General features: G+C 62.6%; 54 protein-coding genes and 1 CRISPR repeat array (1 of these 55 running past the window's edge). Of the genes, 38 read left to right on the top strand and 16 right to left on the bottom strand.

Features of this window, described 5'->3' with window-relative positions; all coding sequences use genetic code 11:
* Positions 1-246: 246 nt before the first annotated feature.
* The 5 genes from OPU71_RS17410 (at position 247) to OPU71_RS17430 (ending at position 3,859) form a co-directional block, all read left to right on the top strand.
* Positions 247-639, top strand: a complete 393-nt coding sequence (locus tag OPU71_RS17410; RefSeq protein ID WP_267729334.1) for a hypothetical protein — start codon at positions 247-249, stop codon at positions 637-639.
* Between the two features lie 30 nt (positions 640-669).
* A complete protein-coding gene (locus OPU71_RS17415) occupies positions 670-1,785 on the top strand; it encodes a hypothetical protein (RefSeq protein WP_267729335.1) in 1,116 nt (371 codons plus the stop codon).
* On the top strand, positions 1,782-2,261 hold the full coding sequence (locus OPU71_RS17420; RefSeq protein ID WP_267729336.1) for a hypothetical protein: 480 nt from the start codon (positions 1,782-1,784) through the stop codon (positions 2,259-2,261). Before OPU71_RS17415 ends, OPU71_RS17420 begins: the two co-directional genes overlap by 4 nt.
* 288 nt (positions 2,262-2,549) lie before the next feature.
* Positions 2,550-2,921: a hypothetical protein gene (locus OPU71_RS17425; RefSeq protein ID WP_267729337.1), complete on the top strand. Its 372-nt coding sequence runs from the start codon at positions 2,550-2,552 to the stop codon at positions 2,919-2,921.
* Positions 2,922-2,989: 68 nt separating this feature from the next.
* Positions 2,990-3,859 carry a DnaA ATPase domain-containing protein gene (locus OPU71_RS17430; protein WP_267729338.1) on the top strand — a complete coding sequence of 290 codons (870 nt, stop codon included), beginning with the start codon at positions 2,990-2,992 and terminating at the stop codon, positions 3,857-3,859.
* Between the two features lie 171 nt (positions 3,860-4,030).
* On the opposite strand, the gene OPU71_RS17435 is transcribed toward OPU71_RS17430, so the two are convergent.
* Entirely contained in the window at positions 4,031-4,153 is a 123-nt protein-coding gene (locus OPU71_RS17435; protein ID WP_267729404.1) for a hypothetical protein, read from the bottom strand.
* Here OPU71_RS17435 and OPU71_RS17440 point away from each other — a divergent pair.
* From OPU71_RS17440 to OPU71_RS17455, 4 genes are all read left to right on the top strand, one after another.
* Positions 4,118-5,662: an ATP-binding domain-containing protein gene (locus OPU71_RS17440; protein WP_324256084.1), complete on the top strand. Its 1,545-nt coding sequence runs from the start codon at positions 4,118-4,120 to the stop codon at positions 5,660-5,662. The two genes, OPU71_RS17435 and OPU71_RS17440, sit on opposite strands and share 36 nt — an antisense overlap.
* Positions 5,663-6,270: 608 nt before the next feature.
* Positions 6,271-7,041: a hypothetical protein gene (locus OPU71_RS17445; RefSeq protein WP_267729339.1), complete on the top strand. Its 771-nt coding sequence runs from the start codon at positions 6,271-6,273 to the stop codon at positions 7,039-7,041.
* A 123-nt stretch (positions 7,042-7,164) separates the two neighbouring features.
* Positions 7,165-7,920 carry an NUDIX hydrolase gene (locus tag OPU71_RS17450; RefSeq protein WP_267729340.1) on the top strand — a complete coding sequence of 252 codons (756 nt, stop codon included), beginning with the start codon at positions 7,165-7,167 and terminating at the stop codon, positions 7,918-7,920.
* A 274-nt stretch (positions 7,921-8,194) separates the two neighbouring features.
* Positions 8,195-9,031, top strand: a complete 837-nt coding sequence (locus OPU71_RS17455; RefSeq protein WP_267729341.1) for an SIR2 family NAD-dependent protein deacylase — start codon at positions 8,195-8,197, stop codon at positions 9,029-9,031.
* 25 nt (positions 9,032-9,056) lie between these two features.
* Here OPU71_RS17455 and OPU71_RS17460 read toward each other — a convergent pair whose 3' ends face one another.
* Positions 9,057-9,461: a hypothetical protein gene (locus OPU71_RS17460; RefSeq protein WP_267729342.1), complete on the bottom strand. Its 405-nt coding sequence runs from the start codon at positions 9,459-9,461 to the stop codon at positions 9,057-9,059.
* 6 nt (positions 9,462-9,467) lie between these two features.
* Between OPU71_RS17460 and OPU71_RS17465 the strand changes: the two genes are divergently transcribed.
* The 14 genes from OPU71_RS17465 (at position 9,468) to OPU71_RS17530 (ending at position 28,231) form a co-directional block, all read left to right on the top strand.
* Positions 9,468-10,328, top strand: a complete 861-nt coding sequence (locus OPU71_RS17465) for a hypothetical protein (RefSeq protein ID WP_267729343.1) — start codon at positions 9,468-9,470, stop codon at positions 10,326-10,328.
* Between the two features lie 4 nt (positions 10,329-10,332).
* Positions 10,333-13,362 carry a type III-B CRISPR-associated protein Cas10/Cmr2 gene (cas10, locus tag OPU71_RS17470; protein WP_267729344.1) on the top strand — a complete coding sequence of 1,010 codons (3,030 nt, stop codon included), beginning with the start codon at positions 10,333-10,335 and terminating at the stop codon, positions 13,360-13,362.
* Positions 13,359-14,501: a type III-B CRISPR module-associated Cmr3 family protein gene (locus tag OPU71_RS17475; protein ID WP_267729345.1), complete on the top strand. Its 1,143-nt coding sequence runs from the start codon at positions 13,359-13,361 to the stop codon at positions 14,499-14,501. The genes cas10 and OPU71_RS17475 overlap by 4 nt, the downstream gene beginning before the upstream one ends.
* An 18-nt stretch (positions 14,502-14,519) precedes the next feature.
* Positions 14,520-15,410 (top strand): type III-B CRISPR module RAMP protein Cmr4, encoded by an 891-nt coding sequence (gene cmr4, locus OPU71_RS17480; RefSeq protein WP_267729346.1) that lies wholly within the window; start codon positions 14,520-14,522, stop codon positions 15,408-15,410.
* Between the two features lie 2 nt (positions 15,411-15,412).
* A complete protein-coding gene (gene cmr5, locus OPU71_RS17485) occupies positions 15,413-15,784 on the top strand; it encodes a type III-B CRISPR module-associated protein Cmr5 (RefSeq protein WP_267729347.1) in 372 nt (123 codons plus the stop codon).
* A 1-nt stretch (position 15,785) separates the two neighbouring features.
* Positions 15,786-17,102, top strand: coding sequence for a type III-B CRISPR module RAMP protein Cmr6 (gene cmr6, locus OPU71_RS17490; RefSeq protein ID WP_267729348.1), 1,317 nt, complete (start codon positions 15,786-15,788; stop codon positions 17,100-17,102).
* Positions 17,103-17,163: 61 nt separating this feature from the next.
* Positions 17,164-17,487 carry an STIV orfB116 family protein gene (locus OPU71_RS17495; protein WP_267729349.1) on the top strand — a complete coding sequence of 108 codons (324 nt, stop codon included), beginning with the start codon at positions 17,164-17,166 and terminating at the stop codon, positions 17,485-17,487.
* Positions 17,484-18,362: a CRISPR system precrRNA processing endoribonuclease RAMP protein Cas6 gene (cas6, locus tag OPU71_RS17500; RefSeq protein ID WP_267729350.1), complete on the top strand. Its 879-nt coding sequence runs from the start codon at positions 17,484-17,486 to the stop codon at positions 18,360-18,362. Before OPU71_RS17495 ends, cas6 begins: the two co-directional genes overlap by 4 nt.
* 102 nt (positions 18,363-18,464) lie before the next feature.
* Positions 18,465-18,746, top strand: coding sequence for a CRISPR-associated endonuclease Cas2 (gene cas2, locus OPU71_RS17505; protein ID WP_267729351.1), 282 nt, complete (start codon positions 18,465-18,467; stop codon positions 18,744-18,746).
* 2 nt (positions 18,747-18,748) lie between these two features.
* Positions 18,749-19,738, top strand: coding sequence for a CRISPR-associated endonuclease Cas1 (cas1, locus tag OPU71_RS17510; RefSeq protein WP_267729352.1), 990 nt, complete (start codon positions 18,749-18,751; stop codon positions 19,736-19,738).
* Positions 19,735-20,502, top strand: a complete 768-nt coding sequence (locus OPU71_RS17515) for a CRISPR-associated endonuclease Cas1 (protein ID WP_267729353.1) — start codon at positions 19,735-19,737, stop codon at positions 20,500-20,502. The genes cas1 and OPU71_RS17515 overlap by 4 nt, the downstream gene beginning before the upstream one ends.
* Positions 20,499-20,846 (top strand): CRISPR-associated endonuclease Cas2, encoded by a 348-nt coding sequence (gene cas2, locus OPU71_RS17520; protein ID WP_267729354.1) that lies wholly within the window; start codon positions 20,499-20,501, stop codon positions 20,844-20,846. The genes OPU71_RS17515 and cas2 (OPU71_RS17520) overlap by 4 nt, the downstream gene beginning before the upstream one ends.
* 68 nt (positions 20,847-20,914) lie before the next feature.
* Positions 20,915-25,423: direct repeats of the CRISPR family, unit length 37 nt; unit sequence GGCCAATACCGAACCCCGAACCCGAGGGGATTAAGAC.
* A 517-nt stretch (positions 25,424-25,940) separates the two neighbouring features.
* Positions 25,941-27,086 carry a CRISPR-associated ring nuclease Csm6 gene (gene csm6, locus OPU71_RS17525; protein ID WP_267729355.1) on the top strand — a complete coding sequence of 382 codons (1,146 nt, stop codon included), beginning with the start codon at positions 25,941-25,943 and terminating at the stop codon, positions 27,084-27,086.
* 8 nt (positions 27,087-27,094) lie between these two features.
* Complete coding sequence (locus OPU71_RS17530) at positions 27,095-28,231, top strand: Card1-like endonuclease domain-containing protein (RefSeq protein ID WP_267729356.1); 1,137 nt, start codon at positions 27,095-27,097, stop codon at positions 28,229-28,231.
* Positions 28,232-28,422: 191 nt separating this feature from the next.
* On the opposite strand, the gene OPU71_RS17535 is transcribed toward OPU71_RS17530, so the two are convergent.
* The gene (locus OPU71_RS17535) at positions 28,423-29,454 is read right to left on the bottom strand and encodes a hypothetical protein (RefSeq protein WP_267729357.1); all 1,032 of its coding nucleotides are present in this window, start codon (positions 29,452-29,454) and stop codon (positions 28,423-28,425) included.
* Between the two features lie 327 nt (positions 29,455-29,781).
* A complete protein-coding gene (locus OPU71_RS21385) occupies positions 29,782-29,991 on the bottom strand; it encodes a helix-turn-helix transcriptional regulator (protein ID WP_420712398.1) in 210 nt (69 codons plus the stop codon).
* An 802-nt stretch (positions 29,992-30,793) separates the two neighbouring features.
* Here OPU71_RS21385 and OPU71_RS17540 point away from each other — a divergent pair.
* Positions 30,794-32,617 carry an alpha/beta hydrolase-fold protein gene (locus tag OPU71_RS17540; RefSeq protein WP_267729358.1) on the top strand — a complete coding sequence of 608 codons (1,824 nt, stop codon included), beginning with the start codon at positions 30,794-30,796 and terminating at the stop codon, positions 32,615-32,617.
* A gap of 272 nt (positions 32,618-32,889) precedes the next feature.
* On the opposite strand, the gene OPU71_RS17545 is transcribed toward OPU71_RS17540, so the two are convergent.
* The 5 genes from OPU71_RS17545 to OPU71_RS17565 all read right to left on the bottom strand — a co-directional run bounded on the left by OPU71_RS17545 (position 32,890) and on the right by OPU71_RS17565 (position 37,973).
* The gene (locus OPU71_RS17545) at positions 32,890-33,705 is read right to left on the bottom strand and encodes a hypothetical protein (protein ID WP_267729359.1); all 816 of its coding nucleotides are present in this window, start codon (positions 33,703-33,705) and stop codon (positions 32,890-32,892) included.
* Positions 33,706-34,995, bottom strand: a complete 1,290-nt coding sequence (locus tag OPU71_RS17550) for a tyrosine-type recombinase/integrase (RefSeq protein WP_267729360.1) — start codon at positions 34,993-34,995, stop codon at positions 33,706-33,708.
* A 153-nt stretch (positions 34,996-35,148) separates the two neighbouring features.
* On the bottom strand, positions 35,149-35,466 hold the full coding sequence (gene fliE / locus OPU71_RS17555; protein WP_267729361.1) for a flagellar hook-basal body complex protein FliE: 318 nt from the start codon (positions 35,464-35,466) through the stop codon (positions 35,149-35,151).
* A 45-nt stretch (positions 35,467-35,511) separates the two neighbouring features.
* Positions 35,512-36,861 (bottom strand): sigma-54-dependent transcriptional regulator, encoded by a 1,350-nt coding sequence (locus OPU71_RS17560; protein ID WP_267729362.1) that lies wholly within the window; start codon positions 36,859-36,861, stop codon positions 35,512-35,514.
* Positions 36,858-37,973 (bottom strand): sensor histidine kinase, encoded by a 1,116-nt coding sequence (locus tag OPU71_RS17565; protein ID WP_267729363.1) that lies wholly within the window; start codon positions 37,971-37,973, stop codon positions 36,858-36,860. The genes OPU71_RS17560 and OPU71_RS17565 overlap by 4 nt, the downstream gene beginning before the upstream one ends.
* A gap of 167 nt (positions 37,974-38,140) precedes the next feature.
* On the opposite strand from OPU71_RS17565, the gene fliF reads away from it, so the two are divergent.
* The 14 genes from fliF (at position 38,141) to fliR (ending at position 50,927) form a co-directional block, all read left to right on the top strand.
* Positions 38,141-39,874: a flagellar basal-body MS-ring/collar protein FliF gene (gene fliF / locus OPU71_RS17570; protein ID WP_267729364.1), complete on the top strand. Its 1,734-nt coding sequence runs from the start codon at positions 38,141-38,143 to the stop codon at positions 39,872-39,874.
* Complete coding sequence (fliG, locus tag OPU71_RS17575; RefSeq protein WP_267729365.1) at positions 39,861-40,859, top strand: flagellar motor switch protein FliG; 999 nt, start codon at positions 39,861-39,863, stop codon at positions 40,857-40,859. Before fliF ends, fliG begins: the two co-directional genes overlap by 14 nt.
* Positions 40,860-40,877: 18 nt before the next feature.
* Positions 40,878-41,603 (top strand): FliH/SctL family protein, encoded by a 726-nt coding sequence (locus tag OPU71_RS17580; protein ID WP_267729366.1) that lies wholly within the window; start codon positions 40,878-40,880, stop codon positions 41,601-41,603.
* Positions 41,603-43,006, top strand: coding sequence for a flagellar protein export ATPase FliI (gene fliI, locus OPU71_RS17585; protein ID WP_324256083.1), 1,404 nt, complete (start codon positions 41,603-41,605; stop codon positions 43,004-43,006). The genes OPU71_RS17580 and fliI overlap by 1 nt, the downstream gene beginning before the upstream one ends.
* Positions 43,007-43,112: 106 nt before the next feature.
* Complete coding sequence (gene fliJ, locus OPU71_RS17590) at positions 43,113-43,574, top strand: flagellar export protein FliJ (protein WP_267729367.1); 462 nt, start codon at positions 43,113-43,115, stop codon at positions 43,572-43,574.
* Positions 43,575-43,638: 64 nt separating this feature from the next.
* A complete protein-coding gene (locus tag OPU71_RS17595) occupies positions 43,639-44,886 on the top strand; it encodes a flagellar hook-length control protein FliK (protein ID WP_267729368.1) in 1,248 nt (415 codons plus the stop codon).
* A 144-nt stretch (positions 44,887-45,030) separates the two neighbouring features.
* Positions 45,031-45,594, top strand: a complete 564-nt coding sequence (gene fliL, locus OPU71_RS17600) for a flagellar basal body-associated protein FliL (RefSeq protein WP_267729369.1) — start codon at positions 45,031-45,033, stop codon at positions 45,592-45,594.
* Between the two features lie 30 nt (positions 45,595-45,624).
* Entirely contained in the window at positions 45,625-46,644 is a 1,020-nt protein-coding gene (gene fliM / locus OPU71_RS17605) for a flagellar motor switch protein FliM (protein ID WP_267729370.1), read from the top strand.
* A complete protein-coding gene (fliN, locus tag OPU71_RS17610; RefSeq protein ID WP_267729371.1) occupies positions 46,637-47,053 on the top strand; it encodes a flagellar motor switch protein FliN in 417 nt (138 codons plus the stop codon). The genes fliM and fliN overlap by 8 nt, the downstream gene beginning before the upstream one ends.
* 265 nt (positions 47,054-47,318) lie before the next feature.
* Positions 47,319-48,473 carry a sensor domain-containing diguanylate cyclase gene (locus OPU71_RS17615; RefSeq protein ID WP_267729372.1) on the top strand — a complete coding sequence of 385 codons (1,155 nt, stop codon included), beginning with the start codon at positions 47,319-47,321 and terminating at the stop codon, positions 48,471-48,473.
* Between the two features lie 209 nt (positions 48,474-48,682).
* Positions 48,683-49,090: a flagellar biosynthetic protein FliO gene (gene fliO, locus OPU71_RS17620; RefSeq protein ID WP_267729373.1), complete on the top strand. Its 408-nt coding sequence runs from the start codon at positions 48,683-48,685 to the stop codon at positions 49,088-49,090.
* Complete coding sequence (fliP, locus tag OPU71_RS17625; RefSeq protein ID WP_267729374.1) at positions 49,080-49,823, top strand: flagellar type III secretion system pore protein FliP; 744 nt, start codon at positions 49,080-49,082, stop codon at positions 49,821-49,823. Before fliO ends, fliP begins: the two co-directional genes overlap by 11 nt.
* A gap of 9 nt (positions 49,824-49,832) precedes the next feature.
* A complete protein-coding gene (gene fliQ, locus OPU71_RS17630; RefSeq protein ID WP_267729375.1) occupies positions 49,833-50,102 on the top strand; it encodes a flagellar biosynthesis protein FliQ in 270 nt (89 codons plus the stop codon).
* Between the two features lie 36 nt (positions 50,103-50,138).
* Positions 50,139-50,927 (top strand): flagellar biosynthetic protein FliR, encoded by a 789-nt coding sequence (fliR, locus tag OPU71_RS17635; protein WP_267729376.1) that lies wholly within the window; start codon positions 50,139-50,141, stop codon positions 50,925-50,927.
* Between the two features lie 3 nt (positions 50,928-50,930).
* Here fliR and OPU71_RS17640 read toward each other — a convergent pair whose 3' ends face one another.
* The 7 genes from OPU71_RS17640 to flgG form a co-directional block, all read right to left on the bottom strand.
* Positions 50,931-51,350, bottom strand: a complete 420-nt coding sequence (locus OPU71_RS17640) for a hypothetical protein (RefSeq protein WP_267729377.1) — start codon at positions 51,348-51,350, stop codon at positions 50,931-50,933.
* A 20-nt stretch (positions 51,351-51,370) separates the two neighbouring features.
* Complete coding sequence (flgL, locus tag OPU71_RS17645; RefSeq protein ID WP_267729378.1) at positions 51,371-52,555, bottom strand: flagellar hook-associated protein FlgL; 1,185 nt, start codon at positions 52,553-52,555, stop codon at positions 51,371-51,373.
* 20 nt (positions 52,556-52,575) lie between these two features.
* Positions 52,576-54,567, bottom strand: a complete 1,992-nt coding sequence (gene flgK, locus OPU71_RS17650) for a flagellar hook-associated protein FlgK (RefSeq protein ID WP_267729379.1) — start codon at positions 54,565-54,567, stop codon at positions 52,576-52,578.
* 188 nt (positions 54,568-54,755) lie between these two features.
* Complete coding sequence (gene flgJ, locus OPU71_RS17655; protein ID WP_267729380.1) at positions 54,756-55,649, bottom strand: flagellar assembly peptidoglycan hydrolase FlgJ; 894 nt, start codon at positions 55,647-55,649, stop codon at positions 54,756-54,758.
* A gap of 9 nt (positions 55,650-55,658) precedes the next feature.
* Entirely contained in the window at positions 55,659-56,765 is a 1,107-nt protein-coding gene (locus tag OPU71_RS17660; RefSeq protein WP_267729381.1) for a flagellar basal body P-ring protein FlgI, read from the bottom strand.
* 11 nt (positions 56,766-56,776) lie between these two features.
* The gene (locus tag OPU71_RS17665; protein ID WP_267729382.1) at positions 56,777-57,454 is read right to left on the bottom strand and encodes a flagellar basal body L-ring protein FlgH; all 678 of its coding nucleotides are present in this window, start codon (positions 57,452-57,454) and stop codon (positions 56,777-56,779) included.
* Positions 57,455-57,464: 10 nt separating this feature from the next.
* On the bottom strand, positions 57,465-57,671 hold the 3' portion of the coding sequence (flgG, locus tag OPU71_RS17670; protein ID WP_267729383.1) for a flagellar basal-body rod protein FlgG. The gene runs 576 nt beyond the window's last position; only the last 207 of its 783 coding nucleotides appear in the window; its start codon lies off the right edge, out of view; its stop codon occupies positions 57,465-57,467.

Consider the following 57,671-nt stretch of genomic DNA (forward strand, 5'->3'; position numbering starts at 1 on the left):
TGCTCTGCCTGGGGTGGGACGCTTATCCCTACGACAACTGCATCCCCGAATCGTTCACGGGGTTTTGCATCACCCTGCTAGCCGTTACTACGCAATCAGATGACGTTTCCTACAACCGGACTCGCGAGCTGGCCCACATCCGCCATCTATCGACTGCTACGCTTATCCAAGAGCATTAGGAAGCATCGTTGACTAGATAAACCTTGAGCAATATCGCTTCCGACCTACCTCTCACGAGCGACCATCATGTACCTGAACCGATTGGCTGAATCCGAAAAAGTTGCTTTCTACTCCCTCGCGCACGCGATCGCAGCATCGCACGATGGAATCTCCTTTGAGGAGCAGGCGCTCCTCGATTCCATCCTCTCAGAAATGCAGATAGCACTCCCGGGCGCCATCTTGCCCATCGCTGATGCGTTAAAAGCATTCCAATCTGATGAGCATAAGCGCCTCGTCCTATTGGAACTGATGCTTATTGCGCTTGTGGACGACGATTTTGCCGACGCCGAAAAACGTGTACTCAGTCAAGCCGCAAGTGAATTCCAACTCGGTGACCACCTCGTTGAACGAGCTGCATCTTGGGCCGAAAGCATGCTCGGCCTTTTCCGTAGCGGCCAACGCTTTATCCAGTTTTCCTGAGACCACCCTTCAATAGAGAGATCGATCATCATGGTCTTACCAGTAATTGCTGTACCCTGGATTCTTGGCGGCCTATCCGCTGCAGCTGGCGCACTTGGGCTGAAAAAGGGATACGACGCCAAGACCAATTTCGATCATGCAAAGCTTGTAGTGACAAGCGCACAGCGCGACTTTGCAATTGCCTCCGAGAGGCTTCAGAAGACCAAAGTCAACGTATCCAGGTCGCTAGAGACTCTTGGCAAGCTACGACTCGACATCGATTCAGAGGACATGCAGCGATTTATCGCCGTCGTCGAGCAGATCAATCACGCCAACCACAAACCGATCAGCCTAGGTGCGACCCATGTAGCCGTGAGCGCCCCCGAGCTCAAAGAAATTAAGGTTTCTTCGTATCAAGCCACTGACCTGCTTAAGGACGGAATCGGAGCAGTCTCGTCCGGAGTGTTCATTGGCGTTGGCGCCAGCGGATTAGCTTCGAGCGTTGGTGTTGTTGCTGGCTCAACGACTGCAATCAGCGGTTTGACCGGAGTCGCGGCAACAAATGCAACTCTCGCATGGCTTGGTGGAGGATCCCTTGCAGCAGGAGGAATGGGAATGGCTGGAGGAACCGCCATTCTCGGTGGCGTCATTGCGGGTCCTGCTCTCGCAATAATTGGATATTCAGCGGCATCGAAGTCCGAAAAGGCTCTGACTGAGGCCTTTGAGATGGAGTCTGAAATTCGCGAAGCGATCGAGCAGGTTGAAAATGGAAACGCGTTGTTGGTTTCTATCCGAGAAAGATCTGAAGAGATGCGGGCGGTAATATCTGATCTACGCGCCAGATACTTATCGGTACTTTCTAACGCCGAGAAAATGGTTTCTATCAAGCTAGCGCAAAAAGGAGAGGCTGAGGCGGCTTGGAACCAAGCCGGGATGATAACCAAGGCACTGCGAAAAGTGAAAGGCGCAAAGTTCCAAGACCCACTCGATTTCACCAGTTTCTCACAGAGTGAAAAAGACCTGTATTCATTGCTAAATCTGTTCGGCGTTGCGCTGTACCGCATGATCAAGGTCAAGATTCTCGACGAGGATGGCTTGGTCACAACTGAAAGTGAAGGGTCTGTGGCGGAGGCCCGACTGCTATTAAAAGGAAGTAACTCGCAATGAAGAATCTTGGAAAGAAGTTATTGTCTTTAACTAAAAAAGGCAACGCCATCCCAAACACAAATAGAGGGGAGAAACCCATTCTTCCAGCAGTGCTGAAAGCTTTGGAGAAAGCGCCTACGCACGTCGTTGACGGCGTGACCAACGTTTTTTCCCAAGTTACCGATTACCTTCAAACTGCTGAAGTCGAGACCACGAAACGAACGGAGATCGCGGCAAAACGTGATGTCGCCATCGAAGCGCTTCAGAATCAGCGCACAGCATTTGAGCTACTAATGAAGCTCACGTTTCAGGAACGCGCTGCGGTCATCCAAAAGCAGTTCGATGTCCTAGACCGAGCCATGGCATCTGGCGATGTTTCCACCGTAAAGAGCGCGCTAGACGGAATGGTGGCGGTAATTCAGAGCTCGCCATTCAAATCGATTCAGGAAATGCAGATGGCCATGGGGTCGAAGGACTTTGTGGTGCGATTGGAATAGTCCAGTTTCTAGGAAAGTGCCGATCCGACCCCGTTCATTGAACCGCGCGCAGCCAACTCTTGGTTCGGGTTATCGGGAGCGGGAGCGGGAGCGGGAGCGGGAGCGGGAGCGGGAGCGGGGCGGATGATCACCCAGGTGAAACGTTTTGAACAACAAGCGCGTGTATCGGCTCTACCGCGAACTGGAACTGAGCCCGCGCACCAAGCCGCGCAAGTGACTGGTGTGCGCCAAGCCCGAACCGCTGACGGTGTAGCGGTCGATTCACCCAGCCCTCTTTGGTTTCCCACCTTGGATCCTCAGTCAACGTGGGTCTCGACAATCGGGCCACGGCAGTCGCTCCTCCTGTGGAACGACGCCGCATGGCGCTCCCACCTCGACGGACTCCTGGAACTCGCACTCAGGGACGAACCGGCTGGATTGCTCTCACGCCTGATGGTGACCCTGGCGCGCGAAGCCATTTTCGATGGCGAAACCTTGCAACTCGAACCTGAGCAGGCAGAGCGATTCCGCGCGGAGGGGGCTACGCAGCACTCAGTCTCGGATGATCTGGTCATCGTTTGCCGCGAAGAGGACTTCGCTGCTGTGGCGGCGACCGTTCTGGCGATCGCCCGCAAGGCAGGCTACACAGAGAGCGACTCCCAAACGCGCCGCACTCCGTAACGCTGCGTCACGCGCTGTCGCAAGCCCGCCCTACGCTGTTGGATCTCAACGCAACAGCGAGTACCAGGATGTCAAAGAAACTCAAGCTGTCGGCCTTCGTGACGGCGGCGCGCCTCGCACGCGCGCTGAAGGGCAGCAAATCAAGCTCCCGAGCAACAAACCAGAACGATGAGACGAAGCCCAAACTGGAACTGGTCCGCGCGCTTGAACGGCGGTGGGAGGTGCGGCCCAAGTTTCTGCGGGATGCCACCAACGAAGTCGGAGTCATGGCCGCCTTCGGCGTATGCCTGCGGGCCGAGCACTATGACCATCAGACTGTCGCCTACATCTATGGCAAACCGGGCACCGGAAAGACAACCCTGCTCCGCGCAACAGCCGAACTACTGCATGAGATCGACCCCGATTTCTGCGTACCCGTTCTGGCATGTGAGGATTTTTACGGGGACGTCGTCCGATGCTATCAACAGAAGTCGTTCGACAAGTTCAAGAACCAGTACCGCAAACCGGACTGGTTGCTTCTGGATGACGTCCAACACCTGGCGAACAAACATCGGACCCAGGAAGAGCTCCTGCACCTGCTGAACGCCCGCGAGAACGCAGGCAAGGTGACGATCGTCACCGCCAATGCGCCGCCCTGCAAGCTAGAGGGCATCGACGACGCGCTCATCTCCCGGTTTCAGGGTGGGCCAGTCGTAGAGATCCGTGCCCCAAGGCCCGCAGGGCCTGAAGATCTCGACGAACGCTGGGGTGAAGGCCGTGAGGCCGAAAAGTTAAGCCCCGACGATTGGTGCGCGATCTTGGATGTCGTTGGACACGATCTCAGAAAGGTTCGCGGAGTACTGAGTTCGCTGTGGGTTGAACGCGCCGTCAGCGGGTCAGAAACGCCACTGGATCAGATCCTGCTGCGTTTCAGCCACGGCAAGCACGCCAATACATGATTGGACAGGAATAGGCCAAGAATCGCATCGCGCAAGGCGGATCTTCAGGAGACCAAGCCTCTGGCGCATAGCCACTCATTTGAGCCAGGTGGGGCTCTTCGGGCACCGGGTAGCGTTACCCTGTTCGTGACCGATAACGGATACCACGTCATGGCCCGCATCTGCCCGCCCCTAGCGCACTTCCAACCCGTCACCGCCGGGGAGTACGCCGAGCACGAGTGCATCCAGCAACTGGGCAGCGCCTTGCCGGATGGATTTGTGGTCTTCCACCACTTGCACGCGCATTCTGTGCATGCGGAGCGCGACTTCTTCGGCGAATACGACGTGGTGGTGCTGACGCCGAGCGGCCGCGTGGTCTCACTCGAGATCAAGGCGGGCGAGCTCGAGCTGAGCGGCGACGGTGTCGTGAAACGCTACGGCGCCCAACAGAAGGACGTCGGAAAGCAACTGGCCCGCCAGCACGCCGCGCTAGTCGCCTCGCTTCGACGCGCCCAACTGCACCCTACCGTCAATCATCTGCTGGTACTTCCGCATCATCGCTGGAACGCCGCCGATAGCTTGAGCATTCCAGCCGAGCGCGTCATCGACTGCGATGCCTATCCCGAGCTACACCGCCGGATTCTCCGAGATGAGTTCGGGCGGCCGCGGCTCATCCCTGAATCCTTGGTCGAGATCGAACAACATCTCATGGGGCATTTCCGGCTCGTTCCCGATGTCGACCGAATCGCGACCGCCAACGCGGAAATCCGCCAACACATGGCTAGCGGCCTTGCTACTTGGGTGCCGCGCATCGAAGTCCCTTCAAGGGCGTACGTCATTGAAGGCGCAGCAGGGTCCGGGAAGACACAACTTGCCCTGACCTTGCTGCGCGATGCCGCCAGCCGCAAGAAGCGAGCGCTCTATGTCTGCTTCAACCGCACCTTGGCCGACCACGTCGGCCGCATTGCGCCCGCCTCGTGCCATGTTGATACGCTGCACGGGCTTGCCAGAGACCTGATCGAGCGCAGCAGAGAAACGGTGGACTTTCAGCAGGAGGGTGTTTTCGACTGGATGATCCAGCGCTTGGCCGCGCATTACGACACGCAGCGCGGTCACTACGATCTGGTGATTCTCGATGAGGCGCAGGATTGCAAACCGGAGTGGGTCGACATCGTGGATGCCATGGGCCATGGCGAACATCAGTTCTATGTGCTGCACGATGAACAACAACGACTCTACGCACACGAGCGTTTCGGACTGGAGGATGCGGTACAGATTCGAACGCGCGAGAACTTCAGAAGCCCACGAGCCATCGTCAATCTGATCAACCTGCTGCAACTCACGCCAGAACCGATCGAAGCACGCGGGCCGGTCGCGGGCACTGCGCCCGGCGTTGAAGCCTACGCGACAGGTAACGACCAGGCGCTCACCAAGGCCACCGAGTCAGCCGTTCGCCGCTGCATCGAGGCCGGTTACCGGTCGGATCAGATCGTCGTGCTGAGCTGGCATGGGCAGAACAAGTCTCTGCTGCGCGAACTTGGCGAACTCGCCGGGCTGCGTCTGAACAAAACCACCGGGGAGTTCGACGCACAAGGCAACGCCAAACGGACGCCCGGCGAGCTTGAACTTGAGACGGTGTTCCGTTTCAAGGGCCGATCGGCAGAAGCTGTGGTCTTCACCGAAATCGACTTCGACGCGTTCGACCCGGCGACTTGCAGACGCTTGTACGTCGGGCTGACACGCGCGCGGACTCATCTAGAACTGGTCACGTCCAATCGGGCAACGCATCTGATTACAGCGCGTATCCAGGGCTCAGACCGCTAACTTGCACAATCAGTCCCTCGGCATCGGCGAAGGAAGCTCGTCCAGCAGGCATGCCGATCACGGTGCGACGCGGAATGTCGCACCCCGCGATCAAGATCACGTCACACGACAGTCACGCCCGATTGCGGGCAGATCTCGATCACGGAGCGCATATGTACCAAGACAACCGCCCGCTTGAAACCCTGGCCGCCTTCGCCCTCTCGTTCGCGGCTGGCATGGTGGCGACCGCCGCACTGTCGGTTTATACGGAGTGGGTCCGCCGGAGAGCGCATCAGACAGCCCATAACGCCCAGGCTTGATGCTGATGCCCATTGCGCCTGCACCCGTGGCTTACCGCTGCTCAACGTGCAACTGGTCCCGCGTCGCAGCGCCTCGAAGCGATGTTCGGCTTCCCGGGTATGACCACTTCGTGAGCTGCCCGAATTGTGGTCATGCGCCGCTTGAGGTGCGTCCCGCGGGCACACTTCGCGACGGTCTCCACCTGGTGGCGCGAGCGCTCATCCGACTGATCCCGCCGCGCCGCTGATCAGCCGACCCGATCCGCTCGGTCTGGTTGGAACTCGCCGCGACCAATGCCCACTTCACCCTTCAAAACCAGGCGACACGCCATGCACGCCCTGAAACCGGTCGCCCTTCAAGACGACAGCTATCGCTGGACGATCGGGATCTACTCGCGGCCATCTCAAGCAGATGCTGCGCGAAACCTTGCTGCCGGGTTCCGGGAAGGCTGGCCCGGTCGCGACGAATTCCTGACCTTCGTTTGGCGCTCAGATGTCGCCCCTAGCCGCGTCGCTTATGAAGATGCGTTTGCCAGCACGCCGTGCGACTTGCTGTTCGTGTTCGATGACCCATCCGCCCCCGACGAGATCGGCACATTGCTGCAAGCAGCGGTAAACGCGAGGCAAACGCCGATTCGCGTAACGGATTTGAATGGCAGATCGGAACCTGCCTCCCCGTCTGCGCTTTCGTGGTCCGTCGAATTTGGCGACATTCAGGCGCACGCCATGCGCTTTGCCATGGCGGTGTTTTCTTCCTTCATGGCAAAAGGGCTGGTGTGCGTCGACTGGGTGGATCTGCTGATGTTGCTTGATGCGCCGGGCCGTATCGCCACGATCACACATTGCGAAAGCGCCAGTGCGGGCGCGCTCATTGAGGCGTATGTCACTGCGCTCGAGAGCATCACGCGAAGTCCAGCGTCACCCGGCGCTGTCATGGGAACCCACACGACAATCATCAACACCGGTTCGCTCCGCATGGTCGACGTTCGTAAGATCGTCATGCGAACGCGCCAGCATTTTGGCGAAGAGGTGTGGCTAAGTTATGCGGCCCCGGAATACGCGTGCGAGCGCCTTCACGCGTTTCTGCTTTGCATCGCATGAGGGGGCGAACTCAACTGTCGATGGACCTCACGTTTCGCGACGCAATCAGCGCGGTTTGCCGACGCGATGAGCAGAATCCTAGAGCCTTCACGCGTCCTCCTTGCGGCCGCATAGGCTCACCTCTTGAGCTATCTCGACACCGATAATCGAATGCGTCAGATTGTTCCGGTTGTCGTTCGACGCCACCACCCAAAGACCTCCATGCCGATCCCGCACCCTTGCAAGAACGAAGCAGGCGAGACGGTTTTCATCCGCCGTCCGCATCAACCGTCGCTGCTCAGCTACTGGCATGACGCGACGCAACTCGCGACGGTGGTGCCGGCCGGTGCGATGCCGCTGTATCTGAACGACGTGCAAATCCTGTCGTGGGAGCGCGTACCGGAAACCGAAGCGCAGTGGCATGCATTCGCCGCCGCTGCCCGCTTCAAGGAACCCGCCTTCGAGGTGCCGCCCGGCAAGCGCCCCGCTGCTGGCACGGTCGTGCTCGAACCGGATGGGCGCGTGTGGCTGGTGGCGCCGAGTAATCAGTTCGCCGGCAATATCGCGACCTTCCCCAAAGGCCATGTCGACAAGGGTGGTGCGCTACGCCAGACCGCGGTGCGCGAGTGCTTCGAGGAATCGGGTCTCATGGTCGAACTTCTGGCCCATTTGATCGACACCAAACGCACGAAAACGCACAACCGCTACTACCTCGCACGGCGGGTCGGCGGTACGCCAGCTGACATGGGCTGGGAGTCTCAGGCCGTGCATCTGGCTCCGCTTGCGGACCTCAATGAGCTCCTCAACAACCCGGGCGATCATCTTGTCGTGGACGCACTGCTTCAGCACCTGGAGAGCAGCCCAATTGCTTCCGATCTACTTGGCACACACACGCAATGAACTCCACGTCTATCGATGACCTTCGATCCCGCACAAACCAGGGTGCCGATGGCCCTTGCCTGTACACCAACACCGGTATGACAGTCCGCGCCGACCGGTCTCTGTGGCATGCCGCTGTTTCGACTGGCCGCGTCTCCGATGTGCGCTGCCGCACTCTCGCCAGCGTTGAGGTCAGTGCAGGGCGAACCACACGGGCAAACAAGCGCGCTGCCCACTGCATCGTCAGTGCGCCGTCTGCATCATCGCGCTTGCCCTTTCTACCGTGGCACTACGCATGAGTACCGATCTCCTGCAAAACCTCATGCGCGCCGCGCAATGGATCAAGCAGGCCGACGCGTTGCTGATCACCGCTGGCGCAGGCATGGGCGTGGATTCCGGGCTGCCCGATTTCCGCGGCCCCGAGGGCTTCTGGAAAGCCTACCCCGCGTTAGGGCGGCGCAAGCTGCACTTTGCGGACATCGCGGATCCCGCGCACTTTCGCACCGACCCGACGCTCGCTTGGGGTTTTTACGGGCATCGATTGGCTCTGTACCGCGAGACGATTCCGCACAAGGGCTTCGCGCTGCTTCTTGAAATCGGCGCAGCGCTGCCACTACCCACCTTCGTGGTCACCAGCAACGTCGACGGCCAGTTCCAGAAAGCCGGCTTTTCAGCCAACCAGATCTGGGAAATCCACGGCTCGATCCACCACCTGCAATGCGTCGATGGCTGTGCTGCGCGTGTATGGCCCGCGGACGACTTTCCGCCCCAGGTGGACATGGTCGAATGTGCGTTGCGCAATGCCCCTCCGCGCTGCCTTGACTGCGGCGCAATCGCCCGCCCGAATATCCTGATGTTCTCGGATTGGGCCTGGCTCAATCACCGCAGCCGCATGCAGGAGGCGCGCTTCGAACAATGGCTCGCCCAATCCGAGCGCATTGTGACCATTGAACTCGGTGCCGGTACCGCGATTTCGTCTATCCGGCGCATTGGCGAAAAAATGCTCGGCCCCCTCATTCGGATCAACAAGCGTGAAAGCCGTGTCGCTCGCGCACACGATGTTGAAATTCCGCTTGGCGCACTGGATGCGATGACCGAAATCCACGCTTGCCTGAAACAACTTACCGGCTGAGCACTGCGCGAAGGAAGTCCCTGCGTCAGACCACTTGTCGCCTCCATGGATTCAGCAAGCCGGGGCAGCAATGACGGGAGATTCTCATCACATCGCCGTCATCAAACGGGGGCTCATCCCTTTGCTTGCCGACTTGTTCGTTGATCGTCTGATCTTTCGCAAGCTTGCCACTAGGCGGGAGGGCTCCCGCCTCTACTACACTCCGATCAACCCATCCAGCCCCCCGGACAAGACGATGAAACGCCACGAGTTCTTGCTTACGTTCGCAACACCAGCCTTCCTCGGCAACGCCAACCAGGACGGCCAATGGCGCACCCCACCCTTCAAGGCCCAGTTGCGGCAGTGGTGGCGCGCCGCCTTCGCAGCCACCAAGGCTTTCGCTCCAGACGAAGCGGCCATGCGGCACGCAGAGGGTTTGCTGTTCGGGCATGCCTGGTTGGACAGCGACCTCAATGCAAGTGGCGACAAGATCTCCGCCCGCAAAAGTCTGATCCGTATTCGGCTCGGGCAATGGACTGAAGGCCAGCTGAAAAAGTCGCAATGGGAACCACTCGCTGGCGTGAGCCACCGCGAAGTGGGCGTCGCCGCGCCCGCCGACTTATACCTTGGCTACGGCCCGGTCGCCCCCCCGACAGGCGGGCGCTCAGCCACGCTCAAAGCGAACGCCGCAATTCAATCGGGCGAACACACCACCTTCGCCATTGCCTTCCCGGACGAACACGCGCCACTGATCGAGCAGGCCCTTTGTCTGATGGACCGCTTCGGCGCCGTCGGCGGACGCAGCCGCAATAGTTGGGGATCGTATGGTCTGGTTCCAACGGATGGCAGCCCCCTTTCTGGCATCGTCCCGGTGCGTGACTGGAAAGACTGCCTCCAGCTTGACTGGCCGCACGCCGTCGGTTGCGACACAAAAGGCGCGCTGATCTGGCAAACAAAGCCGGCCGCTGACTGGCGGAGCCTGATGCGCGATCTGGCCATCCTCAAGATCGCGTTGCGCACACAGTTCGAGTTTCCGAACCAGAGTTCCGACGGCGAGATTCATGAACGCCATTGGCTGAGCTATCCGATCAAAAACCATTCGGTACGAGCATGGGGCAACAACGCTCGCCTGCCCAATAGCCTGCGCTTCAAGGTGCGCCCAACGGCGGAAGGCAAACTCGTCGGAGTCGTGTTCCACATGCCCTGCCTGCCGCCTGCCTCGTTCGCCCCCGACACGGCGGCAATCAAATCAGTGTGGGCGAAGGTTCATGCCTTCCTCGACGCACCGGCCCAGAACCTAACTCGTGTCAAAGCCTGAGACCATGAACAATAACGACATCCTCTGGCAAACCAAACTTGCCGCGCGCATCCACGACCCGGCCGAAAAGGCCCTGGTTCTGCTGCGAGACCCAGCCGGACACGAAGGTGGCACCTCACGGGCACTCACCCGCCTGCTCGCTATCGGTGCCGACCCCCTCCCCGAGCACATCGAGAACGATAACGACGGCGTACTCGCCAGCGTCTTGTTCAAGCAAGGGCTCAAGCGAACGATCTACCGCCATGTCCAGCGGGCCGACTGGTGGGCAGCGGCTGCCGACCGCCCGCAATGGCCGATGCAGGAAATCACCGTTCAGACCAAATCAGGCGACCTCAAGACCCTCAAGGTGGCTGAAGGTGCGCAAGTACGCTGGACACGCAACCCCGTCCTCACGCACCCGCTCACCGGCACACAGCTTGACCTCGGCCAGCATGGCGGACTTTCGGATACCGAAATCGGCGACATCAAGGCACGCAGCTTCGAGCACTTCAGCCAGTTGCTTGTTGCGCTCGGCGCCAAAGACAGCGAAGAAGATCTGCGCAAGGTACTGCTTGCGTTCTGGCGCTTCGGGCCAGAACTCAAGGAAACGGCGGACAACGGCCAGCTTGGCGCGCTCTGGCGCCTGCTTCCGGCCGACACCCGCGTGCCCGACCACTCAATCTGGGACCACCTCGATCTGACATCCGCCTTCGCAGGCGCCTTTGCTGCCGACACCGATGGCGAGGCCGCTTTGCTTGCCATGTCGATTGGCCCGGTGCAACCCTTCATTGCAGCAGCCCGCAGCACCTCAGATCTGTGGGCTGGCTCCCATCTGCTCTCGCGGCTTTCATGGGAAGCCATGCGCACGGTGTGCGAAGAACTCGGTCCAGACGCCGTGCTGTTCCCGCGCCTTCGTGGCGTCCCGCAGGTCGACATGTGGCTACGCGATACCATGGCCCTGCCCGACACGCTGTTCGAAGCATGCGAATGGATGCGCGGCGCCACCGACAGCAATCCCCTGTTCTCCGCCGCCCTGCCCAACCGATTCGTCGCGGTCGTGCCGCGCAGTCAGGCGAAAGCCCTTGCAAGCAAGATCGAAGGCACCGTCCGCGCCTGGCTGTGCCGGCTTGGTGACGACGTCGTTCAGCGCCTGCTGCACGAAGCCGGCTACAACACTGAAACGACGCACACCCCGTTTGAACAGATGCGTGAGCAACTCAAGGGCTTCCCTGAGGTGCACTGGGCCGCGGTTCCATTCTCCTTGATTGCCCCGCGCGACAACGCACGGCAAACAGATCTCGACACCGTTGCGCTGTCCAGCGCCATGGCCCCTTTCTTCGGCGTCGAAGCGGGTCAGCCCTCCGGCTTTCTAGCGTCGCCCGCATGGCAAGTTCTTCAGAAACAGGCCCGTCTGAGCACAGATCCTGCAGACACCAGCGTCTTCTTCGCGCCTAACCCGGGCGTGCTCTATCCCGCCATCTACGACCTGGCAGAGCGGCTACTGGCCGCAGCAAAAGCCGTACGCCCCTTCGCCCAAACCCAGCAAACCGGCTGGCGCTGCTCACTGACCGGCGAGACCGAATGGCTCACCACTGACCGAGCCCAACTCGCCAGGTCATACCGGCAGCAGAACGACACGCTATGGGCGAAGATCGCCAAGAAGCGCCCCGCGTGGGCCAAGCCTGGCGAGCACCTTGGGGCCCTGCCGGCAATCAAACGCCTATGGCCCACCGTTTTTGCTGAAGAGGCAAGCAAAGCCTTGGCTGCAGGCGAAAACGGCGAAAAGAAAGACATCGGGCGCTTCGTCGTTTCAACCCACACGATGGCGCTCGCGCACCAACTCGACCAATGGTTGAAGCACGGAGGCCTCACCGCCGCAGGCACCAGCGAGGCCCTTGAGCAATGCGGGCCGGTTGCCTTGCCGCGTCGGCTGATGAAGCAGCACGCCAACAATCCAGCGCTCGGCGACGCTCGCCGGCTTCCGGCACTGCTCGAAGACGCCGGCGACAAGGACGAGCACGCTATCGCGCAAGCCGAACAGCTTGTGCGCCGCACGCTCGCGCAAGGCGAAAAGACCGAGGTCAAGCTCGAAGCCTATTACGGCCTGATCCTCATGGATGGCGACCGCATGGGCAAGATGCTCTCGGGCGACCCCACCTACGCCATCAGCTACCGTGAAAGCTTCCATCCGCAGGTCCACGCAGGCTTCGATCAACACGCCGCCCGCAATCCGGCCATCAAGGCATACGGCACACAGAAGCGGGCGCTGTCACCCAACCGACACCTCGCCATCTCCGGTGCGCTCAACGACTTCTCACTCAGCGTCGTGCGCCACGTCATCGAAGAAGAACACCTAGGGCGAGTCATCTACGCCGGCGGTGACGACGTGCTCGCCATGCTGCCAGTAGCCGACATGCTGCCCGCCATGCAACGCCTGCGCCATGCCTACTCCGGCACCGACCCTGACCACGAAGGCGGGCGCGACCCGCTCGGACTCACACTCAGCAAGGGTTTCGCAATTCTCAAAGACCGCAAACTCATGCGCATGATGGGGGAGTGCGCCACCGCCTCCTGCGGCGCAGTCATCGCCCACCACCAGGCACCCCTGGCAGCCGTGCGCCGCGAACTCGAAGCAGCAGAAAAACGCGCCAAGAACCAGGGCGGGCGCGATGCATTCTCCGTCACCGTCATCAAGCGCTCAGGTGGCGCACTTCGCCTCACAGCCAAGTGGGGCGAACCCGTCAAGCTCTTGATCGACACGCGCGACTTCCTCACCGGCGACGGCGTGTCGCGCCGGGCCGTATACAACACGCTTGAGTGGCTCACCGACCTGCCCGAACCCGAAGGCAACGCAAGCATGCTTGAAAGCTTGCTGGCCTATCAGCTCGCGCGCCAGGCGCCCGCTGAGCGCGCCGCGCACGCAGCAACCCTGGCGCAGCGCCTCACCCACCTTGCCCTCGAACAAGAGCAAGGCCAAGGGCTTGCTTGGCTGGGAAACTTTCTGAGCGTGGCCGAATTCCTTGCCCGAGAAACCCGTAGCGGAGCATCCGCATGACCTCGCAAACCTGCTTCATTGAACCGCTCGACGTCCTGTTCCTGCGTGGCAACAAACTCTTTGGCGACCCCGGCAGCTACGGCGAATCGCTCGTGCCGCCCTGGCCATCGGTCGCCGCTGGCGCGCTGCGCTCACGCATCCTCGCCGACGACGGCATCGACTTCGTCGCCTTCGCTCAAGGCAAGCTCGAACACCCGGCACTCGGCACCCCTGCCGCGCCCGGAAGCTTCACGCTCACCGCATTCCAGCTTGCCCGTCGCCACTTGGATGGGCGCATTGAAATGCTCATCGCCCCGCCGGCAGATCTGATCATTGCCGAATCGCCCACGGCACAGCCGCTCGTCCGCCGGCTTCAGCCCACAGTGCTCCCCGGCGGGCTCGAAGTGTCATCCAGCACAAGCTGGCTGCCGGTGCTGGCCGAACCCGAGCGCAGCAAACCAGGCAACGGCTATTGGCTCACCGAATCGGGCTGGATCAAATATCTCGCGGGGCAAACACCAACGGCCGCCGACCTCGTCCGAAGCTCAGATCTCTGGGCCATCGACCATCGCGTTGGCGTTGGCCTCGACCCCGAACAAGGCAGTGCGGCAGATGGTCGCCTGTTCTCCACACAAGCCGTCTCCATGGCCAAACGAGAAACCCATTGTTTTGATGTCGGTTTCCTTGCGAGCGTGCGGGGCGCCCAGCTGCCCGCCGGTGGTCTGCTGCGCTTTGGCGGCGATGGCCGTGGCGCCGCCCTTCATGGCGCCGACAAAGCCCAGCCCAAAGCCGACCTCGCCGCCCTTGCTCGCGCCCGGCGCTGCCGCATCGTGCTGACCAGCCCCGGTCTGTTCCCGCAAGGCTGGCAACCCCCCGGTATCGACGCAGAAGGCAACTTCACACTCGGCGGCATCTCGGCAAAACTCGTCTGTGCGGCCATACCACGCGCAGAAACCGTTTCCGGTTGGGACATCGCCCAGCGCCAACCCAAAGCCGCCCAGCGCACCGCCCCCACCGGCAGCGTCTACTGGCTCGACCAACTTGACGCCAGCGCCGACGCGCTCGGCAAGCTTGCCGAAAACGGCCTTTGGAACGACCCCTGCCAAGATGCATCGCGTCGCGCCGAAGGCTTCAACCGTTTTGCATTCGCCGCTTTCTGATATCCGGAGACCCATTTCATGTTTGAAAAGCATGCAGCCGTATTCCTCTACGCCGTCAGCCCGGTGCACATGGGCGCAGGGCAAGCCGTTGGCGTCATCGACAACCCGATCCAGCGCGAACGCCACACCGGCCACCCCTGCTTCGCAGGCTCCGGCATCAAAGGTGCCATGCGCCATGGCTTCAAGGCCCTCGGCGGTGACGAAGCCATCGCGACGCGGCTCTTCGGCCCCGACGCAGGCAGCCCCGATCTGCACGCCGGCGCGCTCAGTTTTGGGGATGCACAACTGGTCGCGCTGCCGATCCGTTCCCTGCGCGGCGGTTACGTCTATGCCACCTGCCCGCAGGCCCTCGCCCGCGCACAACGCTTGCTCGGCTTGGTGGCTACAAGCGTTCACTGGGCGGTGCCAGAGCTCGTCGAAGGCCAATGCCTGATCGCCAATCCAGCCCTGCTGAGCAACAGCAAGATGCACCTTGAAGCCTTTGAGTACGACGCCAAGGCCTCACCCGATTTGCCAAAGCTCGCCGAAAGCATCGCCACCCAAGCGCTGCCGGCCAGCGAAGACTACGCATTTTTCCGTAGCAAGCTCGGCACCGATCTCGTTGTCCTCAACGACAGCGACTTCGCCTACTTCGCCCAGCACGCCATGCTGGTCGAACCGCATGTTCGGATCGACGCCGAAACCGGCACCGCCAGCGATGGCGGCCTGTTCTACACAGAAAACCTGCCACCAGAATCGCTCATGATCGCGCCCCTCATGGCCAGCCAAACGCGCAGCGGCAAAGACACCCTGCCCGCCGAAGCCGTCATGGCACAGATCAAGGCCGTACTCCACGGGCGGCTGCTCCAGATCGGCGGCGATGCCACCACCGGCCGCGGACTGGTCGTCGCCAGTGTCGTGGAGGCCTGACCATGAGCACCGCCACCAAACTCACCCTCGAACAACAACGCGCGCAAGACGCCTGGGGCTGCAGCATCCGCTATGAAAAAGAACACGTGAATGTCGCCAAAAGCCTGCCCGCGCTCATCATGAACAGCGGGCTGATGCAGGTGCTCGCCTTCTGCCACGAAAAAGGCGGTGCCAACCAACTGGTAGCCGACCAGCTTCGCGCGTGGCTCGTCAAACAGAGATACGTCGCCGAAGCCCGCGATCCCGGCTTCGAAGCCTTCATGCAAGCCCTCATGCAGGCCAAACCCAGCGACTACCAGGCCATCACAGCAGAAGCCTTCGCATGGTTACGCTGGTTGCGCCAGATGGCACCCGCCCGGGTAAAGGGGAACTGACATGCCCATCGCCGCCGTACCCGCCTATCTCGGCACTGATTTCAGCGCAGCCTCGCCGGGGCTGCGCTTCGGCATGTACCTCAAACTCTGGGGCATCAATCGGCGCACCGGCGCCGTCCTTTGGCAGACCCACGATCTGAAGTACGAAGTCCGTGGCCAAGATCGTCAAGAGCGCGAAATAAAAGAGGAAAACAAGACGGCCGCCCTGCGCAGCGCCACCACCCTCACGCGCGACGACAAAGCCACCATGGCCGCCCTCCTCGCCCGCCAGCGTGCCGCCTTTTCGGCGGCAGGCAACGAACACGCCCGCCTCAGCCTTACTGCCAAGGCCATCGCCCCCTTCACAACCGGGCTTGGCAACGAACACCCGCTCGAAAACGGCTTCGCCTTTCTCAACCCCTACGGCCTGCCGTACCTGCCCGGCAGCGGCGTCAAGGGCGTCCTCCGTCAGGCCGCGCACGAACTGGCCTCGGGCGAATGGGGCGACTCGGCAGACTGGACAGAGGAACGCATCCACCAGATCAAGGTCGGGCGCCAACTTGTCGACCTCTCCCCCATCGACGCACTTTTTGGCCGCGAACCCACAGACGGCGAATCCGAGCACGTGCGCGGCGCCCTGTGTTTCTGGGACGTGATCCCGCAAATCGAAGGCAACAGCCTCGCCGTCGACATCATGACGCCGCACCAGAGCCACTATTACCAGCAGAAGAAAGATCGCAAAGCCGGCAACAGCAACACACCACACGATTCCGGCGCGCCGAACCCGATCAGTTTCCTCACAGTGCCGCCCGGTGCCGGTTTCACCTTCCTCGTGAGCTGCGACCTCGCGCACCTTGAGCGCTTGGCCCCCGATCTGGCCGCAAATGGCCGCTGGCAGCACCTCATCACCGCAGCCCTGCAGCACGCCTTCGAGTGGCTCGGTTTCGGCGCCAAAACCGCCGTGGGCTATGGCGCAATGCAAGTCGACGCCAAAGCGCAAGCACTCGCCGCCCAGGCACAGCGAGATCGCGAAGCCGCCGCCGCCCACGCAGCACGCCTGGCCACCATGACGCCCAACCAGCAACAGATTGACGCCTTCATCGCCGAATTCCAGACCAAACACGAGCAGTTCCCCACCTTCAGGGAAGCCCCTAACGCCGCCTTCCACAACAAGGCACGCGCCCTTGCCAAAGCGGCCCATGAAGGCACCGACTGGAGCGCCGACGAAAAGCGCGCTGCGGCCGACGCCATCGAAGCGTGGTTGCCAAAACTCGTCAAGGTAGACATCAAGGACGAGCGCAAAAAACTCAAACTCAACGCGCTGCGGGGTCTCGCATGAAGCGCGCGGCGCGCCCCTTGAACGTACGCCCTGCGTGCACCCCAAGCGCCCTCAGCCAAGCGTGACCCGCCGCTACTTGCTCAACGCCCCGGTGCTCACGGCTTACGGCACATGGCGCATGGAGGGCCCGCTCTCGCTCGACGCCGCGCGCCAGTTCGCCCGCCAAGGCGTAATCAGCGCCGTAGGGCATCAAGGAGCTGCCGACCGAATCGCCGCCGATCTCGGCATCCCCGTGCCGTTCGCCCGCATCAACGCCATGCTCGAACCCGGCGACCAAGCCCTCGTGCTCCGCATCAACGAACGGCTGCCCGAAGGCAAATTGCTCAGCGCCGACGAGCTCACCGAACGGGCCTGCGAATACGCACTACTGACGCGACTATCATGACCACACCCCGCTTCCCCGCGCCCTTTCCCTACCAACGGATTCGCTTCGTGGCGCAAGTTGAGCACCCCATCGAACTCCCACCCTTCGCCGGCTCAGCGTTGCGCGGCGTGTTCGGCCACTCGCTGCGAAAGCTCGCCTGCGCAACCGGGGCACCCACCTGCGATGGCTGCCCCCTCCGCCACCAATGCGCCTACGAACGCATCTTCGAGCCATCGCCCCCCGATCGCGCGCGGCGCCAGTACCGGCAGATCCCAGCGGCATTCGTACTCACACCGCCCGACACGCAAGGGCGCCTGGCAACGGGCGCCCAGCTTGAGTTCGGCGTCACCCTCATCGGCAGCGCCATCAAACAGCGCGATCTGCTCATCGCCGCATGGCAACGCGCCCTGCTCGCCGGGCTCGGCCCCACGCGCGGCACCGCCCGCCTCACCAAATGCCATGAAGACGCGCCGCTCCTCCAGCCCGACGAACACGCCACCCAGCTCACCCTGCAGTTCCAAACGCCCCTGTTTCTCAAGCGCCAAGGCAAACAACTCAATCCGAACGAAATCACCGCCTCCGAAATCACAACCGCGCTCGTGCGCCGAATCGCCGACCTCGCCGAACTGCAACTCGGGTGGCCGCTCGACTGGGACTTCCCCGCCCTCACCCAGGCCGCGCGCAGCATCGACACTCGCAACTCCACCCTAAGCTGGGCCAGCAATTCACGCTGGTCTAACCGCCAGCAACAGCACATGGAACTGCGCGGCGCAGTCGGCCACATCACCCTCAGCGGCAAGCTGCAACCCTTCATTGAACTGCTCACTCTAGGGCAAGCCCTGCATATCGGCGGCAAAACCAGTTTTGGCCTCGGGCGCTATTGCATCACCCAGTAGGCCCGGTAAAGCCCGCACACACCGCAAGCTTGCCGATTCTCCCAGCGCCCTGCCCGCCCCCTAGACTCCTCTCAACCACTCAGGAGCCATCAGGGCACACACATGCAACGCCACCTGTTCCTCGTCGCCTACGACATCGCCAGCAACCGCTCACGCAACCGTGCCCGGCGCGAAGTCAAAGGCAACGCCATCGGTGGCCAGAAGTCACTCTTTGAATGCTGGCTCACGACTGGCGAACTGCAACAACTCATGGCCGCCCTGCGCAGCCTGATCGACCCCGCCACCGACCGCATCATCTTTGTCCAGCTCGACCCACGCGCCCGCATCGAAGCACTTGGCCGCGCCGTGGCGCCTGTCGCCGCCAACTACTTCTACCAAGGCTGAAGATGAGCACCCTCGTCATTGATCGAAGCGGGTTCGAGCTACGCTGGAATGCAGGCGCCCTTGAGCTACGCCAGAACGGCACGCTTGCACGCACGATCCCCGGCAAACTGCTTGAACGCATCGTCCTCCAGAGCGACACGCAACTCGGTTCAGCCACCCTCGCCGCCCTGGCTGACCAAGGCATCGGATTAGTCGCATTTGGCGGGCGCAGCGGCCAGCGCGTTGCACATCTGCTCGGCACGCCACACAACGACGCACGCACCCGCATTGCCCAATGCCGCATCACCCCCGACGAAGCCGATGCAATCACCTTCGTCAGGCAGCTCGTACGCGGCAAAGTATTACGCCAACAGCGCTTCCTGCGCCGCGCCGCCGCAGAACGCCCTGACCTGCGCAAACCCCTGCACGACGGCAACCAAACCCTTGGCCGCACGCTCGAACAAATCGCCACCGCAAGCAGTATCAACAGCTTGCGCGGCCTCGAAGGCGCCGCCGCCGCAGCCTACTTCCGCGCCTACGTACACCTGTTCGCTCAATCGCTCGAATTCAATGCGCGCCGCCGTCGCCCGCCACCCGATCCGGTCAACGCCTGTCTCTCGCTCGGCTACTCGATGCTCTACTCAAGCGCCGTAGCCGCCGCCTGGGCAAGCGGGCTCGACCCCATGATCGGCGCGCTTCACACCCCGGCGCACGGCCGCGCATCCCTCGCCTGCGACCTCATGGAACCCTGGCGCCCCCGTATCGACCAATGGGTCTGGATCGCCTTCCGCGAACGCCGCCTCCGCCCCGACCACTTTGGCCGCGATGGCGCCGGCGCCTGCATCATCGGCAAAGCCGCAAGGGCAGAAATCTATCCAGCGCTCAGCGCCGTCACCACCGACTGCGGGCGCGCCATGCAACGCCATGCCCGCGCAATTGCCAAGGCACTCCAGACGCGAGCGCCCATCCTTGCACCCGCGCCCGACTGTGACGAAGACGAGCCCTTCGCATGATTCACCCCCTCTACCTCGATGCCGCCAACACCTGGAGCATCAAGCTCGACCAAGGAATTGCGCTCCACGTCAGCGCCCCCAATCGCGCCCGCACCCTCTTTCCGCTGCGGCGCCTCTCACGCGTCATCAGTCCATCCACCGCCACCTGGACAACCGAAGCCCTGCTCGCCTGCCTGCGCGCCGGCGTGACCGTGGTCTTCCACGACAAGCACGGCGAACCCGTAGCCTGGTGTTTCGGACCAAGAAAGCGGGAAACAACACTCGGCGAACTTCTGCGAAGCGCCCTTGCCCACACAGACGGCCTCACCGAACTCATGGCCTGGCGCCACATCACCGAGCACAACACCCTCCTCGCTACGCTCATCAAGGCCAAAATCGCCCAACGCACGCACACCCCGGAAAGCGCACGCGCCGCACTCTGCAGCCTGCACCAGCAACGGCTCGGCAAACCCGTCGGGCCGCTGCTGCGCAGTCTCGAACGCAGCGCCTCAGGCCTGCTCGCCCAACACCTCTACAACCACGTCGGCGACCCCTACCTCATCGGCTTCGCCAGAGAGGGCTTCCACCTCACAGAGTTCCTTGGCAGCATCCTGCGTTGGCATCTGCACAGCGCCCTGCTCAACACCCCGTTGGCAACCCTGCGCGACAGCACCCCGGGGCGGGCCGCCGCCTACTGCCTTGAGCGCGAAAGCACCCCCCTCTACCACGCCATCGGCAACGCCCTCGGCGATCTCGAACGGCACCTGCGCGAGCGCCACACATGAGCAAATCCGAAACCAAAGCCTGGCTCATCGCCTACGACATCAGCCAACCGCGCCGCCTCCGCCAAGTGCACCGACTCATGCGCGAAGAAGGCATCCCGGTTCAGTACTCCGCCTTCATCCTCACCGCCTCAGATCGGCAGCTCGACCACCTCCTCGCCGATCTGCGCGAACTGATCGACCCCACCTGCGACGACGTCCGCGCCTATCACATCCCCCAACGCTGCGCCGTATGGTCACTCGGCCGCAACAGCCTACCTTCTGGCATATTGCTCGACGCCGCTATTGCCGCTAAATTCCTCCTTGAAACCGAAGCGCCCGAGCACACCGAAATCAGCGTGGCATGAGCCCCCCCGAAATGCCCCACACCCCCCTTTCCAAGCAACTGATTTCAAAACCATTTTCAGACTGAGCGGGCCAATACCGAACCCCGAACCCGAGGGGATTAAGACACCTTCGCCGGCGCTGCGGCACCTGCCGCCGGCCAATACCGAACCCCGAACCCGAGGGGATTAAGACTCATCAGCGACGCGGCCGACAGTGCCATCTGGGCCAATACCGAACCCCGAACCCGAGGGGATTAAGACATCGTAGTTCCACCACCACCACCGGCTTTTCGGGCCAATACCGAACCCCGAACCCGAGGGGATTAAGACGCGGTTAGAGGTGGGCTAGCTGTGGGTAACGGCCAATACCGAACCCCGAACCCGAGGGGATTAAGACGTGCTGGCACGTGCCACGTGGCCGTTTGCCGAGGGCCAATACCGAACCCCGAACCCGAGGGGATTAAGACTTAACAGGGGCCAATGTCTTGATTCCCATCACGGCCAATACCGAACCCCGAACCCGAGGGGATTAAGACGCGCTGCGCTAACACCGCTTGGTATAGATCCATGGCCAATACCGAACCCCGAACCCGAGGGGATTAAGACCTTGCGGCGATCTCAACATCATCCAGTGCGTGGCCAATACCGAACCCCGAACCCGAGGGGATTAAGACGTTCGGACAGTTTTACTGCCATCGCAACAGCGGCCAATACCGAACCCCGAACCCGAGGGGATTAAGACCCGATGCCGAGATTCTTACAGAATTTGAGTCGGCCAATACCGAACCCCGAACCCGAGGGGATTAAGACAATGCTTTCGCCATTGCCACGCTCATGTGCCCGGCCAATACCGAACCCCGAACCCGAGGGGATTAAGACGAACAGCGCGTGCCCTTCACCCATCGCGTCGGGCCAATACCGAACCCCGAACCCGAGGGGATTAAGACCGGCTGCCTTGGCTTTCGCCTTGGCTGCCTTGGCCAATACCGAACCCCGAACCCGAGGGGATTAAGACAACGCGGGCGGCTTCGATGCCGCCGTCGTTAATGGCCAATACCGAACCCCGAACCCGAGGGGATTAAGACGGCGGCGGTGGTGCGAGCGACGCCAGATTACGGCCAATACCGAACCCCGAACCCGAGGGGATTAAGACTTCGTGTAGCTTACGTGCGCTACGTAGTTCCCGGCCAATACCGAACCCCGAACCCGAGGGGATTAAGACGGACGCTGCCCGTCCTGCCGCGCCTCTAAGCAGGCCAATACCGAACCCCGAACCCGAGGGGATTAAGACGGTTCCTGCGAGGTGAAGGTGCGGGCTTCGGGGGCCAATACCGAACCCCGAACCCGAGGGGATTAAGACCGGAATAGGCAGTTTTACTGCCATCATTCTCGGGGCCAATACCGAACCCCGAACCCGAGGGGATTAAGACAGAACCGTTTCGAGCGGCAGACCGCACTGATCTGGCCAATACCGAACCCCGAACCCGAGGGGATTAAGACCGCAGCACGCGGATGACTCATGATGCCCCTCGGGCCAATACCGAACCCCGAACCCGAGGGGATTAAGACTTGATCCCCATGACAGCTTTCGTCGCCGATGTGGCCAATACCGAACCCCGAACCCGAGGGGATTAAGACACAGCTTTGCACCGTCCGGCTTGATCGTCTGGCCAATACCGAACCCCGAACCCGAGGGGATTAAGACTGACTTCGGCGGCTTCACTTTGGCGCCGCAGTGGGGGCCAATACCGAACCCCGAACCCGAGGGGATTAAGACGTCGATGACGGCGGTAGCGAGAACGGAGCGGGCCAATACCGAACCCCGAACCCGAGGGGATTAAGACTTTGATCGCCGGCCCACGATTGCGTTTCAATGGGCCAATACCGAACCCCGAACCCGAGGGGATTAAGACTTGGCCACCTTTTTGGCTGCGCTCACGCCCGGGGCCAATACCGAACCCCGAACCCGAGGGGATTAAGACGAAGCGCCCGCCAACAATGCGCGCCATTTCTTCGGCCAATACCGAACCCCGAACCCGAGGGGATTAAGACACTTCACCCGGCGTGCACAGGCGCGGGCCTTCGGCCAATACCGAACCCCGAACCCGAGGGGATTAAGACGCCTGATCGTGTGCCATGCCCCACGGGATGCGCGGCCAATACCGAACCCCGAACCCGAGGGGATTAAGACGATCAGATCACCACCCGGGAAGGTGACGAAGGTCGGGCCAATACCGAACCCCGAACCCGAGGGGATTAAGACCGCCTGCGGCCTCGCATGTCCCATCGCTGGGGGCCAATACCGAACCCCGAACCCGAGGGGATTAAGACTCGAGCACCGAGCGTTCGAGCTTCTGGATGTGGCCAATACCGAACCCCGAACCCGAGGGGATTAAGACCTCGGCAGGAGCCGAAGGCGACGCAGGATCAGGGCCAATACCGAACCCCGAACCCGAGGGGATTAAGACCCCAATCGACGGCTCCTTGCAAAGAAAGAGGCCAATACCGAACCCCGAACCCGAGGGGATTAAGACCGCCCACATCCGAGCGATAGACGTAGTACCCGGGCCAATACCGAACCCCGAACCCGAGGGGATTAAGACTCACCGCCTCGGCTACGATGGCGTCAATATTGAGGCCAATACCGAACCCCGAACCCGAGGGGATTAAGACTCATCCGGGTTGTTGAAGAGCACTGCTTTGAGGCCAATACCGAACCCCGAACCCGAGGGGATTAAGACTTAATAAAAACGAACAACTGCTTGAGGTTCAAAGGCCAATACCGAACCCCGAACCCGAGGGGATTAAGACGCTGATTCCGCAATCAGCCCGGCAGGTGCCGGTGGCCAATACCGAACCCCGAACCCGAGGGGATTAAGACAGCCATCCTTCCATCATCCAGCAGCACGATGGGGCCAATACCGAACCCCGAACCCGAGGGGATTAAGACCCTTTGCCTTGCCCTTCGCGGCACGGGTAACGGGCCAATACCGAACCCCGAACCCGAGGGGATTAAGACCCCTTAGGCGGCGTGGCTTCCCGGCACCGGGTGGCCAATACCGAACCCCGAACCCGAGGGGATTAAGACCAAGCGCGGCCCACAAGTTAGCGCCCGCCTTATGGCCAATACCGAACCCCGAACCCGAGGGGATTAAGACGTGTCAGGGATTTAATTAGTTGTGCGGAGGGGGCCAATACCGAACCCCGAACCCGAGGGGATTAAGACCCGCCAGCTTCCCGAAAAAATCTTCTTGATGGCCAATACCGAACCCCGAACCCGAGGGGATTAAGACTGAGCCGGAAAACGTTAAACCCGGCTTGCGTGGCCAATACCGAACCCCGAACCCGAGGGGATTAAGACTGAAGCGTGGAACATTATTGGTTTTGATGCGGGGCCAATACCGAACCCCGAACCCGAGGGGATTAAGACACCTGATCCAAGTCCGGGCGTTGGCGACCACAAGGCCAATACCGAACCCCGAACCCGAGGGGATTAAGACCGGCTTGCACTGCCTTTGTATAAGTTTGTTTCGGCCAATACCGAACCCCGAACCCGAGGGGATTAAGACGCGATAGAACGATGCGTTTTGTACTCGGGCGGGCCAATACCGAACCCCGAACCCGAGGGGATTAAGACGCATTCTCTCACAACGAGCCCGGTTTTCTGGCCAATACCGAACCCCGAACCCGAGGGGATTAAGACCGATACGCCCGGCCACGTCATTGAATAGCGCACGGCCAATACCGAACCCCGAACCCGAGGGGATTAAGATAGGACTGCGGAGGCGATTACAACGGCTGCGGCGAGGCCAATACCGAACCCCGAACCCGAGGGGATTAAGACCAAAGTCTCGCTGATGATCGCGCAATCGAAGCGGCCAATACCGAACCCCGAACCCGAGGGATTAAGACTCGACATCCAGTATGTAGTTACCGTTGGAATCGGCCAATACCGAACCCCGAACCAGATGGGATTAAGACGGCATCTTTGCGAGCACGGAGTCAATGCTGTCCGACCAATACCGAACCCCGAACCCGAGGGGATTACGACGGTGGTGTTCATTTTGTTGCCCCTTTGAAAGGGCCAATACCGAACCCCGAACCCGAGTGGATTAAGACGGACGCTGATGATTTCAAATTCGGCGCCGTGGCCAATACCGAACCCTGAACCCGAGGGGATTAAGACAGCCAAGAATTCCTTGATGGCTTCCCCCTAGGCCAATACCGAACCCCGAACCCGAGGGGATTAAGACGCAATATCGACGGACGACCGGATCGCTTCCATTCGGCCAATACCGAACCCCGAACCCGAGGGGATTAAGACGAATGAAGGCGCGCAGCTTCGTGCGCAACAGCGGCCAATACCGAACCCCGAACCCGAGGGGATTAAGACTTTACTTCTTGGCTTTGGCTTTCGCCGCCGCCGGCCAATACCGAACCCCGAACCCGAGGGGATTAAGACCAACCTGCAAAACGGGCAAGCGCTCTGCACAGGCCAATACCGAACCCCGAACCCGAGGGGATTAAGACCTGCGGCATATGTCAGGGGTGCTGCGACACCGGCCAATACCGAACCCCGAACCCGAGGGGATTTGCGAACGTAGCGATGGAGAAGGTTCAGGGGTTCGCGACTTTTGAAAGATGCGAACGCCACACGGGTCTGGCATTGCGCAGCAGTAGGAGGAGTACTTCTTTGAGAGTCGGTTCGAGCAAACTTAAGCGCACCGGCGTGACGCTGGCGGTTGTGGTGCTGCTGTTGATATTGCTTTGGCAGTACGGCGAATTTGCGTACCGCTTGGGCTGGGAAGATAGCAATGAGGCGGCGGAGCTGCCTGCTGCGCCAAACGCAGCCCCTAGGTGTTTCGGCGCCGAGGATGAGCAGAGCGCGCCAAATGGATGCAGGCGACTGACGCCGGTAGCTGGGAAGCCTGCGTCACGGGTTAATGTTGGTGAGACTGCGCGCCGGTCACGACCGACTGGTGCGCTGTGATGGCCAGGCCTGCAGGGCGGGATACCGGCGATCATGGCTAGCGCAACCGCAAGCTTGCCGCTTGGGCGCCCGGACCGGGCATCTGCCATCATTCGTTGGTACTTGACTCGTGTTCGTTCAAATTCATGCCCCGAAAAGTCCTTGTGGCCGTGACCGGCCTTTCGCCCCAGATCGTGACCGAGACGCTGTTTGCGTTGGCATGTCAGGGCGAATCGCCGTGGGTGCCGGATGAAATCCATCTGATTACGACGGTGACCGGCGCAGAGCATGCGCGCTTGAATCTGCTGACCCCTACGACGGGGTGGTTTCATCGCTTGCGTGCGGACTATGCGTTGCCGCCGATTGCGTTTGATGAGAATTCCATCCATGTCATGCACGACGAGTTGGGCAAGCCGATGGAGGATATCCGCACACCGGCCCAGAACACTGCGGCAGCAGACTTCATGACTGAAGCGCTGCGGACGCTGACACGATCGCCCGATACGGCGGTGCACGTGTCGATCGCGGGGGGGCGCAAAACGATGGGGTTTTACATCGGCTACGCGCTTTCGCTATTTGGCCGTCCGCAGGATCGGCTTTCTCATGTGCTGGTATCCGACCCTTTCGAGAGTAATCGCGACTTTTACTATCCGACCCCGCACGACCATCCGATCCATGTGCGGCGAGGGGATCGGGAAGTCACTTACAACGCGCGCCATGCGACGGTTGAACTGGCAGAGATTCCGTTTGTGAGTTTGCGCCATGGCTTACCTGCAGACTTGCTGGATGGACGCGCTTCGTTTGGCGCCACCGTGGCGGCTGCGCAGGCGGCCTTGGGCGCGCCGGAGCTTCGACTTGATGCGGCGTCCTTGCGCGTTCGCGCAGCGGGCAAAACGTTTCGCTTGTCGCCAGCTGAATTTGCGTTGCTGACGCTGTTTGCACATCGAGCCCGGTCGGGGGCAGAACCGATGCGGGCACCACTTAAGGATATTGCTGACACGGATTGGTCTGCGGAGGCATTGCGCGATATCGCCGCAGCGTGTGGCAGCATGCAGATTCCAGCCAGCGTTGAGGCTGCGCTGACTGAAGGGGCCGATGAGGCGTACTTCTCTCAGCACCTTTCTCGGCTTCGCAAACAGGTTCGGGCGGCACTGGGCCCCGCCGCGGGCCCATACCTGATTGAAGACGGTGGCAACCGCCCACGTCGGTATCGGCTTGCGCTGCCACCGGAGAGCGTTGTGTTTGAATGCATCGCCGCTGATGACCCATTTCCCCCCACGCCAATTGATTGAAGGATTCAATGATGCCGCTTGCGGACATTCACCTGATGCTGGTTTCGGAACAGGCTGCACCCAATGTGCTACCGGCGCTTGATGCGGCACTCAAGCCAGTCGAGGCGGTCTTGTGCACAACTGCGAAGATGGCAGAGCGGGCGGCCGATCTTGAGCCCGTTCTGCGCGAATCAGGCGTGAAGGTATCGCGTCTGTCGCTATCGAATGAGCACGATTTTGCGAAGATGCAAGACGAACTTCTGTCCTTTGCCGCACAGCGCGATGGTGAATTAATTGCAGTCAACCTCACCGGCGGCACGAAGCTGATGGCGCTCGCGGCTCAGTCAGTGGCAAAGATCGCCGGCTGGCGCGTTTTCTATGTGGATGTAGATACCGACGAGGTGTCGTGGCTGGACGAACAAGTGGCCCGCCATGCCCTCGCACACCAGGCGCGTTTGCGCCACTACCTGAGGGCCTATGGCTTTCAGATTGATGGCGGCATCGAGCGCCCACAACCGCTTCAGCGCCAGAGTGATCTGCTCAGAACCCTGATCGTTCAGGTGGGTAGCCTAGAGAGCCCTTTGTCGCAGCTGAACTGGCTGGCCCAGCAGGCTGAGGATGCGCGCCGGCTCCATGTGGATCTGACCCCGGCGCTGTCCGACAGCCGGAGCCTTGACACCTTGCTGCGCCAGTTCGCTGAAGCGGGCGTGCTGCAGCTTTCCGGCAACCGGATCAGCTTTGCAAGCGAGGCGGAACGTACGTTCGCCAAAGGCGGTTGGCTGGAAGAGCATGTGTTCCGAGTCATCACCCAGGTAACGGGTGAGCTTGGTTTGCGTGACAAGGCCGCCGGCCTTCAGGTGATTGACCGCTCTGGGGCAAAGAACGAGCTCGATGTGTCGTTCCTCGCACGCAATCGCCTGCACGTCATCGAATGCAAGACCGCCCGAATGGACAGGCCTGAGGCACCCAAAGCCAATGACGCGCTTTTCAAACTCGCCGAAATCTCCCGCCGCGTTGGGGGCCTGGGTACACGCGCCATGCTGGCCAGCTATCGCGCTGTAGGGGAATCCGAGCGTCGCCTCGCCAAAGCCCTGCGGGTAGAGCTTGTCTGTGGCCCGGAGCTGGCAAGGCTGCCCGAGCGCATCCATACATGGGTGAAGCGATGACCTGCCGCGCCGCCGGCGCATTGAGTTTTGCAACGGCGCAGAATGTGCATCGACCCTACCGGCGCACGGTACAACCGCGTTTGAAGGATGGGCTGAAGGCGTAGCCCAATGAACGATGGATGTCCCTGATGCGAACTGCGGTCGGTCTAGCTGACGGCTCAGGCCCCCTGCATACATCACGACATCAGCGCTTAGCCTCCCAAAGACGATGTCGGATCTGGACTGGACGCCTCTTTAGCAGGCGACTTGGGCCGTTGACGCGCAGTGACCTCCCGGACGGCTGCGACGGTTTCAGGCGATGGTCGCACCACAAGAGGCGACTGGCCTTGGGAGCTATGCGCGTAATGCTCGCTGGCAGTGTCGGGAGAACGGTGCCCAACCAGCGCGGCAATTTGAGGCTGAGCCATGCCCGAGCACTTGGCATCGGCAATAAGCTGATGACGACACGAGTAAAGGCAAAGTCCCAGACACTGAGATTTTGCACGTCCAGTCATGCCTTGCGCAGCCCGCTTACGCACGCTGCGCAGCAGCGAGCGGAGCCGACTCATCGCGCGCTGCAGTTCATGGTCAGTCCGCGCCTCCCGATGCATGAAGCCGATCACGCGCTCAATCGCGGAAGTCGCGCTTGGCGATAGCTCATCGACGAGGATGATCCGCTCGACGCCGCACCCACGGCCATTGGTGGCCTTAGAATTCTGGACGACTAGCGCGGCGGGCTCGCCCGGAAGCCTCACGAGCTGCGAGCTCGCCCACTCACCTGGTCTGAGGCCGACAGCCAGCGACGCGATAAGCATATCCGCGAGGCGCCTTGCGGTGCCGCATCCTCGCCCCTGCATGGTGTCGAGTACAGCGAGCACGGCACTTTGGGCTTCAATGCTGACGCCCTTCGACTTCGCGCCTGAAGTGCGCCTCGAGCGCGGCGGCAGCCCTTTTGAGCCGACTGAGGAGAGTCGCTCAATTGAGTCATCATCGCGATCTTTGTAGCGCTCCAGCCCCCAAAGTGCCGCGGCCTTGTATACCCGCCAGGTGCGCGCTGCGAGCGTCGGCCGGAGTGCGATCAAAGCTTCGACGAAATCTCCAGCAGAGACCCACTGCTGGCCAGCCGCGCGGCAGAGTCGCTTGTCGAGTTGAAAATAGCGCCGCTCGTATTCGGCGCATGTCTTCACAGACCTTGACTGAGCACGACCCATGGCTGCCAAACGACTCCCGGGTGAAAATCCCATGCTCACCCCCGGAGCTGAAACGAGTTAGGCGGTCGTCCGCGACGCGGAGCTCCGGCGGGGATGGTCGGGGTCGAAAGGCATTCCATGGAAGCAGCGCGGGAGGCGCCTCTTGTACACAATGTATCGGGACCTAGCGGCCGCGAATGCTGCGATCTGAGACCAGCAATCTGCTGTATGTATCCATGGCCCGTAACGCCGAAAGTCACGCCCCTCAAGCTCGCTATCCAGCGTGAACACCTGCCGACAACCTCGTCGATCCATTGCCGGAGCACCACAGTGTGGTCCTGAAGCTCGGAATTACCCGGCGCTGGCGCGCGCCCGAGGCGCTCAGCTGCCATGACCAGCCATCCCCTTCACCCGTGCAGCCGCCTGGACCTCAAGCCATTCGTCTATTTCGTGCTCAAGGAACCCGCTCAACCGCCCCCCGAGCTGCACCTGCAGGGGGAAGTCAGAACGTTTGCAGAGCCTCCACAAAGCGGTGCGGCTCACCGCAAGTTTCTCGCAGACGTCCCTGATTTTTAATACTCGCATCGCCATCGCGGTGTCCCTATAAAGGTTGTGAACACCCCGAATGCTGCGCGAGCCTCCGACGGACTGCACGGACAAAATCGCGCGCCACAGGCGGGACCAAATGTCCAGGACATTGGCATATCCAGAAATAGTCTAGCCAGGGAGGATGCCCAGCCTGAAACGGCCCGCTCGTGGGATGGAGACTCGGTCGTTACATGGAAAGCCGACAGTTGGCTGACGCGCAGCCAGACACGACGACGCAACGACGGAAAGGTCTACGCATGCTGGCGCTGACAAATTTGAACGCGCTCGCTGTACGTCCATGGAACGCAACGCTGGTTTGACCTGCCAATTCTGATGACGTCGCCACCGCGAAACGGGGGCATCGCGCCGCCCCCGCTGGTGGGCATGAAGCCGTTGCTGTTACATCTGCCACGCGCGCGTCGCACGCACGGACTCACCCTTCAGAACGATTCGATGTGAGCCATTGAGCAGCCGATCCAGAGCTGCATCAGCGATCATCCGCCCGCTCGGAGATTCGTGTCACTGGTCGCTTTCGCATTGGGCTGCCACCAACACTGAGGCGGTTCCGACCCGGTCGGCGCTGTCTGCCACGATGGTTGCACGAGGCGGTCGCGTCATCTTTTCCGGGCATGGTGTCCTTTCATGGAACTTCGAGACTACAGAAGCGCGCTCGCCCCAGCATGGAGGACGGAGAATAGCGTCATAGTAGCGAATGATGGATCTCTGGCTATTGCCCTCCACCGCAGCGTTGCACTGAGAAAGGCTCACACCGGCCGACGTGTGAGCTATAGAAAGGCCACCTGCCATGCTAAGTATTGTTGCCCGTTGCGTGACGCTTTGCGCTGTGCTCTTCTCCTGCACAGCCTCCGCTGTCGCGGTCGATTTTCAACTGGATGCGCCCAAGGCCAAGACCGTGTTTTTGGCGGGCGAAATGACCGATTGGGACAAGGCCAAGGTCCCCATGGCGAAGGGGACGGACGGGAAGTGGCACGTTCGGCTCGACCTTGCCACAGGGCAATGGCTCTACAAGTTTGTGGTCGATGGCGCATGGATCACAGACCCCGTCGGTACCCAGAACGATGCGGATGGCCAAGGCGGCCGGCACTCGTACGTCTTTGTCGGTGATGGCGACTGGAGCGCTCGCGCGGGCGTTCCGGCGGGCAAGGTGGACGCGGTCGCGGTGCCATCAAAGGCGTGGGGCCACCCGGTCAAACTGAACGTCTACCTACCACCCGGATTTCAACGCGGGCAGCCGTATCCGGTTTTGTTGCTCCTGCATGGCGCAGGCATGGACGCGGACCAGTGGTACAAGACGGGGCAAGTCCATCATTTCATGGACAACCTGCTGGCCCAAGATCTCATTCGTCCGTTCGTCATCGTGATGCCGAGCAGCGGAACGCTTAACTACACCGGCGTCAGCGAGCGGTTCCTGACGGAAGAGTTGCCCCTCTGGCTGAAGGACCGGTACGGCTTGTCGCCCAACGTCGCGCAATCCGGTGTGGCCGGTATGTCGATGGGCGGCTTCGGCGCCTTTCACTTGGCGCTGAGCCATCCCGATCGGTTTGGAATCGCGATCGCGTTGAGTGGTTTCTACCCGCAAGACCTTCTCGACAAAGTGCCGCCCATCACGCGCCTCCCTTTTTCCTTTGTCCAGCTTTGCGGCACCGAAGACCCACTGCTCGGCGGCAACCGCGCCCTGGCGCGCGCCCTTCAAGCGCGGGGTGTTTCGTTCTACTACCGGGAAGATGAGGGCGCGCATACCTTCCACTACTGGAACCAGCGCACGCCCGAGATGTTGGTCGCCGCCGGTGCTTTCTTTAGCCGTGGTTACGTCCGCCACAATGAAGACATGCAGAGGCTTCCGTCAGCCGAGTCCTTCGCGATCCGCGGGCAACCCGTTCCGGTCACCGAGGCGCTGTGGCCACGATTGATCGGCAAGTGGCGGGGCGAATGGATTCTTGCGGACGGCAGCGCGCGTGGCCGCCTGGATCAAACCCTCACTGCGGCAGGTCCGGGCAATGTCGCAGGCCGCTACAGCGCATATGACACGCCCGACGGCGACAAGTCGATCAACGTTCCGTTCAGTGGCCGGCAGTTCGACACCGTAGCGGGTTGCGTCGGTTGTATCCGCGCCGTAGATCGTGCCGGCGTTCCGTACAACGAAACCGTCAGCGAAGAAGGCGGTCATCTCTTTCGTCAGTTTGCGATCCAATACGGCGAGGTCACCGTCGTCCACCGCCTACGCAAGATGGAGGGGTACTCGGTCATTCCGGTGACGGATGCGCTGTGGGCCCGCCTTGTCGGGACATGGCGCGGCGAGTGGATCGTGGACGGCAGTAGCCCGCGTGGTCGCATGGAATACGTTTTCGCCGCAGCAGGCCCGGGCCACGCTGAGGGGCGGTACAGCGCGTTTGGCACCACAAACGGTGACCGGGATGTCAATGTTTCGTTCAGCAGTGTGGTCAATGCAATCCCAGGCTGCGAAGGGTGTATCGGGTCATTCGATAAGAACGGCTCTGTCTCGCTGATCCGAACCGTTAGCGAAGAAGATGATGAGCTCTGGCTTGACTGGAAGACTCAATACCCGGGGGCGACGGTTTTCGTGCGTCTGCGGAAGGTGGGTGAATAGATGGCTCTACTGCTGGCGTGAGCACCGCTTTGCCAAGGTCTGCTGCCATCAATCAATGGCGCGATTGTCTTGTTCGCGCTGGGTGTTCGGTCTTGGCCGAGTGCCGTCGGTGATTTGGCCCCAGCCGGGCGAATGTCACGGAGGGGCCGAGGCCGGCCCTGCATCGCGCAGAGCGGGAGAAATCCGTCAGGTGTGAACAGCGCGCTGGTCAGCCACACCAGCGCAGCGCTCAATTCGCGTCAGCGTACGTATATGCAACGGGCACAATCAAGTCAAAGATCGATCACCCAATCAAGACAGACTGCATGGCATTCGTCCTCGTAGTCGTAGAACGGTTCCTCGCGAGTCCTAGGACTACTCACGAGATGCCTTTCCTCCACCACATAGACCCTGCGCAGCTTGCGCAGCACCGTGTTCGCTTGGGATAGACACAACGGATACTTCATCCCTGCCCGGTGAAAGACAGCCCCCAAGCAAAGCGTCGAGTCGGAGTAGCGCCCGCCGTCGGGGTTCAGCGTCTCCGTTGGACCGTTTGAAACCTTCACCGGTGACCAACCTGACCTGTGGCACAGCATCACAAATTGCTGCGCCGCCCAATGCTCAGCCACAAGTTTCTTCCCTTGCTTCGTCGGCCCTTTACGGGATAACGCCTTTGCCTGCGCCTCTGCTTCCTCCTGTAACGACGCGTCCTCCACGTACCTCAACAGGCTGCGCCCGTCACGTTCTTTCCAATGAATGAGACGCGAGGCCGCCGCATCTCGTAGGCAACTCAGCGCCTCAAGTTCTACGGAGCCGAGCTCGGCCAACGCAAGCTCTAGCTTGCTTGCAGCATCTGCCACGCTCTGATAGCGAAGTTGCTTTGCGTCATCCTTTACCTTTTTGCCGCTCTTCGTCTTCACCGCAAGGTTACAGCGCTGCCCATATTGAACCGCGAGCCCCGCTAGGGCGGCAGAGAACTCCGAGACCTCATTGAACACTGGGTCGCCACGCTGCCGCCTGCGATCGAAAACAGCTTGTTCTATTTGCCCGAGCGGCAAAAAACCATGTTTTTGGTGCGACCGCGGCTTTTTGACATCCGTGCCCATCATTCATTCCGCCTTACATGCATCACCTTCAGCCTCAAACGCATCTAGCAAGTCAGCCCACTCCTGGAGAAGCTCACGATGAAAACCGGAGTAGGTGGAACGATTGTAGGCCGCGCGTGTCTTGTTCCGTTCGCCGTGTGCCAGCGCCCTTTCGATTACGTCCGGCAAATGGCGACCCGTCTCGTTCGCCCAAGTTGAAGCAGTCGCACGAAACCCGTGAGCGTCCGCCATGTTCTTGAATCCGTGCCGTCGCAACCACTCAGTCAGAACGGTGCGACACATGCCGCGCCCGTCCGATCGTCGGTTTGGAAACACAAATTCACTTGCGCCTCGTAGCTCGCGCATGCCTCGCAGCAATTCCGCCGCCTGGCGCGAAAGCGGGATCTCGTGCGCCGTTCCGGCTTTCATCCGCTCGGCGGGAATCAGCCACGTTGCGCGCTCAAGGTCGAACTCTGACCAACGTGCCTGCAAAACCTCGTTCGTGCGGCACCACGTCAAGATCAGCAGGCGCATTGCAGCCTTGGTCGTCCGATCAGTCTTGGGGGTATCGCGTAACTCGCGCAGAAAGCGTCCCATCGCTGACAACGGCATCGCTTTGCGCGGAACTACCCTTCGTGCTCTGCCGATCCGGAGCGCGGTCGACGGGGGTACGGGGTTCGCACCCACAAGTTCGTGGTCGATGGCGAAGTCGAATGCCTGCTGCAGGTACATCCGAATTTGCTTCGCTGTGACCGGGCGCTCGATGTCAAGCTGTTGAAGCTCCGCCATCAGTTCGCGGCGCGTGATCTCGGCAATCGGGCGCGCCCTTATCTCCTGATTCAACCCACGCGCCAACTGGGCACGTCGATGCTTTGCCGTCGAAGGGCGCGCGGTCTGATCGGCAACAGCCAGCCAACGATCAAGCACCCCCCCAAGCGTGTTCCCTGCAGCCTTGGATTCCTCCAATGCGATCCGCTGCTGTTCGGCCTCGATCCAGTCGAGCGGGTGCCTGCCCTGCGCGACGATCCAACGGGCAGCTCGGTGCATGCTGCGGGCCAACGACAACCCGACAGAGGGAAAAGCTCCGAGTGTGTACAACCCTTCCCGACCATTTAGCCGGTACTTGTATCGCCAGATCTTTCCACCCGCCGGAGTGATGGCGAGGAACAATCCACCGCCATCAGCGACTTTCAGCAGCTTGTCAGCGCTGCGCAACGCACGCGCTCCTTTATCAGTCAGCGCACGCGGGATGCCGTCATCAGTGAGCTTGCGGGATTGGTCGAGGGCACTGAGGACGTCGCTGGCGGTTTTCATGGCACTGGGGGTATCGGGCTTCCGTACCACCAACCATACCCCCAACCGAACTCACTAGCAAGGTGTTCCAGGGAGTTTCAAGAAACAGAAAACCGCCTCACGCCTTTGTTTTTCAACGGTTTTTGTTACAACGCGAAACGCGCAGCAACACCCCTAAACCTGCATGTTCATCATGTCCTGGTAGGCAGTTACCAGGCGATTTCGAACTTGGACCATTTGCTGGAACGAGAGGCTGGCCTTTTGGAGGTTGACCATCACGTCTTGCAGGTTGACGTTCGGGTCGCCGGCGGAGAACTGTTCGGCCATGGCCCTGGCGTCGGTTTGTGCCTGGCTGACTTGCTGCAACGCGCCTTGCAGGACCTGCGAGAAGTCGACGCTCTCGGCGCCATCGGCTGACGCGGGTTTGCTCGCCGCCGCATCCGCGGTGGCGCGCATCTGACCGATCATCTGTTCAATACCGCGCGTTTCCATCTTGAGTCCTCTCCGTACCCGTCACCAGCAAAGCCCGTGCCAAGTTCAGATGTCGGCGCCCTCCGCCCGGTACTGCTGGAGCTTGTAGCGCAGGGTTCGCTCGGAAATGCCGAGCTTTTCAATTGCCAGTTTGCGTGAGCCGCCGACTGATTTCAAGGTATCGAGAATGTGTTGCCGCTCCAGATCCTTCATGTTGCTGGGTTTTTCGTCGATGACCGGGGCTGGGGCAATGACCTGAGCCTCACTGGCCGGTGCTGCTGAGCTGCCAAGCTGCGGCAGGCACAGGCGCATATCAGCCGCTTCGACCCACTCTCCACGCGCGAGGATCGCGGCGCGCTGCAGGGTGTTTTCAAGCTCGCGGACGTTGCCGGGCCAGTGCCAGGCGGCAAGAATTGCCGCTGCGTCCGGCGTGAGGCGCGCGAGCTTGCCGATCCGCGTGCCGTGGCGTTGCAGAAAGTGCGTCGCAAGCGCCGCGACGTCGCGGGGTCGCTCACGCAGACTGGGGATGGCGATCGGGAACACGTTGAGGCGGTAGTAAAGGTCTTCGCGGAAGCGGCCGGACTGCACTTCGCGCAGCATGTCGCGGTTGCTGGTAGCGAGCACCCGGATATCCAGTGCGATCGGTTTCTTGCCGCCGACCCGTTCGACTTCTCGCTCTTGCAGCACTCGCAGGAGTTTGGCCTGGAGCGGCAGCGGCATTTCCGATATTTCATCGAGCAGCAAGGTGCCGCCCTCTGCCTGTTCGAACTTGCCAGCCTGGGCGGTTTGCGCACCAGTGAAGGCGCCCTTCTCGTACCCGAACAGCGTTGCTTCAAGCAGGGTTTCGGGGATCGCCGCGCAGTTGATCGCAACGAAGGGCCCGCCTACCCGGCGCGAATTGCGGTGGATGTAGCGCGCAAAGACTTCCTTACCGGTACCGGATTCGCCGGTCAGCAAGACCGTGGCGTCGGTTTCCGCAACGCGGGCGGCCAAAGCCAGGGCTTCGCGGGTACGCGGATCTTCGGCCACCATTTCCGATTCGTCCGGCACCGTCGTGGCATAGCGGCGCACCTGTTCGAGCAACACGGCCGGCTCGAAGGGCTTGAGCAGGAAATCGCAGGCGCCGGCGCGCATGGCGGCCACGGCGGTGCCTACATCGCCGTAGGCGGTCATCAGCATCACCGGCAGTTGCGGATGCCCGGCGCGGATCGCATCGAGCAGCTGCAACCCATCCATGGGCTGCATGCGCAGATCGCTGACCACCAGGTTGAAGGCACCGCGATCCAGCGCGGCCAACGCGGCCGGCCCGTCGCCCACCGCCGTCACGACATGGCTGGCGGTTTCGAGCGTGAAGGCCACGGCATCGCGGATATCGGGATCGTCTTCGACGACGAGGATGTGGAGCGTTTCGATCATGCGGCGTCCTCGCGGATCGGCAGGGGCAGCGACAGGACAAACGTGCTGCCCTGCCCCGGAGTTGATTGCAACGTGATGTCACCACCGTGGGCGCGGGCCACGCCACGCGCGATCGCCAGGCCCAGGCCCGTGCCATCGGCACGGGTGGTGAAGAAGGGTTCGAACAGGCGAGCTTCGAGCGCAGCATCGATGCCACGGCCGTTGTCGATTACGGTGAACTCGACACGCCCGCTGGCGTGCGCTGCGGCGAGGCTGATCCGCCCGCCCTCGCCCACCGCCTGCAGCGCGTTTTCCAGCAGATTGGTCAGCGCGCCGGCAATATCCTTGCGGTGGCCGGCAAAGCGCAGGCCGGGGCAGGCGCAGCGGCTGGTAAAGGCCACGGCGCGGCGCGCGGCAACCGGCTCGATGGTGTGTTCAAGTTCGGCCACCAGTTCGCAGATATCGAAGTCTTCGGTGCCGAGCACTTCGCCGCGCGCAAAACTGAGCATGTCGCGGATCAGGCGTTCGAGGTGGCGCAGGCGATCCAGCGTGCGATCGGCGCAGCGCGCACGGTCGGCCGGGCTGAGTGTGGGTTCAGCGAGGTTGCCGGCATACAGCAAGGCGGCTGCCAGCGGCGTGCGCAACTGGTGAGCGAGTCCGGCGACCATCTCGCCCATTGCAGCCAGGCGCTCATTGCGTGCGGCGTTGCGGCGCATCAGCCAGGCCTCGGTCACGTCGTGCAGCAGGACGATGCGGCCGCCCGCCGAATCCTGCGCGGTTTGTGACATGGCAATCCGCCGCACGGCATCGGGCAAGCCGGCTTCGAACTCGGTCGGCGATTCGGTGGGCCGGAGCATCGCACTCGATACCGACAGCCAGTCACGCCCGACCAGGCCTTCGGCAAGCATGGCGCAACCCGCGTCGTTCACCTGCTCGATCCGCCCCATGGCATCGAGCAGCACAACCCCCGCCGGCAAGGCGGCCAGCAGGCCGGTCAAGCGCTCGTTGAGGCGTTCGACCTGCCGTTCAAGCCCCGAGTAGGCGTGCGTGAGCTGCGCCGAGGCTTCCGAGAACTGGCGGAAGGCTTCGGCAAGCTGCGCGGCATCGAGGGGTGGCTGGATCGTCTCTTGCATGATGTGGTGGAGCAAAGCGGCCCGAATCGCAGATTAAAGGCAGCGCGCCGGCAAGAACCGGCGAATAGGCGGCAAAAACTGCCGCTTAAACGGACTTTGCGCTTGCCGCCGGCACAAGACAATGCGGTCATCCAGAAAAGGGCCTTTGCGCCCAAGAGGTCGAAACCATGGCCGATGCCGAACTGACTGCCGAGCAACCCGCGCCGCCCCAGTCCCCGCTGGAGCTGATCCGCGAGAATTTCAACAAGCTCACGGCGCGCCAGAAGATTGCCGGCGCGATTGCGATTGCCATGTCGATCGCCTTGCTCACCGGCATGTGGCTGTGGAGCAAGCAGCCGAACTACGCGGTGCTGTTCTCAGGCCTGGCGGAAAAGGATGGCGGCGCCATCGTCACCGCGCTGCAGGCGCAGAACATTCCGTTCAAGGTGACCGACAACGGTTCGGCAATCCTGGTGCCCTCCAACCAGGCGGCTGAGCTGCGCCTGCGCCTTGCAAGCCAGGGCCTGCCCAAGGGCGGCTCGGTTGGCTTCGAGCTGATGGAAGGCAACCGGATCGGGATGTCGCAGTTCCATGAGCAGGTTAACTACCAGCGCGCGCTTGAAGGCGAGCTGGGTCGCACGATCGGCTCGCTCAACGCGGTGCAGAACGCGCGGGTGCATCTGGCGATCCCCAAGCAGACCGCCTTCCTGCGCGACGAACAGAAGCCCTCGGCATCGGTGGTGCTCACGCTGCACGGCGGCCGTGTGCTCGACGGTGGCCAGATCGCCGGCATCGTGAACCTGGTGTCGGCCTCGGTGCCGCAGCTCACCGCATCGGCGGTGAGCGTGATCGACCAGAACGGCAACCTGCTCACCACGCGCGCCGACCCGAGCGGGCTCGATGCCACCCAGATCAAGTATGTGCGCGAAATTGAAGAACGCTTCGTGCGGCGGATCGAGAGCATCCTCGAACCGATCGTCGGGCCGACCAATCTGCGCGCGCAGGTTACCGCCGACGTCGACTTCGACCAGCAAGAACAGACCGCCGAAACCTACAAACCGAACCCGAGCCCGAACCAGGCCATCCGCAGCCAGCAACTGGCCGACGCCTCCACCATGCAGCCCGCACCTGCGGGCGTGCCCGGCGCGCTGACCAACCAGCCGCCGGTGCCGGCAACCGCGCCGATCACAACGCCCGCAGCCCCCGGCACCCCGGGCGCCGCCAACCAGGCGCAGCCGCTGTCGACCACCCGCAACTCCACCACCAACTATGAACTCGACAAGACCGTGCAGCACACCAAGCGCGCGCTGGGCCAAGTGCGCCGGCTGTCGGTCGCCGTGGTGGTGAACCACAAGTCCGAGCGCGACCCGAAGGGCAACGTCAAGACGGTGCCACTGACCGAAGCCGAGATGAAGCAGGTGAACGATCTCGTGCGCGAAGCGGTCGGCTATAACGAAACGCGTGGCGACACGGTTAACGTGGCCAATGCGCCCTTCACCGATGCCGCGCGCCGTGGCGACGATCTGCCGGCCTGGAAAGACCCCGAACTGCGCGAGCTGGCAATGCAGATCGGCCGCTGGGCCCTGCTCGCCATGCTTGCGCTGTTCCTGTGGCTGCGTGTGCTGCGCCCGCTGGTGCGCACCGTTGCCCCGCCCCCGCCGCCCGTGCCGGCTCCCGGCGAAGCGGGTTCCGAGGCCGCAGGCGAGGCCGAAGAGGAGGAAGGCTACGTGGTCAGTCTCAGCGAACCCGAAGAGATCCCGGACGACCAGCTCCTGCCGCCGGAGGTACGGCTGGAAGAAATCGCCCGCATGAGCTTCGAACGCAAGATCGCGAAGGTGCGCGAAATCGCGGTGAAGAACCCGAAGGTCATCGCAACCCTGATGAAGGAATGGATGGGGAGTTCGCCAAATGAGCGACGCTGACGAGGGAATCAACAAAGCCGCACTGCTGCTGCTCACGCTCGGCCCCGATGAGGCGGCCGACGTACTCAAGCATATGTCGCCGCGCGAAGTGCAAAAGCTTGGCCTCGCCATGACCAAGCTGGTGCCGCAGGGGCGCGAGGTGATCGAAGCACTGATCAACGAAGTGGCGATCTACGCCGCAAAGAGCTCGCCGGTACAGGCGGACGACGAGAAGATCCGCATCATGCTGACCAAGGCGCTGGGCGACGAGCGTGCCGCCAACCTGCTCTCGCGCGTGTTGCAGGGCTCGGATACGGCCGGCATCGAATCGCTCAAGTGGATGGATGCCGCCACTGCCGCCGACCTGATCAAGAACGAGCACCCGCAGATCATCGCAACGATTCTGGTGCACCTGGAATTCGACCACGCTGGCGAAATCCTCAAACACTTCTCCGAGCGCCAGCGCAACGACGTGCTGCTGCGCATCGCCACGCTCGACGGCGTGCAACCGGCCGCGCTAAAGGAACTCAACGAAGCCCTGACCCGCGTGCTGTCGGGCTCGACCCAACTGAAAAAGACCTCGATCGGTGGCGTGCGCCACGCGGCCGACATTCTCAACTTCGTTGGCAGCGCCGCCGAAACCGCGATTCTGGACAACGTGCGCGAGTACGACCCGGATCTGGCCCAGCGCATCCTTGACGAGATGTTCGTCTTCGACAACCTGATGGACGTCGACGACCGCGGCATCCAGACGATTCTGCGCGAAGTGCAGTCCGACCAGTTGGTCATCGCGCTCAAGGGCGCCAACCCCGAAATGCGCGAAAAGGTGTTCAAGAACATGTCGCAACGTGCGGCCGAGATGCTGCGCGAGGATCTGGAATCGAAAGGCCCGGTGCGGCTGTCGGAAGTGGAAGCCTCGCAGAAGGAAATCCTCAAGATCGCCCGCCGTCTGGCCGAGGAAGGCCAGATCCAGCTGGGCGGCAAGGGCGGCGACGATTTTGTCTGATCGCGGAGCTGACTAGCCATGGCGCTCGACTTGATCATCCGCGCGAACCAGGCCACCGGGGCCTACCGGCGTGTGCAGTTCGAGGACTTCGCAGCGCCGGCCCCGGCCGAGCCGCTGCCGGCTGAAGCCGAGACCGAACCGGCAATCGCCGCGCCGGCCGAAGCCGAAACACCTGCCGAAGAGACCGCGCCGGACCTGCCGAGCGGGCCACTTGAAATCGCACCCGGCGTTCATCTGCCTACCGCCGAAGAGGTCGAGCGGATTCACCAGGATGCTTACAAGGCCGGCTACGACATTGGCTACGAAGAAGGCAGCGCGCGCGGCCGGCTTGAAGCCTCTGAACTGCACCAGTTGCTGACCCGCTTCGACGAAACCCTGGGCAATCTTGACGAAGCCATTGGCAGCGAGATCCTGGCCCTGTCGCTCGAAGTTGCGCGGCTGGTGGTGCGCGACCACATCGCGCGCAAACCCGAATCGCTGATCCCGGTGCTGCGCGAGGCACTCGCACAGTTGCCGCAGCAGCACGGCACGGTGCACATCCACTCGGAGGACGCCGCCCTGGTCAAGCACTACCTGAGCGAGCACTACGCCCACGTGGGGCACCGCGTGGTTGAAGACGACTCGCTCGAACGCGGCGATTGCCGCATCGAGATCGGCGGCACGCAACTGGACGCTACCGCAGCAACCCGCTGGCGCCGCGTGGTGGAAAACCTGTCCACCGCACACCCCTGGAGCGATGACTGATGGCCCGCCTTGCTGAAGCCTGGCGTGGCTACCTGCAGGACTGCGGCAAGATGGCCAGCGTCGCATCGCCCTACCAGGTGGCCGGGCGCCTGACCCGCATCAACGGGCTGGTCATGGAAGCCTCGGGCCTGAAGCTGCCGCTCGGTTCGGGCTGCCGCATCCTGATCCCCGGCGGCGGATCGGTCGAGGCGGAAGTGGTTGGCTTCACCGGCGACAAACTCTTCATGATGCCGACCGACGACGTCTTCGGCCTCGCCCCCGGCGTGCATGTCGTCCCCAATGACCCGGCCCAGCCGCAGCTGAGCACCGGCGAACGGGTTGAACCGCGCCGTCGCGCCTCTGACCGCGCCAAACACCTGCCGGTGGGCGACGAACTGCTCGGCCGCGTCGTCGATGGCGCCGGGCGTCCGCTCGATGGCCTGGGCCCACTGCTGGTCAAGCACACGCGCTCGCTGCAGAGCCGCCCGGTCAATCCGCTGACCCGCGCGCCGATCGATTCAAGCCTGGATGTGGGTATCCGCACCATCAACGCCTTGCTCACGGTGGGGCGCGGCCAGCGTCTGGGGCTTTTCGCCGGATCGGGCGTGGGCAAATCGGTGCTGATCGGCATGATGGCCCGCTACACCGAAGCCGATGTCATCGTCGTCGGGCTGATCGGCGAACGGGGCCGCGAGGTCAAGGAGTTCATCGAACACAACCTCGGCGCCAGCGGCCGTGCCCGCTCGGTGGTGGTGGCCGCGCCAGCCGACACCAGCCCGCTGATGCGCCTGCAAGGCGCGGCCTATGCCACCACGATCGCCGAGCACTTCCGCGATCAGGGCAAGGATGTGCTGCTGATCATGGATTCGCTGACCCGCTACGCGATGGCGCAGCGTGAGATTGCTCTTGCGATCGGCGAGCCGCCGGTTACACGCGGCTATCCGCCATCGGTGTTTGCACGCCTGCCCGCGCTGGTCGAACGCGCTGGCAACGGCGCCGAAGGGGGCGGCTCCATCACCGCCTTCTACACCGTGCTGGCCGAGGGCGACGACCAGCAGGATCCGATTGCCGACTCGGCGCGCGCCATCCTCGATGGCCACTTCGTCTTGTCACGCGCACTCGCCGACCAGGGGCACTACCCGGCAATCGACATGGAGCAATCCATTTCGCGCGCCATGCACAACCTGATCAAACCCTCGCACTTCGAGCTGGTGCGGCGCTTCAAGCAGCTGTTCTCGCGCTACCAGCGTTCGCGTGACCTGATTGCGGTGGGCGCCTACCAGGCCGGTGCCGACCCGGTCCTGGACGAAGCCGTGCGCGCCTATCCGCAACTGGAAGCCTTCCTGCAGCAAGGCATCAACGAACGCGCCAGCTACGAAGCCAGCCTGGCCGGGCTGCACACCCTGTTCGGCGTCGAAACCTGAACCACGCCGCCAGCAGATCGCGGCGCACCCGAGGTTTTGCGCAAGACCGATCCGGGGCGTATATATTTAGAGTCTCAGTCTGCCACCTGGCCCGACCATCGCTTCAATGCCCTCCGCGCTCGAAACCCTGATCGAACTGGCCCAGAGCCGCATGGACGATGCGGCAAAACGACTCGGCGAACTGCTCAGCAGCGGGCAAGCGCACGAGCAGAAACTCGCCATGCTGGTCGAGTACCGCGAGGAGTATCACAACCGGTTTCGCAGCGCCGCGCAGTCCGGCATTTCGCCGGATGCCTGGCGCAATTACTCGGTCTTCCTCGCCAAACTCGATGAAGCCGTGTTCGAGCAGGAGCAAGTCGTCTCGCGTGCGCGGCTGCAGGTAGAGGCCGGCAAACAGGCCTGGGTGGACGAGCGCAATCGCAAAAAGGCCTTCGACACCCTCGCAACACGGCATCAGGCCGCCGCGCTGCGCAAGGAAAACCGCGACGAGCAGCGCATGACCGACGAGCACTCGGCCAAGCTCTTCCGCGACAAGTCCGACGACGCCGAAGACCCCCCTGCGGACTAGACTGGCACGCGCCTTGCTGAAGTGGCGTTATCCCAAGCGGAACAAGCGCCCCGAGGAGCCCAGAATGCCCGTCACCAACAGCTTCATGCCATCACCGATGCCGGCACCGGCAAAGATGACCGCGCCGGTAGCCCCCACGCAGCCATCGCGCCCTGTCGACGCCGAGGCCAAGCGCGATACGCAGAACCGGTTCGCAAACACGCTCGATGCCCGCGTGCAAGCAGGCAAGGCCGCTGAGGGCAAAGCAGCGCAAGGCCCCGCCACGGCTGAGGCCAGCGCCGAAGGCAAGGAAGCCGGCGATGCGAAAGCCGTGGCCGAGACCGAGGCGGCAGAGGCAAGCCTTGCCGTTGTCGACGACGCGGCGCAGCTGGCGCAACTGAGTGCTGCGCTGCTGGCCGCATTTGGCAACGCCGCGCCTGCCGCCAACCCGACACAGGCGCCCGGCACCACGGCGCAGACCGATGCAGACGGCGCGCTCGGGCTGGCGGCAATTGCCGCCGGGGCCGTGTCCGCAGACGGCAATGCCCTGCCGGCAACGGCAGATCCTGCCGCGCAGGCACTGATCGCCGGCCCGACCGGGCAAGGCTCCCTCGCCAACGCGGGCACCGGCAGCGAGGCGAAACTGGCGGGCGGCGTGACGGAGGCCGGTGCAGCCCCCACTGGCAGCACACCCTTGCAGGCGCCGGGGCTGAGCGTTGCAGACAAGCCGGGCAAGCTCGAAGCACCTGCCGACGCACTGCAGGCCAGCGCCAGCAAAGCCGGCGCCGAATCCCTGGCCCCCGCAAACACAACACCGCAGCCGCCGGTGCACGCCTTCCACGATGCGCTGACCAGTCGCACACCCGAAGCGCCGCGCGCCGAAGCACCGCAGTTTGCAGTACGCACGCCGGTCAGCAACCCGGGTTGGACCGAAGACATCGGCAACCGCATGGTCTGGATGGCGGGCAAGGAACTGGGGCGGGCGGAACTGATCCTCACGCCGCCGCATCTGGGCCGTGTCGAGATCAGCCTGCGGCTCGACGGCGAGCAGACCAGCGCCACCTTCGTCACCGCCACGCCCGCAGCACGCGAAGCCATCGAGCAAGCGCTGCCACGCTTGCGCGAACTGATGACCGACGCCGGCCTGAACCTGAGCCAGGTGAACGTCAGCGCGAACAGTGGCAAAGACCCGTCGCAGGAACGCGCGGCATGGGGAAGTGGCACGCGCGCGGGTGTTTCCGCCAACGGCAATGACGACGCAGAGCCGCTGAGTGGCGTCGCGAGCCGTCCGGTTTTGCGCAGCGGGCTCGGAATGATCGACACCTTCGCCTGAATTGAATGCCGGTAGGGCCTCAGTTCGGCGCTTAAAGCGCCGTAGACAGAGGGAATAATCACACCTGACAGTGACCTGCCCGCATTAAACACCCGTGCATGAAGCTGCAAGGCCTTACCGACTGAACCTGAAGGACGCTGAAAAATGTCGAGCAAGCCGGCCAAACCCGCCGCAGAAGGCGAAGCCGCCCCCAAGAAGAGCAAGAAGATGCTGATCATCATCATCGTTGCGGTGCTGGTGCTGGCCATTGCCGGCGGCGGCGCCTTCATGATGATGAGCAAGAAGAAAAAGGCCGACGCCGAGGGCGAGGACGCCCATGCGGAAGAAGCACCGCCGGCCGTGAAGGTGGACCCCAAGGCGCCGCCGGTGTTCATCCCGGTTGAACCCTTTGTGGTGAACCTGCAGCCGGAAAACGGCGAGCAGTACCTTCAGGTCGTGCTGACTTTCCGTGTCGCGGACACCGCGACCGGCGACAAGACCAAGCTGCTGATGCCGGAAATCCGCCACCACGTCCTGATGCTGCTTTCGGGCAAGAAGGCTTCCGAGATCGCCAGCCCGGAAGGGCGTGAAGCCCTGGCCGACGAGATCAAGGAAGTTGCCAACACCGCGCTGGGCTATGAACCGCCCAAGAAGAAGAAAAAGAACGACCACGGGGGTGACGGCGGGCCGGTGATGTCGGTGCTTTTCACCTCATTCATCATCCAGTAAGGGCGACACGGGGCAGAACGGGGCGCAACCATGGCACAAGACTTTCTCTCGCAGGAAGAGGTCGATGCGCTACTGCGTGGCGTCACCGGTGAAACCGATGAAGTCGACCAAGGCGATGCCGACACCAGCGGCATACGCAACTACAACCTTGCAACGCAGGAACGCATTGTTCGTGGGCGCATGCCCACGATGGAGCTGATCAACGAGCGCTTCGCGCGCAACCTGCGCATCGGCCTGTTCAACTACATGCACCGCAACACCGAAGTGTCGGTCGGGCCGATCAAGGTGCAGAAGTACAGCGAGTTCGTCCGCAACCTGGTGGTGCCGACCAACCTGAACCTGATCATGGTCAAGCCGCTGCGCGGCACCGGCCTGGTGGTGTTCGACCCGAACCTCGTCTTCCTGGTGGTCGACAACATGTTCGGCGGCGACGGGCGCTTCCACACGCGGGTTGAGGGTCGCGACTTCACCGCCACCGAACAGCGGATCATCCAGGGCTTGCTGCAGGTGGTATTCACCGAAATGGAAAAGGCCTGGGCGCCGGTGTTCGGCATCCAGTTCGAGTACGTGCGCTCGGAAATGAACCCGCAGTTCGCGAACATCGCCACGCCCAGCGAGATCGTCGTGTCGATGAACTTCGCGCTTGAATTCGGCGGCACGCAAGCCGACATGCACCTGTGCCTGCCTTACTCCACCGTGGAACCGATCCGCGATCTGCTCTACAGCACGATGCAGTCCGACCACCTCACGCAAGACAAGCGTTGGGTCGGGCTGATGTCCAAGCAGATCCAGAGCATCGAGCTGGCCCTGACGGTGGACCTGGGCAAGACCACGGTTGCACTGCGCGACGTGGTGCAGTTCAAGGTGGGCGACATCATCCCGCTCGACATTCCGGAACTGGTGCAAGGCCATGTGGATGGCGTACCGGCTTTCGAAGGCAAACACGGCATCAGCCACGGCTATCACGCCGTGCGGATTGAGCGACTGGTGCCGCCGGAGGACCGCGAGATCAATCTGATCGCGGCCAAACTGGGAGGCCATGATGGCTGAAGAAGAACAAATCAGTGAAGACGACTGGGCCGCAGCGATGCAGGAGCAAGCGGTGGCCGACGCAGCGATGGCCGCACCGCCACCGCCCGAACCGGCACGCGCAGCGTTTCCCGAATTCGGCGCCGGAGAAAAGCCCACGTCGATGAATGACTTCGACATGATTCTGGACATTCCGGTCCAGATCACCGTCGAACTGGGCCGCACCAAATTGTCAATCCGCAATCTGCTGCAGCTGGCGCACGGCTCGGTGGTGGAACTCGATGCGCTGGCGGGCGAGCCGATGGACGTGCTGGTCAACGGCACGCTGATCGCGCAGGGCGAAGTCGTGGTGGTGAACGACAAGTTCGGTATCCGCCTCACCGACATCATTACGCCGTCGGAGCGGATGCGCAAAGTACGCGGCCTCTGAACCACGCAGGCGCGGCCCCTCGCCCGCCTGCCCCCTCGCCCGCCCCTCGCCCCCATCCGCGCGCACACCTTGCGCGAGGCGCAGCCCCCGGCAACGCGCCGCAAGCCGTGCCAGACAAGTAGAATCTGGGGCGTTCCAATCGATCGCCCATCGCAGCCATCGCCTGGCCCAGGCTCCAGTGTCAGCCCCGACGCCGGTTCTTTCCGTACTCGGGGCACCCGCATCACACCACTGGAGGTAGAGTTTGCCCGCGGCAGAAGTCATCATGCTGGACACACGCTCGCTGCTTGTGTCACTGCTGATCACGGTGTGCGTGTCGGCGCTGGCCTTCGGTCTGGCCATACGCGCCTCGTCACGCCGGCAACCGGAGCGCGCGTGGCTGATCGCCCATCTGCAACTGGGCGTCAGCCTTGCCGCCGGCATCCTGCTGTGGGACTTCCCGCCGGCGCTGGCAATGATTGCGCTGCAAGTTTCGGTGCTCGCGTTTGTCGCGCTGATCATCGATGCCGCTTGTCTGGTTCTCGATGCCCGGCAAGAACGCCGCCAGCTTGCAATCATCGCCGCCCTTGGCGTGTCTTCGCTGGCATTGGCCGGTTTCATCGGCATTGCATTCACCTACAGGGCCGCACTGCTGTCCGGCGCACTCGCCGCGCTGCAGGGCTTGGGCGCCCGCGTGCTGCTGCGGGGCAGCAGCAAAGAAACGCCCGCCCAGCGTGCGCTGGGTTTGCTGGCCGCCACCGGTGCAGCGCTGTTCCTGTTGCGCGCGGGCTGGAGCCTGACCGGCACGGTGCCCTCGGTGCTGGCCAATTCGGCCACGCAGACACTCACGATCCTGCTCGGAATCGTCCTGATCCAGGCCACCGGCATCCTCAGTGCGCTCTTTCTTCGCGAACGCACCGTGCTGCAACTCGAACGCGATGCGTCGCACGATGCGCTGACCCATGTCTTCAACCGGCGCGCCTTTGAACCGCTGGCGGTTGGCGCGATCTCGCGCCTGCAGCGGATCAACAGTTGCGTCGGGGTGCTGATGATCGACATCGACCACTTCAAGCGCATCAACGATGAGCACGGTCATGCCGCGGGTGACCATGTGCTGACCGCCGTTGTGGCGTGCGTCGGCACCACGCTGCGCAGCGCCGACATCATGGCGCGCTGGGGTGGCGAAGAGTTCGCCGTGCTGCTGGCCGATGTCACCGACGCAGACGAAGCCCTGAAGGTGGCGCAACGGCTTTGCGATGCAGTCGCAAGACTCGAATGCCACACGGCGCACGAAACCCTGCATTGCACGATCAGCGTCGGCGTCGCCGCCACGCACACCGCGATCGGTTTTGACACCCTGGTCGACGCGGCAGACAAAGCGCTTTACGAAGCCAAGCGCGCCGGCCGCAACTGCGTGCGGATCGCCCAACTGGCGGGCTGAAACGCCAGCCGGCGCACGCCCAGCCGCCAGCAGGCGCGCCCCGGTCGTTCGACGCCCGCCCCCATTCCGCGCGGTAACCCCTGGCTGTGCCGCGTCGGCAGGCCCCGCCCCAGCCCGCGAATAGGGCGGGGTTTCCCGCGCTTATCGGCGGGCCGGCAATTATTGCCGGATAGCAGAATGGCATCGCACGTCCAGCCGGTGATTCCGTGATGCCCAAGCCTTGCTACCGCCTCGTTCCCGTACTGCTCGCCCCGAGCGCCGCCTTCGCTGCGCCGGCCGACGCAGGCGCAAGCGTGCTGACCATGATGTTCGGCCTGGCGGTGGTGCTTGCCTGCATCTACGGCCTGATGCTGCTTGCCAAGCGGGTTCAGGCAAGCACCGGCACGGGTCAGGCCGCGGTGCGGATCATCGGCGGCGCTTCGGTCGGGCCGCGCGAACGGGTGGTGCTGGTTGAAGTCGGCGGCAAGGTGCTGGTGCTGGGCGTTGCACCCGGGCGCGTCAATGCGCTGGACACCCTGAATGCCGACGATGTGCCCCGCGTGACGGCGGCACCGATCGACAGCGACTTTCAGCGAAAGCTCGCCACGCTGCTCAAGGGAGGCCGCCGTGAAGCCTGATGTCCGCCGTGCGCTGATCCTGCTGCCGCTGGCCCTGCTTGCGGCCCCCAGCTTCGCGCAAGCCCTGCCCGCCTTCACCAGCGTCCCGGCCGCGGGCGGCGGCCAGACCTATTCGATCACGATCCAGACACTGGTAATGATGACCTCGCTGGTCTTCATCCCGGCGCTGATCCTGATGACAACCTGCTTTACCCGCATCGTCATCGTCTTCTCTCTGCTGCGCCATGCCATGGGCACGCAGACCTCGCCGCCGAACCAGGTGATCGTCGGCCTGTCGCTGTTCCTTACCTTCTTCATCATGAGCCCGGTGGCCGACCGGGTTTACACCGAGGCCTACAAACCGCTGGCCGAAGGCACGATCCAGTTCGATGTGGCGCTTGAGCGCGCCACCGTGCCGGTGCGCACCTTCATGCTCAAACAGATCCGCGAAGCCGATCTTTCGCTCTTCGCGCGGCTTGCGAAGACGCCGAAGGTCAACAAGGCAGAAGAACTGCCGATGCGGGTGATCATCCCGGCGTTCGTGACCAGCGAACTCAAAACAGCCTTCCAGATCGGCTTCATCATCTTCCTGCCCTTCCTGATCATCGACATGGTGGTGGCCTCGGTCCTGATGTCGATGGGCATGATGATGATGTCGCCGGTGATCGTGTCGCTGCCTTTCAAACTGATGTTGTTCGTGCTGGTGGACGGTTGGAACCTCGTGGTGTCCACCCTCGTCCAGAGCTTTGCCTAGGAGCAGGTCATGACCCCGACTACCGTTATCGCGCTGTGCCGGGACGCCATTGAAGTGGTGTTGATGGTGTCAGCCCCACCCTTGCTCGCGGCGCTGGTCGTCGGGCTGGTGCTCTCGATCTTTCAGGCGGCCACGCAGATCAACGAAATGACGTTGACCTTCGTGCCCAAGGTGATGGTGATGTTTGTGACCCTCCTGATCGCCGGCCCGTGGATGCTGACAACGATGACCGACTACATCCGCCGGCTCTACGGCGCGATCCCCGGCATCATCGGTTGATGCCATCACCCTGGCCAAGCGCGCGCCCCTGCCCCGATGGTGAGCTTCAGCGATACTGACTGGCTCGGCTGGCTTGCGATCTACGCTTACCCGGCGATCCGCATACTGGCCATGCTGGTCAGCGCGCCGATCTTCAACAACGTCGGCATGCCGCGCAAGATCCGCCTGATCGCCGGGCTGGCGATCGCCATGGGTGTCGCACCGGCCATTCCGTCCGCCGCGCCGATTGCGCCCGGCTCCTTCCTGGTTGCCGGTGCGATAGCAACCGAAATGATGATCGGCGTCGCCATCGGTTTCACGATCCGGATGATGTTCGTTGCCGTCGACCTGGCCGGCGATCTGATCGGCATGCAGATGGGTCTGTCGTTCGCGATGTTCTTCGACCCGCAGTCCGCCGGCCAGACAACGGTGATCGCGCAGTTTCTGGGCCTGTTCGCCTCGCTGCTCTTCCTGGTGATGAATGGCCACCTGCTGGTGATCGAGACCGTCGTGCGGAGCTACGAATGGCTTCCGGCGGGCGGCGTTGGCTTTGAGGGCAACGCGGCCAAGGCCATCGTACGCAGTGCCGCAGCGATCTTCTCGACCGGACTGCTGATCGCCCTGCCCGCGATCACCACCTTGCTGATCACCAACATTGCTCTGGGCGTGCTCACGCGTGCGGCACCGCAGTTGAACCTGTTTGCGCTCGGCTTCCCGATCACGCTGACGGTGGGCATCTTCACGATTGCCGTCTGTTTGCCGCTGCTCGCCAACACCCTGAGCGCTTTCTATGAGCGCGGCTTCGAGGCGGTTGGGCTGTTCCTGAAACTCGCCAGCGGCCAGTAGCCCTCAGCGCTTCAGAACGATGTCGCCACTCGCAACGCGCTCCGAGATCCAGTTCGATTCCTGGCCTTCCTGATAGCGGGCAATCGTGTAGGCGCTGTAGCCTTGGCCACGCATCAGGTCTTCAGCGCGCGACTGAAAGAGCTGATAGGCCTCGCCCTCGCCCCCCATGTGTATCCGCTTCATCCGCAAGTCGAATCGATAACGGTCGTCGCTCAGACGCAGTGTGGTCACCGTCCAGTTCGGCGCAAGCGGGTCGACGACGTAGTAGAGCACCCCGATCACCGCCCCGCCCATCACCAGGTCTTCGAGGGCAATCGTCAGGCCGTCGGCAACGTTGATCGCCGCATTCGGAATGATCGGGGTCGAGGGGTAATCGCCCTTGACGTTCGAGCACGCAGCCAAGGGCGCGAGCAGCAATGTCATCAATTGGCGGCGCATTGGTCTTAGCCCAGGTAGTTGAACAGCGAAAGCCCGGTCGTCTTCACGAAGGCCTGCTGGGCGGCTTCCAGCGCAGTCGTCTTCTGCGCAAGGTCGGAACTGGCCTTGGCGTAGTCAAGGTCCACCAGCCGCGAAATGGTGCCCGCGTACTGAACATCGGCCTGCGAGCCAACTGATTCGGCCGCCTGCACCTCGTTCACCCGCGATCCGATCGACGAAATCACGCGCAGCACGTTGTCCTGCGCCTTGTCGAGCTTGCCCAGCGTCTGCAAGACCTGGGTGTTGAGCGCCGGGCCGCTGGAATTTTCGAGCGCACCGACAAAGGTCTTGAGCGTGTTGAAGATGTCGGTATAGCCACCGGGGTCGACGCTGAACGTATCGCCGGTTGCAGGCGTGCCGGAGATCGACATCTGGATGCCGTCAAACGCGATCGCTGTGCCCGAGAGGTAGGCGCCCGAGGCAATCGGCGGCCCGCCCAGCGTGACGTTGTAGACGTCGTAGTTGCCGGGGCTGGTGAAGTCGATCCGGTACTGATTTCCGGAGTAGCTACCCACAACCGAACCATCGTCAATCACCGCCGCGCCGGTATTGGTGGCACCGGCCGAGGTGTGAAACGCGCCGTTCAGGTTCGGGATGTCCATGAAGATCTCGTTGCCCGAGTTGCTCACCGGAATCACCCGCGAATCGCTGATCTGCAAGGCGCGCGAGCCCTGGTCGCCGCGGTAGACCATACCGCTGGCGATATTGCCAACGAAGGGCTGCGTGTTGGTCTGGAAGCCGGCAAACAGATAGCCGCCTTCAGGGTCACTGCTGTTGGCCAGCCCCACCAGCGCCTCGTAGCGGGCCCGCACGTCGACGGCAATGGTCTTGCGGTCTGCCGCATTCAGCGATCCGTTGCCGCTCTGCACCACCAGTTCCTTGACGTATGAAATCAGGTCATTGACGCCGCCAAGCTTGCTCTCGACGATGCGCAACGAATCACTCGCAGCACCGCGGTTGATGGAATACGAGGCGTTGACCGACTTGGCCTGCTCCACCACCAATGCCGTCGATGAGGCAATCGGATCGTCGGACGGCGCCACGACACGACGCCCGGTTGACACCTGCTGCTGCAGGTTCAGCAAATCGCCCGCGCGGTTCTGGAACTGCGTGGTGCCGTTGTCGTAGATCATCGAGGTTGAGACACGCATGGCGAAACTCCGGTCAGAACTCAGCGCCCGAGGGCGAGTATTTCGTCGAACAGGCTGCTGGCGATCTGCATCACCTTGCCTGCGGCCTGATAGGCCTGCTGATAGCGGATCAGGTTGGCAGCCTCCTCATCGAGGTTCACCCCCGAGAGCGCCTGCTGCGAATCGAACGCACGCTCGGCAACCACCTTCTGCGATTGCGAGGTCACCTGCACCTCACGCGTCTGTGCGCCGACTTCGGCAACCAGCTGGGCGTAAGTCGAGCCATAGCTGGCAGAGCCACCCACCAGGGTCTTCGCTTGCTGCAGCGCGCCCAGCAGCACGGCATTGCGGCTGTCTGACACGCCGCCCGGATTACGCTCGACCGTGAAGGTATCGCCATCCTTGGGCGTGCCGGAGATCGCCACCGAGATACCGCCAAACGCGATCTGGGCGCCATCGGAATAGGTGATCGAACCGCCGAGCGGGTAGTTCACCACCGTGCCATCCACCTGCGTCACCGTGATCGGGAAACCTGCCGGGAAGCCCGAAACGCTGCCCGCGTTGTAGGTCAATGTAGCCGGCAGCGACAAAGCGGGCGGCGGTGCAAGGTTGGCGGCACTGCTGACCACGCCTTGCGAAATCGAGCCGGTGCCCGTGTTGGCATTGGTGGCGGACGTGCGGATCGGCGCCGCCGCGGCGATCAGGCGCGGATCCTTGATCGCGACGGCGAACTGATCCGCGCCGGCGCGGGTGGGCTGGATCGAGAAGGAATCCCCCACCGTCGGCGTGCCGGACAGCGTCATCGAAAAGCCCTGCGGTGGCGCAGCCGCCAGCACTGCGGCCAGCCCCGCCGCCGGGCTTGCGCCGCTTGCCGTCCACACCTGCCCGTCGGACTTGCGAACCAGTTGAAAGGTGTTCGCGGCGGTGTAGGTGAGCGAGTAATCGCTGGTGGTCAGATCCGCCACGTTGGTGATCGGCACGTCAATCAGCGCAGACCCTGAGTTGGCAGGCGCATTCGGGTAGATCGCGCGGCCGGCAAGCGGCGCGAAATAGTTGGTCCCCAGCGTGCCATCCAGATCCTGGCCAAGCTTGTGCTGCGCGTTGAAGGTTTCGGTGATGCCGATTGCGACACGCCCCAACCCGTTCTGCACCGCATCCAGCGATTCGCGGCGGAAATTGAGCAAACCGGAAAGCTTGCCGCCAGAAAATGCCGCGTCCGGCAATTCCTGCCCCCCGCCGGTCGGCAAGCTGATGGCAACCACGATGCGCGACACATCCTCCCGCGCCGGTTGCGCCCGCAGCGTGGCGACATCCGAGCGCACCACCAGCGGCTGACCATTGCCGATGAAGATGTTGAGCGAGCCATCGTCGTTCGCAATCGTCGTCACGCGAACCTGATCGTTGAGCTGCGATACCAGTTCAGAACGATAGTCGAGCAAGTCATTGGGCGGCTGCCCCGAGCCCAGATTGGCGGCGTAGATGATGCGCTGGTTCAGTTCGCCGAGTTGCTGGGCGAGGCTGTTGATCTCGACCACCGTGCCCTCGATCTCGCCGCCGACCTGGGTACGCAACTCTTCGATGCGGGTGTTCAAGGTCTGGAAGCGCGCGACCAGCGCCTCGGACTGCGACAGCATCGACTGGCGCGCCGGAATGCTGGTGGCAGACGCGGCAACGCTTTGCACGCCCTTGAAGAAGTCCTGGATCGAGGGGGACAAACCGGCCGACGGGTCACCGAGCAGGTCGTCGATCTGCTTGACCTGTTCGTAGTAGGTGTTGAGTTCCTGGTAGCGCGCGTTGGCGGTCAGCACCTGCTGCTCAAGGTAGTTGTTGTAACTGCGCTTGATCGTCTGGACGTTGGTGCCCTGGCCGTAGTAACCCACGCCCGAATACACCGGGACGTTGGTGCCCTGGACGGTTTGCTGCCGGCTGAATCCAGGGGTCGAGGCATTCGAGATGTTGTGCCCGGTCGTCACCAGACCCGCCTGCGCGGCGTTGATGCCCGATATGCCGATATTCAGAACGCCGTTGCCCATGATGAATGCCTCGTTATGCTTCTTACGGCACTACTAAGCAATTCCTTTGCCTGATTCGGCGGGCACGCTCCAAAGCCTTGCAAATGAAGCGCATGGCGGCACAAACCGGGGATGCGCGCATGAAAAATGGCCGCTCGTGGCGACCATCGAAAACACAGGCCTTGGCGGCGCGCACGGCGCGCCGTGCGCTAGAACGAGAGCGAAGCGCGCAAGGTATTGCCGCTGATGATGCGGGTGAGCTTGTCGGCGTACATCGGGTCGGTGGCGTAGCCGCCGCGGCTGATCGCCTTGGCAAAGCCCGCCGCGTCGGGCTGGCCGGCAACCTGTGCGTAGCGCGGGTTGCTGACCAGCAGATTGGCGTAGTCGCGGAACGCCTCTTCGTAAGACCCATAGGCGCGGAAGCGTTCGGTGCTGCGCACCGGCACGCCGCCCACGTATTCGAGCGTCGATGCATCCACGGTGGCGCCCTTCCAGCCGGCGCCAGCCTTGATGTTGAACAGGTTGAAGGACGGCGTGCCGTCGGCTCGCATGATCTCGCCCTTGCCCCAGCCGGTTTCCAGCGCCGCATGGCCCACCACGAACTGCGTGGGCACGCCAAGCATCTTCGCCGCGTTCTGCGCATGCGCCCAGATGCGATCGACAAACCCCACCGGGCCGCCGGTTTCCGCCGGCAAACGCTGCCCGGCGGCAGGCGCTTCGGCAGACTTTGCCGTCCTGGCCCCCGGCATGATTGCCGGCGGGGGCGGCGCAGCGATGCTGCGCATGGCTTCGTCGCTGATCCCCATGCCCTTGGCCAGTTGCCGCTCCAGCGAGCGGGCAAGGCCGATGCCGCCGCCTTTTGAGAGCTGCAAGGCCAGTTGCTGATCGGCCATGCCGCGATAGAACTGGGCCGTCTCGCCATCGAAGCTCGCACCGCCAAAGGTGGTGGTTTCGCGCATCTGCTTCATGATCATCTGCACGAAGAGCGCCTCGAACTGCTGCGCAACCGCCTTCACCGCTTCGGGCGTGCGTTCGCTCGACAAGCGCTTCAGATCGCCCAGCCGGCGGGTATCGAAAACCGAATCCTGGATCGGGGTAGCCATCAGGCGGCCTCAGATCACTTCGAGTTCGGCACGCAGCGCGCCGGCCACCTTCATTGCCTGAAGGATCGCAATCATGTCCAGCGGCGTGGCGCCCACCGCGTTGAGTGCCTTGATCACGTCAGACAGATTGGTGCCGGCCTTGACGCGCCGCAGGTTCAAACCATCCTGCTTGATATCGACCTGGGCGTTCTGCGTCACCACCGTTTGCCCTTGAGAAAGCGGCCCTGGCTGGCTGACCTGGTTGTCGGCGGTCACCGTCACCGTCAGGTTCGCGTGCGAGACCGCGCAGTCCTGCAGTTGCACCGCGCGGTTCATCACCACCGAACCGGTACGCGAGTTCACCACCACCCGGGCGATGCCCTGTTCCGGCGTGACCTCAAGGTTTTCAAGCATGCCGAGGAAGGCAACCCTGCGCTCCGGCTCAACCGGCGCGCTGACCTGGATCTGGCGGCCATCCAGCGGCATTGCAACCGGTTTTCCCATGCTGCGATTGATCGCCTCGGCAACCCGCGTGGCGGTACCAAAATCCGATTGCCGCAATTCCACCGTCACCAGCTCGGCGCTGCCCACCGGCATCGGCACGGCACGCTCCACCGTTGCGCCGCCCGGCACCCGCCCGGCTGAAAGATGGTTCACGGTGACTTTAGAACCGCCCCCGCCCCCGGCTGCGCCATTGATCACCAGGTTGCCCTGGGCCAGGGCGTAAACATTGCCGTCGGCGCCTTTGAGCGGCGTCATCAACAAGGTGCCGCCCTTGAGGCTCTTGGCATTGCCCAGCGACGACACCGTGACATCCAGTTCCTGACCCGGCCTGGAAAACGGCGGCAGCGTTGCCGTCACCATCACGGCGGCCACGTTCTTGAGTTGCAGGTTCACGCCCGGCGGCAGGGTGATGCCCATGTTCGAGAGCATGTTGGCAATGCTCTGCACGGTGAACGGCGTTTGCGTGGTCTGGTCGCCGGTGCCGTCGAGGCCGACCACCAGGCCGTAGCCCACCAGCGGGTTGCTGCGCACACCGGCAATGGTGGCGATGTCCTTGATGCGTTCGGCACCGTTTGCCGCAAGGCCCGGCAAGGCGAGCGCAAGGGCGAGCAAGGCATGGATGAGTGCGCGCATGATGATCCCCGTCAGAACGGCGTGATGACCTGGAAGAAGCGCGCGAGCCAGCCCATCTGCTGCGCATCATCGATGTAGCCGCTGCCCTTGTATTCGATCCGCGCGTCGGCCACCTTGGTCGAATCCACCGCATTGGCCACCGTCACATGCATCGGGCTGACGACGCCCGAAAATCGGATGAACTCGTCGCCCTGATTGATCGCCACCCGCTTTTCGCCGGAAACCAGCAGGTTGCCGTTGGGGTACACATCGATCACCGTGACCGTGATCGTGCCGGTGAAGTTGTTGTTGGCCGAGGACGCGCCCTTGCCGGCAAAGGTGTTGTTGGTGCTGGCAGCCAGATCAAGGCCCTGCAGGTACTTGAGCGGCACTTTCGACATCGTCGGCACGCTCGCGCCGATCTCGGATTCGCGGCTGGCGCTGCTGTTGGCGTTCTTGGTTGCGGCGGTCTTTTCGACCAGGTTGATCGTGAGCGTGTCGCCCACCATGCGCGCGCGGCGGTCTTCGAACATGCCGCGCTGGCCGGCGTTGGTGCTGAAGAGGGAACCGCCGACCGGCTCGGTCACCGGGCGCGGCTGCGGGCGGGTGGACATCGGCTGCTGCACGTTGGTCATCGGCGGCGTGACACACGCGCCGAGCAGCAGTACGGCAGCCGCGAGGGCAAGCCTTGAACACTTGGCAAGGCACATGATCAGCCCCTTACATCTGGCCCAGGCGGGCGAGCATCTGGTCGGCCGTGGTCACCACCTTGGAATTGAACTCGTAGGCACGCTGCGTCTGGATCAGCCCCACCAGTTCTTCGGCCACGTTCACGTTCGAGGTTTCGACATAGTTCTGATTGAGCACCCCTGCCCCGTTCGTGCCCGGCGTGGTCGGCGTTGGCGTGCCGCTCGATGCCGTTTCGAG

It is taken from the genome of Niveibacterium sp. 24ML, assembly GCF_026586805.1.
GTDB lineage: Bacteria > Pseudomonadota > Gammaproteobacteria > Burkholderiales > Rhodocyclaceae > Niveibacterium.

Coding starts and splice junctions, on each gene's coding strand:
- csm6 (WP_267729355.1), top strand. CDS start 25,941: ATGCCCCGAAAAGTCCTTGTGGCCGTGACCGGCCTTTCGCCCCAGATC.
- cmr5 (WP_267729347.1), top strand. CDS start 15,413: ATGAGCACCGCCACCAAACTCACCCTCGAACAACAACGCGCGCAAGAC.
- OPU71_RS17665 (WP_267729382.1), bottom strand. CDS start 57,454: ATGTGCCTTGCCAAGTGTTCAAGGCTTGCCCTCGCGGCTGCCGTACTG.
- OPU71_RS17540 (WP_267729358.1), top strand. CDS start 30,794: ATGCTAAGTATTGTTGCCCGTTGCGTGACGCTTTGCGCTGTGCTCTTC.
- OPU71_RS21385 (WP_420712398.1), bottom strand. CDS start 29,991: ATGGCGATGCGAGTATTAAAAATCAGGGACGTCTGCGAGAAACTTGCG.
- OPU71_RS17530 (WP_267729356.1), top strand. CDS start 27,095: ATGATGCCGCTTGCGGACATTCACCTGATGCTGGTTTCGGAACAGGCT.
- OPU71_RS17550 (WP_267729360.1), bottom strand. CDS start 34,995: ATGAAAACCGCCAGCGACGTCCTCAGTGCCCTCGACCAATCCCGCAAG.
- cas10 (WP_267729344.1), top strand. CDS start 10,333: ATGAACAATAACGACATCCTCTGGCAAACCAAACTTGCCGCGCGCATC.
- cmr6 (WP_267729348.1), top strand. CDS start 15,786: ATGCCCATCGCCGCCGTACCCGCCTATCTCGGCACTGATTTCAGCGCA.
- flgL (WP_267729378.1), bottom strand. CDS start 52,555: ATGCGTGTCTCAACCTCGATGATCTACGACAACGGCACCACGCAGTTC.
- OPU71_RS17535 (WP_267729357.1), bottom strand. CDS start 29,454: ATGGGATTTTCACCCGGGAGTCGTTTGGCAGCCATGGGTCGTGCTCAG.
- OPU71_RS17435 (WP_267729404.1), bottom strand. CDS start 4,153: ATGCACAGAATGCGCGTGCAAGTGGTGGAAGACCACAAATCCATCCGG.
- cas2 (WP_267729354.1), top strand. CDS start 20,499: ATGAGCAAATCCGAAACCAAAGCCTGGCTCATCGCCTACGACATCAGC.
- OPU71_RS17545 (WP_267729359.1), bottom strand. CDS start 33,705: ATGATGGGCACGGATGTCAAAAAGCCGCGGTCGCACCAAAAACATGGT.
- fliR (WP_267729376.1), top strand. CDS start 50,139: ATGGTGAGCTTCAGCGATACTGACTGGCTCGGCTGGCTTGCGATCTAC.
- OPU71_RS17445 (WP_267729339.1), top strand. CDS start 6,271: ATGCACGCCCTGAAACCGGTCGCCCTTCAAGACGACAGCTATCGCTGG.
- cas1 (WP_267729352.1), top strand. CDS start 18,749: ATGAGCACCCTCGTCATTGATCGAAGCGGGTTCGAGCTACGCTGGAAT.
- OPU71_RS17455 (WP_267729341.1), top strand. CDS start 8,195: ATGAGTACCGATCTCCTGCAAAACCTCATGCGCGCCGCGCAATGGATC.
- fliF (WP_267729364.1), top strand. CDS start 38,141: ATGGCCGATGCCGAACTGACTGCCGAGCAACCCGCGCCGCCCCAGTCC.
- cas6 (WP_267729350.1), top strand. CDS start 17,484: ATGACCACACCCCGCTTCCCCGCGCCCTTTCCCTACCAACGGATTCGC.
- OPU71_RS17595 (WP_267729368.1), top strand. CDS start 43,639: ATGCCCGTCACCAACAGCTTCATGCCATCACCGATGCCGGCACCGGCA.
- OPU71_RS17615 (WP_267729372.1), top strand. CDS start 47,319: ATGCTGGACACACGCTCGCTGCTTGTGTCACTGCTGATCACGGTGTGC.
- OPU71_RS17420 (WP_267729336.1), top strand. CDS start 1,782: ATGAAGAATCTTGGAAAGAAGTTATTGTCTTTAACTAAAAAAGGCAAC.
- OPU71_RS17580 (WP_267729366.1), top strand. CDS start 40,878: ATGGCGCTCGACTTGATCATCCGCGCGAACCAGGCCACCGGGGCCTAC.
- OPU71_RS17660 (WP_267729381.1), bottom strand. CDS start 56,765: ATGCGCGCACTCATCCATGCCTTGCTCGCCCTTGCGCTCGCCTTGCCG.
- fliN (WP_267729371.1), top strand. CDS start 46,637: ATGGCTGAAGAAGAACAAATCAGTGAAGACGACTGGGCCGCAGCGATG.
- OPU71_RS17640 (WP_267729377.1), bottom strand. CDS start 51,350: ATGACATTGCTGCTCGCGCCCTTGGCTGCGTGCTCGAACGTCAAGGGC.
- fliG (WP_267729365.1), top strand. CDS start 39,861: ATGAGCGACGCTGACGAGGGAATCAACAAAGCCGCACTGCTGCTGCTC.
- fliL (WP_267729369.1), top strand. CDS start 45,031: ATGTCGAGCAAGCCGGCCAAACCCGCCGCAGAAGGCGAAGCCGCCCCC.
- fliE (WP_267729361.1), bottom strand. CDS start 35,466: ATGGAAACGCGCGGTATTGAACAGATGATCGGTCAGATGCGCGCCACC.
- cas2 (WP_267729351.1), top strand. CDS start 18,465: ATGCAACGCCACCTGTTCCTCGTCGCCTACGACATCGCCAGCAACCGC.
- OPU71_RS17415 (WP_267729335.1), top strand. CDS start 670: ATGGTCTTACCAGTAATTGCTGTACCCTGGATTCTTGGCGGCCTATCC.
- cmr4 (WP_267729346.1), top strand. CDS start 14,520: ATGTTTGAAAAGCATGCAGCCGTATTCCTCTACGCCGTCAGCCCGGTG.
- OPU71_RS17565 (WP_267729363.1), bottom strand. CDS start 37,973: ATGCAAGAGACGATCCAGCCACCCCTCGATGCCGCGCAGCTTGCCGAA.
- OPU71_RS17560 (WP_267729362.1), bottom strand. CDS start 36,861: ATGATCGAAACGCTCCACATCCTCGTCGTCGAAGACGATCCCGATATC.
- fliM (WP_267729370.1), top strand. CDS start 45,625: ATGGCACAAGACTTTCTCTCGCAGGAAGAGGTCGATGCGCTACTGCGT.
- fliQ (WP_267729375.1), top strand. CDS start 49,833: ATGACCCCGACTACCGTTATCGCGCTGTGCCGGGACGCCATTGAAGTG.
- OPU71_RS17410 (WP_267729334.1), top strand. CDS start 247: ATGTACCTGAACCGATTGGCTGAATCCGAAAAAGTTGCTTTCTACTCC.
- OPU71_RS17430 (WP_267729338.1), top strand. CDS start 2,990: ATGTCAAAGAAACTCAAGCTGTCGGCCTTCGTGACGGCGGCGCGCCTC.
- fliO (WP_267729373.1), top strand. CDS start 48,683: ATGCCCAAGCCTTGCTACCGCCTCGTTCCCGTACTGCTCGCCCCGAGC.
- fliJ (WP_267729367.1), top strand. CDS start 43,113: ATGCCCTCCGCGCTCGAAACCCTGATCGAACTGGCCCAGAGCCGCATG.
- flgK (WP_267729379.1), bottom strand. CDS start 54,567: ATGGGCAACGGCGTTCTGAATATCGGCATATCGGGCATCAACGCCGCG.
- fliI (WP_324256083.1), top strand. CDS start 41,603: ATGGCCCGCCTTGCTGAAGCCTGGCGTGGCTACCTGCAGGACTGCGGC.
- OPU71_RS17515 (WP_267729353.1), top strand. CDS start 19,735: ATGATTCACCCCCTCTACCTCGATGCCGCCAACACCTGGAGCATCAAG.
- OPU71_RS17475 (WP_267729345.1), top strand. CDS start 13,359: ATGACCTCGCAAACCTGCTTCATTGAACCGCTCGACGTCCTGTTCCTG.
- flgJ (WP_267729380.1), bottom strand. CDS start 55,649: ATGGCTACCCCGATCCAGGATTCGGTTTTCGATACCCGCCGGCTGGGC.
- OPU71_RS17460 (WP_267729342.1), bottom strand. CDS start 9,461: ATGCCCGAACAGCAAACCCTCTGCGTGCCGCATGGCCGCTTCGTCTGG.